Source organism: Ferdinandcohnia sp. Marseille-Q9671 (genome assembly GCF_976954385.1).
Map to the genome: position 1 here is coordinate 345,504 of NZ_CDRJTA010000001.1, position 57,261 is coordinate 402,764.

The window sequence follows — 57,261 nt, forward strand, 5'->3', positions numbered from 1 at the left end:
GGATTTCTCATACATAGGATGGAGTATAAAGTTGGACAAGCCTAATGGAGGGATTCACATGACAAAGCATGGTACAATCGTAAACTTTCCTATAAAAGAAGAAAATCAGACAAACAAAATCCTTGAATTTATTGATGGGGAACAATTTGACAAAGTACTAGGAAAAGTAACAAAAGGTTTATTTTCTATTATTCTATTTTTAGGGATCCCTTATTTTTTCTACGTGTTGGTACAAGCTTGGTTCATTGGTTAATCGTTACCCTTCCCAGTTTCAAATTTTTGTAGATTTTTCATAGCTAAATCCATTACGTCTTTATATTTTGGATCCTGGAACATGTCGTACAGGATCTTATAATCGTTGTACACATCAAGTAATCCATCAATGATTTCTTTTTTCTCCTTCTTAATACGCATATGATCTTTTTCGGATTTACGATAAATATCCATATTTTCATACATCCCCACATTTTTGTTTTTCTTTTTCACAAAATACTTTAATGAATATTTTTGAAGGAATGTTTCTGCTTGATCAAAATCTGCAAGTAGTGTTAGCTCATCCTCTCCTGCTTCGAGCCACTCACCATCTGTTAATCGTGCTAATTCATAAATCACATCCTCCCATGCACCCTCTTTGTACCGCCATATTTCAGTGTGTATTCCGACAATCTTGAATACATCGTTGTCATACCCCTGTACGAAGACAAGGTCACCAAAATAATACTTATACTCGATTTCTAGTTTTTCAATTTCAATCGGCATGGCTTTATAGTGTGACAGCAGGGTTAATGACGATTCAGCGTAAAAAGCCTCGCCTTTATTCACTTTATATAGATAATTTCCATCAAGCTTACGAATATCGGTCACAGATCCCACTGTTCCATATAACGTAACAACGACAATGTCACCGATTTTGTATTTGGGCTTTTTACTTTTCTCTTCCATTTATCATCATCCCTCTGCTTCCTGTGTCGATTTGAAGGGTGTGAGATAGTATATGCAAGTCTTTGCTAAAACGGCAATATAATGAGGCTTGTGAGATAAGAAAAATTTACTGATGGCGAGCCTAAAATTTTGGGGGAATGCTGTTCGATTTAGCGATTGTTTGGGACATGGGGATTTGGTTAGTGACAGTATTTTCACGGATAGTGACAGTATTTCGTGAATAGTAACAGTATTTTTCTGATAGTGACAGTAATATGAAAATAGTGACAGTATTTTTCTATTTTAGTAGGATCACATGTCTATAAAAGAAAAAAACCACCGAGATTTTGCATCTCAGTGGAATAAATCAAATAACCCTACCATATTTAATCCTAATTTCTCGAATTTCCTGAAAAATTATATTTAAAAGTAAAACTAATCTTCATTTTTATAAAGCTCCCAGGCATTATCAAAAATAGACATGCTTTTCAAATAATGCCCGTTTAGCTCAAGATACGAGCTCAATTCGTCATAGTCAGTTGAATAAATTGGAAAGCTATGATCCAAATAGACATCATTCGCAAATTGACTAATTTCATCCCTCGTTTTTGCTGCACGATACTTTACAATATAATGGTAAAATGACTTCCCCACGACACCACATCCTACATAAGCGTTCATTTTTGTCATTTTATCACGATATGGAAGCATGTCAAATCAAAAATGTTTAAAAACGGAAGTAGTTATGCTTTAAAAACCTAGGAATGTCCATGAGTTCCTTATATCCAATTGTTTTCGAAAGTTTTTTCGTATCAATTAACAGAAGCTGGTCTTCAATTTCGTTAATTATGCTTTCTTCCTGATATTCCATTCCACATTCTTCACATTTTACGCAAGGTGTCTCTGAAATTTCAATTGCGCACGTTCCATCAGGCAGTTCCCAATACACACTGTTTGTGGTTTCACGTGCTTTTTCCGATTCACACCACATACAATTCAAGCCAATCCCTCCTTTTTAAACAATGGTGAAGTTATCGTACCCACCATACTAGTAATCCTAAGACTGGTCTTTCTTTTCGGTACCTTTCATTTTTTCTAGTGTAGATTTGAACTTTTTCTCCTTCAGTTCATCTCGTTTGTCACGTTTATCCTTTAATGTACTATGTGTTGGATCCTCATTGTATTTCTTTCTTCTTGAGATTCGGTTAATTCCTTCAGGGACAAGATTAAAGCCCTCACCCAGTAGTCCCGCTATCCCCGCAGTTGACTTTTTATCCTCAAGTGAACCAACATGCTCGGTAAAATAAGCATCCGCACGACCTGGCACGTAGTTCTCCGGTTCTGGATACGTTGTAATGACACCTTCAAAGTTACGCAGCACCACTTTTTCGGGACTTTGTGAGAGTAAATAGTTAGGCTGTACCGCGATTTTTCCGCCTCCACCTGGAGCGTCGACGACGAATGTTGGCACCGCATAGCCCGAGGTGTGTCCACGTAAGCCTTCGATAATTTCCAAGCCCTTTGAAACCGGCGCTCGAAAGTGTCCAATTCCTTCAGATAAATCACATTGATAAATATAATAAGGTCGAACCCTAATTTTCACTAAATCATGCATTAGCTTTTTCATAATTTCGACACTGTCATTAATTCCAGCTAAAATAACCGATTGGTTCCCAACCGGAACACCTGAGTTTACAAGCATCTCACACGCTTTTTTCGCTTCCTCTGTAATTTCAATTGAAGTATTAAAGTGAGTGTTTAACCAGACCGGATGATATTTTTTTAGAATATTACATAGGTTTTCAGTTATACGTTGCGGAAAAACAACTGGCGCTCTCGTTCCAATACGGATGATTTCCACATGCGGAATTTCACGTAAGTTTTTCAAAATGTATTCAAGGATATTATCATTGATGAGGAGACCGTCTCCTCCAGAAATCAATACATCACGAACCTCTGGCGTATTCGCAATATACCCAATCGCAGCATCTAATTGTTTTTTCGGCACACCCATGCCAATTTGGCCGGAAAATCGTCTCCGTGTACAATACCGACAATACATGGAGCATTGGTTTGTCACTAAGAAGAGAACACGGTCCGGATAGCGATGCGTTAAACCTGGAACAGGTGAATCTTCATCCTCTTCAAGTGGGTCCTCTAGGTCATATTTCGTTTTGTGAATTTCTTTTCCAATTGGTACAGATTGCATTCGAATTGGGCATCGAGGATCGTCAGGATTCATTAATGATGCATAATATGGCGTAATATTTAATGGAATTGTCTTAGTAGAAATCAAGACACCTTCCTCTTCTTCTGGTGTCAGGTTTATCACTTTACGTAAATCGTCTATGGTACGAATGGTATTCGTTAATTGCCAAATCCAATCATTCCATTGCTCCTCCGTAACATCCTTCCATAATTCAATGTCTTTCCAATGACGTTTAGGTTTGTATAAATTCATATGCATAAAAAATCTCCTCCCTACTACCATTTACATGCAAGTTGCATGCCAAAATGAATAGCAGGAAGGAGTTTATTAAAAAATGGGCTATTTATGTTTTAATTTTTGTAATTTATATTGTAAAGTTTGACGAGGTATTTCCAATAGCTTGGCGGCCTGATTAATATTGCCACCAGACTTTTCCATCGCTGCAACAATTAACGCTTGCTCTGTCTCACTCAACGTTTGCCGCAATGGTCGTACTGATATCCCCGTTATCTCAGGGGTAGTATACTCCACAATATGATTTGGCAATTGCCTCTTTGTTAGCGTTTCACCCTCTGCCATAATCATCGCATGCTCGATTATATGCTTTAATTCCCTCACATTACCTGGCCATTGATACCTACAGAACAACTGTAGAACTGCTTCATCCACCCTTGAGACATGCTTTTCGAAACTGTGATTAAAAATGGATACAAAGTGATCTACCAAATATGGAATATCCTCAATTCTGTCTTTTAATGGAGGAATATCTAGCGAAAACACGTTCAATCGATAATACAAATCAGGACGTAATTCCCCCGCCTTCACACATTCAAGAGGATATTTATTTAATGCAACAATCACTCTTACATCAACCTGAAGAGCCTTCGGGCTACCAATCCGGCGCACCAACCCATCCTCTAGGACACGCAACAAACGGGATTGCAGCTCTAATGGCATCGAATTAATTTCATCTAAAAAGAGTGTGCCACCATGAGCTATCTCGAATAACCCTGCTCGATCAACTGCCCCGGTATAGCTTCCCTTCACCGTTCCAAACAAAATGCTTTCAAGCAGACTTTCTGGTAGTGCAGCACAGTTTTGAGCGATAAATGGTGCCTGCCTGCGTGCCGAAGCATTGTGTATCGCTTGAACGAGAAGCTCCTTCCCGGTGCCCGTTTCCCCATATACTAGAACAGTAGATGATGAGTTTGCGACCTTTGCTGCTTGATCCTTTACATGGTTGAACCGCTCATTTTTCGTCAAAATGTCTGTAAAGGTGTATTTTGCTCCGTAAAGTTCGTGTGGTTTTTTTGAAACACCCCGAACTTTAGATTGAAGATCCAACAATTTATTTGATAAGTCCTTTATCTTCGAATAATCTTTTCCAATTTCAACGGCCCCGATAAAAGAGCCTTCGATTTTTATTGGAAGAGTGGTATTAATTGTATCAATTAGTTTTCCCCGTATATTTTTATAGGTTTGGGGAAGATGAAAAATCGGCTCCTTGGTTCGAATCACCTTTAATAGTGTGCTAGAATCCTCAGTTAAGGAAGGAAAAACCTCAAGAAGATGCTTCCCAAGGACCTCTTCCTGACTCAACCCATCATGCTGTGCAGCAACCTGGTTATAGAAGATGGTGATTCCCTCTTCATTTACAACATGAATTGCTTCATCAATACTATCTAAAATGGCTACGACTAATTCTTCACCGATTTGCAAGCTTCCCCACCTCCTTTTTGCTATGATGAATTATTGGCACACTACGCCGAAAATTTGGCATTTCATTATTTAGATAAGTCCTTCACCCACACATTCATATCTTCAATTTTATCGAAAATATAACAATTATTTGTGAGTCTACCCGTATACGAGTACCCAAGTTGGTAAAAGCTTTTATTCATTCCATATGAAAGTGCTCTCGCAATCGAGTACGCACAATATATTCCATTTTTGACTAACTCTTTTTCTAATTGTGTCAATAGTCTTTTCATTAAGCCATGCTTTCGATAAGCATCCAACGTTGCACAGTCGGTTAGTTCCGCATTATGAAAAGTAGAATTCACATCTGCAGAAGCAGCGCTCACAATCACACCGTTATCTTCAACTACATAAAAAATAGTCGTCTCCTTCATGGCTTGTTGAATATATGTTGGATTGTTTAAGGGTGTAGGGTAGATCTGAAAAACTGTACTATATAAGGATGCAAGCTCAGTGGCATCTTCTTGAGTTGCCTTACGGATTAAAAATTTTGTATCGGTAGTAAGATTTTCTTTTGATCCACTCAGAATAGCGTTAATGATATTTTCTTCTTCCATCCATTTTTCGCTATTTCGTCTCACATTTGTTAAATACTTGGTTAAAAAGTAGGCATCACTGCCATTAAAATATCTCTGAACCACCGCTTCTATCATGAAGCCTTTCGCCATAAAATCAAACAAGTCTTCACGTCTAGCCATACAAATGATTTTTTCAAATGAATGATCCTGTGCAAGCTCATACATGTCGTCCAGTAAAGTCAAAAGATCGCCACGATACTCTAAAACTCTGAGTCTACGGTTGAAATAGTCTAGTACGATATTTGCTCGATATGTAGCTTCTTGTAATTGTTTGTTTTCACTGTATTTTTCATTCGACAACTGTAAACCTCCTAGGTACCCTTTTCATCTATCATATCATTCCTCTGAAACTTCACACCATGCCAAAATGGTCTGAGCGATAATTTCAGCTGCTTCAAACATTTTCTCAAGCTCAATATATTCATTTGGATAATGGGCTACTTCTGTTGTACCAGGGCCAAATACAATGGTTGGAATATTTCCAACAGCAGTTAAGAGTCCACCATCTGTTCCCCATGGAGAGGCTTCAATAATAGGCTCTTTTCCTTTTACTTGTTTAAAACTATCCTTCACTACTTTCATTAATTCATGGTCAAGGTCTATGGTACTCGGTACCCATCTTGCACCAAACCACTCAAGTTCGACTGGGTGCTCATGAAACCAGGAATCTATCTCAGGTAATTTTGCTAACCATCTCTTCATTTCGGATTTTGCATGTTCAATCGTTTCATCCGGTGCCACACCAATCCTACCCTCAATTGTCACAATATCAGGAACAGATGACGGCCACGTTCCCCCTTTAATTTTTCCGATATTTATCGGTACAGGGATTGGTGTATTTTTATAAAGCGGGTCAGAAATTGCACCATTCCGAATCATTTCCAGCTTAAGAATATGGTTGATGACAGTCATACTTTTCTCAATGGCACTTACGCCTTCATATCTAGTTCCACCGTGTGCAGATCGTCCAAATGTACGTATTTCAAACCATAAGGAACCTTGTTGTTTTGGAAATATCTTCATATTGGTTGGCTCAGGGATAATCGCACCATCTGCTTTATAGCCTTTGATGATTGCTGCTAGAGTTCCAGCACCACCGCTTTCTTCCTCGATCACACTTTGAAATAGCAGATCCCCTTTTAAGCGAATCCCTGACTCTTTAATTGCTTGGATGGCTAAAAGCAACGCAACATTTCCACCTTTCATATCAGTGGATCCGCGTCCATATAATTTACCATCCTTAATCTCAGCCGAATAAGGGTCTACATCCCAATTTGTTAGGTCCCCCTCTGGCACCACATCGATATGACCATTGAGTAGAAGTGATTTCCCACCCCCCGTACCCTTTAGGACACCTACAACATTGGGGCTATCTATGAAACTTGTTCGTGGAGAAACAAAATATGGATGCTTTAAAAGCTCCGTGCCATTCGGTTCCCAAATATCAATTTCCATTCCAAGCTGACGACATTTTTCAATCACAATTGCTTGTGAAGACCGTTCATTGCCTTGAAGACTAGGTTCCTGTACAAGCTTTTTTAAAAGGCGTATGCCCTTTCCTTTGTTATCTCGAATCCATTTTCGAACCGTTTTGGTATAGTCACTCAACGTATCTCCCTCCTTTTTTGTTAGGATATATGTGAGATTGTTTCATCCCACTTTAATTTTGCAGATGTATTTTCAATAACATCTTCTACCGAATATGGGGTCATCACCTCTATCAGGTGAAGGCCATCTTCCTCCACCTGAATGACAGCCATATCTGTAATGATTAGGTCCACACAGCTCTTTGATGTTAATGGGAGACTGCATTCTCTCACAATCTTTGAATTTCCGTGTTTATCAACATGGTTCATGACCACAATAACCTTCTTTGCCTTCTGTGCAAGCTCCATCGCCCCCCCCATACCCGGGACACGTTTTCCAGGAACAATCCAGTTAGCAAGATCGCCTTTTTCACTGACTTGGAGCGAGCCTAGAATAGTGATATCTATATAGCCTCTGCGAATCATACCAAAAGCTATGGAACTATCAAAATAGGAGGAACCAGTTATGGTTGTAACAGGATAACCGGCAGCATTACAAAGATTCTCATCCTCTTCCCCTCTCTCTGGGCTTGGTCCAATTCCCAAAATCCCATTTTCTGCATGGACCATAACATTCATTCCCTCAGGCAGGTGATTGGGTACGAGGGAAGGAATTCCAATTCCTAAATTGACAATCATACCATCCTTAATTTCCCTTGCTGCTCGTCTTGCTATCCGGTTCCGAATATCTATTCCCATACCCATTTCCAGTTCACCCCTTTGCTTTTGATAATCATATCAACATAAATTCCGGGCGTTATTATTTCTTCTGGATCAAGCTCTGACAATGGAACAATTTCTTCAACTTCGGCAATAGTAAATTTACCCGCCATTGCAACAAGAGGATTCATGTTTCGTGCACTTTTGTCATAGACAAGATTTCCGAATGGATCGGCTTTCTGCGCAAAAATAATCGAAACATCTGCGGTTATTGGGGTTTCCAAGAGATAATCTTTGCCATCAACTGAAATAATTTGTTTGCCATTTGAGACAATTTCATTGTCTATACCCACATCTACTAAAACCCCACCAAGTCCCACACCACCCGCACGGATTCGTTCCGCCAATGTGCCTTGTGGAGAAAATTCAATTTCCATCTTCCCCTCTGTCATTAGCTGTCCTGCAACAGGGTTTGAGCCAATATGGGAGACGATGCATTTTTTGGCATGTCCTCGACTAACAAGTTTCCCGATACCTATATTTGGAAAACCAGTGTCATTTCCAATTAATGTTAAGTCTTTTACCCCTTTATCCAGCAATCCATCAATAAGAGTGGGCGGACTTCCAATACCACCAAATCCCCCAAACAGTAAGGTCGTACCATCATTAATATGTGTAAGTGCTTCTTCTAAGGTTGAAATTTTATTGAAACGATTCTCAATCACTTTTATCACCTCCAATTTATGCAGGTAAAACCCCTTTTCCTTTTAAGTCTGTTTCAACGTCTGTCAACGTTTTGTCGAGAAGACCTATTAAGTCATCAATTTGATCACAGGTTATGGTTAATGGTGGAGCAACAAGAATAGCGTCTCCACCAACACCTTCAATTCCAGCAGTTGCTGGATACAATAAGAGTCCATTTTTTTGCCCCTGATTCACTATAAATGAGGTTATATCCAATTCCTTTTTAAAAGGAAACCTTGTGATTATGTCTGACACAAACTCTATGCCACACATGAGCCCTTTACCCCTAATATCTCCAATAATAGGAAACTTTTTCTTTAATTCTAGTAATTTTTCAATTAAATACTTTCCATTTTTTTCTGCCTTTTCTACTAAATTATGAGATTCAATATACTCCAATACACGTAACGAGACAGCAGCTGACTGTGGGTTCGCGCTATAGGTGTGCCCACTCATAATCAGCTTCGATCCAGCTTGAATTGGTTCCATTACCTTTTCACTTACAAGAGTTGCCGCCATTGGGGTATAGCCTGCGCTCATCCCTTTCCCGAGGGTGATAATGTCTGCCTGTGTATCCCAATGCTCTAATGCAAACATTTTTCCAGTCCTGCCTATCCCCGTCATGACCTCATCTGCAATAAATAATATTTGGTGTTTATCACATAGCTTTTTAATAACCTGGTAGTATCCTTCAGGCGGTACAATCGCTCCTCCAGCCGCACCGATGATTGGCTCCGCAATAAACGCTGCAATATTCTCGGAACCAATTCGATTAATCGCTTGTTCAAGCTCTGTCGCACACATAAGGTTGCAAGTTGGAAAGGTTGTATGATAGGGACATCGAAAGCAATACGGTGGTTGCAGGGTTGGATAATCCTCAAGCATGGAGACAAATCGTGCACGTCTTCCAGTATGACCAGACATTGACAGTGCGCCGATTGTAATACCGTGATAACTCATCCACCGTGATAGGATTTTATTTTTCCCTCTTATCCCTTTTTCCTGCCAATATTGAATCGCGATCTTCATCGCCGTCTCTGTTGCTTCAGAACCGCTATTCACAAAAAAAGACCAGTATTCACCGCCCTTTGCTAGGTCACTCAGCTTCTTTGCTAATTTTTCTGCAGGCTCACTGGTGAACTGTGATCGGTAGACAAAGGATATTTTATGTGCCTGCTTATCAATTTCTTCAATGATTTCCTTCACGCCATGGCCAATGCTAGCAGTTATGGCTCCTGATGAACCATCGATGTATGTTTTTCCGTCCGTGTCATATAAATAGATTCCATTTCCATGGCTTATCATCGGATACTCTTTATCCAATAGTGGCTTAATTAAGCGGGTCTCCTCCATCGTAAACCCTCCTTGCCGTAGTGGTGTAGCATTCAACATCTGTCTCGGTACACGCTCATTGGTTTTCAGGTCGACCATGTACGGCTAAATCATTCTTACGATACACGCTCACCGATTTTAATACAAAACTGTAATACATAGCGCCTCTTGCGGTACACGATAACCAGATTTATGAACCTGCATGTATCGCGAGACTCCTCTTACCATACATGCTCAACACGTTTTCGAACTAGCGTGTACTGAGAGACAACTTTTGCCGTACACGCTCGCCGATTTCTGGATCAAGCATGTACCTCTAGACACCTCTTGCGGTACATGATAACCGAATTTATGAACCTGCATGTACCGCGAGACTCCTCTTACCATACATGCTCAACACGTTTTCGAACTAGCGTGTACCTCTAGACACTCTTGCGGTACACGTTCACAGATTTCTGAAACTAGCGTGTACTGCGATACACTACTTGCCATACACGCATACTGCTTTTTTGAACGAGCTGTACAGCTAACCCGTTATTGCCTCACACAATAAAAGCTTTTAAGTCGAGCTTGTTACGATAAACCATCACTTTAGTACACGTTTACAATTTCCAAGACGTAGCTTGTCACAAACACATTTCTAGTCTCACTAAATAAAAAGCCTAATAGTACATCATATGTATGAAGGGAGTGATAATTTCGTCAAACTAGAGGTTTATTTAATCTTGTAAAAGGCTTTTGTGTATCCAAATGGCCGCCTGCATTCCATCTCCCATAGCAATAGTGGTTTGCTCTGAATGAACCGTAATGTCACCTGCAGCCCACACATATTCAACATTCGTCTTCTTTGTTCGAGGGTCGACGATAATATGTTTATTCTCTGTTCGCTCGATGCCAAGCTGGGTAGCCAATTCCGAACGGACTTCATTACCTCCAAACCCCATAAATCCACGATCTCCATCAATCACATCACCACTCTTCAACCTAACACCAACAAAATTGGCAGTTTCCTCTTTTAACATGATCTCCTCAACATCGTCTTGTATTTGTGTAATCCCCTTTCGTTTTAGCTTTGTGATCGTATCATTATCAAGCTTATTCCAATCATGATTGATAAAAGTGATATCCTTTGTAAAATAAGCTAAAGTGAGTGCCATATTTGCACCAGGCTTACCAGAACCAATGACAATCACATGTTTGTCCACAACTTCGTACCCGTCACAATCAGGACAAACATAAATGGTTAGCCCTAAGCATTTGTAGATGTTTTTAATCGGTGGAATATTGTCCTTCACACCTGTTGCTAAAAGTAATCGTCTAGCAGTATATGTATCACCACCACGACAATGCAGTGTAAAGTCACTACCCTCTTTTTCAACTTTTATAACTTCATTATTGATAAAATCTACCCCATAGTTTTCTGCTTGCATTTTCCCTAAATTACGAAGAGTTTCCCCACTTACACCATCTGGCCATCCTAATATATTGTGATAACACCTACAAATAGTGGATCGACCGTCATTTGAATCTATTACAGCTATCTTATGTTTATACCGTCCTAACTGGATGGCAGCTTGTAAACCAGCAATGCCTCCGCCTACGATAATCACATCATATCTTTTATCCATGTGCTCACCTCAATCAAAAATGCCTTGACGAATTTTTGCTTTTTCTCCACACTTTTAGTCCGAAAAATACCTTATCATAGATATGTTCTTGAACTTTTCTTTCAAATTACCTTTACCTATTCATCCACCGCTTAAAAAAGAGGCAAATTTCTATCCAATTAGTTAAAAACTGTTACCGCTTATCTTTTGTTTCAACATCTGTAATCTATTCATGAATTGTTAAATCTAAACAAATTTCAATCCATAATTGAAGAGGGTTCCTCTCACTTATTTGTAAGAGGAACCCTTTTATAAGAACGTTTGTAGGAAGCCTATCCTTAGAAACGTACTACCTTCGTATTTTTATCGTACGTATGAAGCACCAACAATTATCAATAAGATAAACAGTACAACAATTAATACGAAGCTGTTGTTATTTCCAAAATCACCATATCCATATCCGTGTCCGCAATGATCATGATATCCGTAATGCATAGTGTCATCTCCCTTTCTTTCTATTTACACTGTTAAGATATGAGCCTATGGGTTGTACTGTATGTGCTAGTGCCTAGATTTCATAAATTTTTATTTTTAGAGTGTGATTGTTATACAAATATAGTATACTAACCTAAGAGTTTAATTGAATTTTTATTCCTTACGATTTATAATAATCCATACATATTATTTTTTCAGAAAGCAGGGTAAACATGAAATCAGACATACTAGCAGCAATCGAAGCAAATAAAGAACGTTTTTATGAAATTAGCACTTATATCGGGGCAAACCCTGAACTCGGGCACGAGGAATTCAAGGCTTGTAAAATACTTACGGATGAACTTTCAAACCATAACTTTGATGTAGAAATTGGGACTGCTGGCCTCCCTACTGCATTTAAAGCTACTTTTGACAGTGGTAAACCTGGTGCATCAATTGGAATTATGTCAGAGTATGACGCACTACCTGATTTGGGACATGCTTGTGGCCATAATTTAATTGGAACAATGGGTATTGCAGCAGGGATTGGACTAAGCAAAGTTCTGCAGTCAACTGGCGGAAAAGTGATTGTATTTGGTACTCCAGCTGAGGAAACTAAGGGTGGAAAAGTAACAATGGCTGAACAAGGTATTTTTGACCAACTTGATGTTGCAATGATGGTTCATCCGCTAAGCCAATACGAAAAAAGTGGTCATTCACTTGCAATGGATGCGATTCAATTCGAGTTTTTTGGTAAAGCAGCACATGCAGCAGCAAGTCCACACGAGGGAATAAATGCACTCGATGCAGTTCTTCAACTCTTTACAAGCATCAATGCCTTAAGACAACATATTACATCTGATGCTCGCATTCATGGAATTATACCAGAAGGTGGCAAGGCCGCTAATGTTGTTCCTGATTACGCGGTTGCACAATTTTATGTTCGCGCTGCCTCACGCTCTTATGTTAATGAGCTTGTTGAAAAAGTAAAGAAATGTGCAGAAGGTGCTGCCCTACAGACAGGTGCTTCTGTTGAATTCTCAAACTACGAATTTTCGTACGACGACATGATTACAAACGAAGCACTTTCTTCTGTTTTTACTGATACTTTAATTGAACTAGGAATTAATCCTGAAGAAATCCAGGAACGTTCAGAAGGTGCAGGTTCACTTGACATGGGAAATGTAAGTCAAGTTGTTCCTTCGATCCATCCTTACATTAAAATTTGCGATGAACCATTTGCATGCCATACACATGGTTTCCGTGAAGCAGCCTTAAGTAACCAAGGAAAAGAAGCGATGATTCTTGGAGCAAAAACGATGGCACTTACAGGTTATGAAATCCTCACAAACCCTGAAACTCTTGAGAAAATAAAAAAAGAGTTTGTAGCAAAACAAACCAAATAATAATCTAAGGGATCGTTCAAATTGAACTGTCCCTTTTTCTATTTAACAATTAATATGTTAAATTAGAGCATGTAATAAAAAATCTAATGACAATAATAGGTGCAACTCCAGTAAAGGAGTTTGCACCTAAGGATATTACTTCTCATTCAATTCAACTGCTTCCTTCACTAGTAAAATAAAAGCTTCTGGTTGTATTTCATCCATTTTTTTAATCTTTATATGCCTCATTGTTTTTCCAGATCCTTGTAGCAATGAATTTGGGTCCTTTTCTTGGAGTTCATTCCCTTTATGAAAGCCAAAATTCACATGTTTCTTTGAGGCTTGCAGGTAACATACTAAACCATTAAAAGAATAATTAGGCATTGACCATTTAAACTCTTCTACTAGATTTGGAGATGAAGTAAGGATGATCTGTCTTAGCTCTCTAGTAATGTCCTTAATATCCTCAGGCAAAGCTAAAATATATTGGTCAACTGCTTCAATCCTTCTACCTTTTTCTGACATTCACTATCACCTTTTTCGTATTTGAATTGGTTGTGTAAAACGTTAACAAATACACGTCTTTCGCTTCAACCCAACTCTATTTTTCTGTTCAACTTTCTTAATATAATCGGATGCAAGAGGAACCTTACATGCCGTATTTCCTACATCTACATGGACTTTCCCTATGTATTCAGCTACTTCCTTTGCTTCGTCACTTAATTCTTCCACATAGCAGCCGACAGACATCACAAACCCATTCATTACATAACGCACCCGATTTCTTTCTTCATGAATGGCACGTTTCACCTGCTGTAACAATGTTCTTATTTCCTCTTTATCCAGCTCTTCATCTGGTGTTATTGATAAATAATTAGAATATGTACTCCAACCACAAACTGCAATCATTTCTTCCTCTGAACTCATCCACTCTCTTGCCAATTCAAGTGCAAACTTACTCTCAGCCGCTACTTGTGCAACTGTATATTCTGCAATCATATACCAATACGCTTTCTTAGCCCAATCTTGTAACGTCTCCTTTGATAGAAGCTTTGGATTAACCGAAAGACCAGCCAAATACATGGCATCATGATTACCTGAATTAAATAATTGTAATACTAATTCTTGATCCTTTTTCACAAACTTGACTAGCTTTTTCATATCCCCTATTTTTACGCCATAAAAGGGTTCTCTCACTCCATGATTCTGATAGATTTGCTTTGTTTGCTCCGAACCTAATTCTTTCAGATTTTGCATAATTTCTTCATATGTCATCTTGATCATCCTCTCCATAAAGATCATTACTCTATTTTAATAGGCTGAATCTTGTGTATTTTAATGTACTCCTTTATAGTAAAAGAAAAGATTGGAGGAGAACATATGAAACTTGGTGCATTTTCCGTTAGTTTAACTGTGAAAGATATTGCCAAATCAAAGACATTTTACGAAAACCTCGGTTATCAAACCTTAGGTGGTGATTTATCTCAAAATTGGCTTATTATGAAAAATGAAAACTCTATTATTGGTTTATTTCAAGGTATGTTTGATAAAAATATTTTGACTTTCAATCCTGGATGGGATGAAAATGCTCAAAATCTAGAATCATTTACTGACGTCCGTGACATTCAAAAGCAACTCAAAGAAAAAGGCATTCAAATGCAAAAGGAAGCAGATGAATCAAGTGAAGGACCTGCTTATTTTACTATTGAAGATCCCGACGGGAACCTTATCCTTGTAGATCAACATAGGTAAAAAACAACTTTTACATACTTGACTTTAAAACATAAATAGAGCCTTCCGACACGTAGTTTTACACTTTATGTGGCGAAAGGCTTCTTACCTATTTTGGTCTACATAAATGTGAAAGTCTACTTCGCATTCTCATCTGGTTGATGAATTCCAAATACATTACCTTCGGTGTCTACATAGTAGCCTTGCCATGCCATCCCTGGTAGAGCATATTTCGGTAATGCCACCTTACCGCCTCGATCCAAAATTTTCTTTTCAGTAGAATCGTAATCTTCTACGCCCATTGTACAAGCATATCCATTCAACGCTTGATTTGGTTCAGGAGGAGCACTTTGGCGTTGCATTAAAGCACCATTAATTCCCGGCTGACTTTCATCTCCCGTCACAGCTCCAAAATAAGGCATTCCGGCATAGTCTGTCCAGTCTTCAAATGACCATCCAAATACCTCACCATAAAACGTCTTAGCACGATCCATATCGTCTACATGAATTTCGAAATGCACCAATCTTCCCATCATAATCCTCCATCTTAAAACAAATTTTTTCGTACTAGTATGTATATTCTACTTAATATCCGATACACCTTCACCATTATTGGAATAAATGGAACATATTATTCAATTTAGTTGTTCATAAGCCATCTATATACACACTTGCAGTAGTAACTCTCTGAGGTTCCAACAATTGACATTGTTGTATGTTTTCCCTTACACTTTTCTTATTCAAAAGCTATATTAATAGACAAGAGGGTGATTTATATGAGTACGGAGGACTTCTCTCTCAAAGAAAAAGCAGTTTCTTTTTTAACACTAGTAGCCGCTGGGAAAGTTCGTGAAGCCTATCAAACTTACGTCGGTCCAGATTTTTGTCACCACAATCCTTTCTTCCACGGTAATAAAGACTCACTTTTACAAGCAATGGTGGAAGATGCAGAAAATAACCCTGACAAAATACTTGAAATCAAGATTGCCATACAAGAGAAAGAAATGGTTACAGTTTACTCCCATATGAAGCAGAAGCCAGAGGATAGTGGTGTAGCCCTCGTTCATATCTTCCGTTTTACAAATAACCAAATTGCTGAATTATGGGATCTCGGACAACCCATCCCAGAAAATTCACCGAATGAAAACGGCATGTTTTAACGTTAAATAACATAGATTTTCATACTAGTTTATTACAACACAAAAGCAGCCTTTAGGGCTGCTTATTTTTAATATACATATTGAATAACAAAATTACTCAAAAACAAGATAGCAATTAGATATAAGGCAGGATGTATTTCTCTCCCTCTCCCCATTAGTAGCTTCATTAAAGGATATAAAATAAAGCCAATTGCCATCCCATCTGCAATACTATACGTTAATGGGATCAATACAATAATTAATAATGCCGGAAAACTCTCTGTAAAATCTTCCATTGAGATATGAACAATGTTTTGAAGCATTAATACCCCTATTAAAATAAGAATTGGTGAGACCGCACTTGCCGGTACCATCTTAATCACTGGAATAAACAAGATAGATGCGAGGAACAAAATTCCAGTCACAATCGTGGTTAAACCCGTTCTCCCACCTGCTGTTATTCCTGCTGCTGTTTCTACCGATGCGACAGTTGGACTTGTTCCAAAAATTCCAGATGACAAGACTGATACAGATGTCGCCTGCAGAGATTTTTTACTACTCTCAGGGCGTTTCAACATTTTGCTATGACCATGGATTAGGCCAATATTCTCAAAAACAAGCACCATAGCTAACGAGATAGAAGTTAACCAGAATACAATATTACCCGCTTGGGCCCATGATAATTGACCAAATACAGTGAAGTATTCTTTAAGATTTGGCATTGCTAAGGTTGCCCCGCCGAGGCTAGCTCCACCAAACCAAATGGATAATAACGATGTAATGACAATACTTAATAATAGATTTCCTGGTACATTTTTAATAAATAATAGTACCGTAATGATTAAACCTACAAATGTTACAAGTACCGTAGGGCTACTCAAATCACCAATTGCAAGCAGTGTGTGTTCAGAATTTGTAATAATACCTGCGTTATCAAATCCAATTAAAATCAATAAAATACCGATTCCAATTGTAATGGCTTCTTTTAAAGATTGAGGTATTGAAGATGTAATCATCTTTGCCATTGGTGTAAAAGCAATCAGAACAAAAATCAATCCTGAAACAAAAACCATCGCCAAGGCTTCCTGCCAAGTAAATCCACCTGACTGTACAATGGTATACGTAAACATTGCATTTATTCCCATACCAGGGATAAGGAGAATCGGTGTATTACTCCATAATCCAATGATTAAACAACCAAAGAAACTTGTTAAAATTGTCGCAATGATTCCTGCTTCCATCGGAATACCCGCAACGGCTAGTATTGTTGCATTAACAATAATGATATAGACAACAGTAATATAAGAAATAAATCCCGCTGAAAATTCTTTTGCAATTGTTGTACCATGTTGTTGTAATTTAAAAAATCGCTCCATTATTTATCACCTTTCTAACGTCCATACGAAAACGATATTAAGCATAACATAGACTTATACTATACGAAAAATATATAATTCGTATAGAAACCATACTTTTTTCATATAGAAGGAGAAATCAATGGATATTAAACAATTACGATATTTTATTGCAATAGCTGAAGAAAGAAATATTACAGCTGCTGCGAAACGATTACATATGTCTCAGCCCCCACTTAGTATGCAATTGAAACAATTGGAAGAAGATCTCGGTGTACCGTTAATTGAGCGCAATGGAAAACAGTTAGAGTTAACTGATAAAGGCAGCATTCTATATAAACGTGCCATACAACTCGTGAACAGCGTGGAAGAAATAAAAAATGAAGTGAAGGAGACTGGTGAAGGAAAAAGAGGCACCCTAGCCGTAGGGATCAACACGTTATCAGTGTCAGGATTTTCAGACATGATACAATCATTCCATCAAGAATACCCCTTAGTTTCCATTAAAATTGTTCAAAACGACTCGTATTATTTAGCAGAAATGGTAAAAACAAGAGCCATCGAAATGGCATTTGTACGACTTCCACTTGAACATCGTGGGTTTACGTATCAGCATCTTATTAATGAACCTTTTGTATTTGTTAGTGACAAGAAAGTAGACAATCTTTCATTAAAAGAGATTTCAAATCTGCCACTCATTATTCCAAGTACCGAGGGCTTAGGTAGTTATAACATTATCCTTGAAGCATTTTCTAGACAAAAGCTTCCACTACAAAGGATTGCGGAATGCTCTGATATGCACGTGTTACTGGAGATGGTTAAGGGAGGAATGGGGGCCACAATTGTCCCTAAATCAGTATTTGATGTCTACGGGAACAATGGTCTCTATTCAAGTCAGATTGTGGATGCCAATTTAATATCTTCTTTAGGAGTGATCTGGCTGGATCATCATCTTGTTTCAAAACCTGCCACCAATTTTATTGAATTAGTGAAAGCTAGACTAAAATCATTGGAATAGATTCATCATCCAGTTGTTGGTACATTGTGTCAGTACAAAAGCGCAAGCGCCTCGAAAGTGAACTCCACTAAAGACTGCCACGTCCTGTAGCAAACGCGGACGCCAGCACTTCTGAGTGCAAGTCCGACAGGGCACCTCGAGGGGCTTTGCGCTGGAACTAGATGTCGAAATAAATATCCACAGTTCAAAAATTTTATAATTTCCTAAAAAGTAAAAAAAACAGCCCTACATCAGTAGGACTGTTTTGTTTCATTTATATGTTAGATTATAATTTAACTACGTTAGATGCTTGAGGTCCACGGTTACCTTCAACGATTTCGAAAGAAACTTCTTGACCTTCTTCTAAAGTTTTGAATCCGTCACCTTGGATAGCTGAGAAGTGTACGAATACATCGTCTCCACCTTGTACTTCGATGAAACCGAAACCTTTTTCACTGTTAAACCATTTTACTTTACCGTTTTGCATAAAAATATGCCTCCTAAAATGTAACACACAAACCATTTGTGCATTGATATATTAACCATTGTACACTTACATAAATCTAAAACAAATTCACATATAACTTCAGAAGAATAACCAAGCATACTTTGAAATTATCGATCTTTCTTTCTTTAAACTTATATAACGCAACAAAATGGTCTATTTAATAATAGCATTCTGGGCACCTAGAGTCAATCGCATATTTTAAAAATAGTCATATTTTCACAAAATTTCATAAATTACTAAAACGACTTATTAACTTAGTTAAACAACTTTATATATTCTCCATAGCCCTCTTTTTCAAGGTCTTCTTTTGGAATAAAACGGAGTGCTGCTGAGTTAATACAATAGCGCATACGTGTTGGACCAGGTCCATCGTAAAATAGATGTCCTAGATGAGAATCTGCACTGTTACTTCTAACCTCCGTACGAATCATTCCATGTGAAGTATCCAGCTCTTCCACAATTTCCTTCGCATCAATTGCTTTCGTAAAACTTGGCCAACCACAGCCGGCATCATATTGATCCAATGAACTAAATAAAGGCTTTCCGGAAACAATATCCACATAAATCCCATCTTTTGCATTGTTCCAATACTCATTCTGAAACGGCGGTTCTGTGCCCTGTTCTTGCGTTACATAATACTGCATATCAGTCAACGTTGCCTTCGCCTCTTCAAATTCCTTGGCCGCCCAGTGTTTTCTAATAAATTTATCTCTTCCAGATCCGGTACGATAACGGTTATAGTGCTCTGGTTTCTTTTTATAATAATCTTGATGATATTCTTCAGCTCGATAAAATTCTTTAGCTGGTAAAATTGGCGTAACGATTGGCTTTGAAAAGATCCCACTCTCGCCTAGCTTACGCTTCGATTCCTCAGCAATATCTTTTTGTTCTTCAGTATGATAGAAAATCGCTGTACGATAGGATTCACCGCGATCATAAAACTGGCCACCTGCATCAGTAGGGTCGATTTGTTGCCAGAAAAGCTCAACTAATTTTTTATAAGGGAATATATCTGGGTTATATGTAATTTGGACGGCCTCATAATGCCCTGTCGTTTCCGAGCAAACTTCTTCATATGTTGGGTTTTCTTTTGTTCCGCCCGTATATCCGCTAACAACCTCGATAATGCCTGGCTGCGTATCAAATGGTTTCACCATGCACCAGAAACATCCTCCTGCAAAGGTTGCTTTTTCCACTTTTTCATGCGTATTTTCCATGCTCCCTCTTCCTTTCTATTTTGCAATACATTTCTTCCATTATTATATCACTTCTTATGCCAGTTCAAAAAAATACGCTCATAGTATATCTTTTGTTGGAAATAGTAAAAAATAGGAGGTGCATCAAATGACAAGTCCATATTTATGCCCAAATTGTAAATCGAATCGGACAAGATTCAATATTATTGAACAAGTTCCGAAGGCGGTAAAAATGAACCCACAAAGTGGAGAAATCATGGAAGAATATACAAATAACCTTGACCCCTTCCACGTCCCCTACCGCGGACCAGAGCTTAAGGTTCAATGTGGAGTTTGTGGCCTAATCGATGAGGAACAATCTTTTATCAAACGTGCCCAAAATTATAAAGGTTAACAAAAAGGACGGTTTTGTGGATTCTAGAAAGGTACTAGGCCATGACCGTCCTTTTTTATTGATTAGTAAATCATAAAATATCTGAACGGTGATATTTATTTCGACATCTTGTTCCAACGCCAAGCCCCCTACGATGCTTGTCGGACTTGCACAGGCAAGGAAAGCGGTCTACATCATACTAATCGCACGAAGAAAATGCACAGCAATTTCAAGGAAGTACTGACGTCCGCGTTTGCCACAAGACGTGGCGGCAGTCTTTAGTAGACGTTCACTTTCGGGGCGCTTTTGTTATTAATAACTCTGTTGTTTTACTGTAAAGTACCTTTTGATAATCGATATTCTTAGTTCAATTAGGGGCTGTGTGATTGCTCGTATCGTCTTAGTGGATAAGAGCAGTGTAAGAATGAGTGAAGCAACAACTAGCAAAAGAATGGTTCCTGTATCTTGCATATAATCGAGCCATTGGCTGTTGCGAAAATATTTAATCACAAAGCCATGCAATAGGTACACATATAAAGTATGGGTGCCCCACCTTGTGAAAAAGTATTGTCTCTTTGGCAAAAGAGATAGGAACGCAATCGTCATGATAATTGAAACAAAATAAATGGCTAATCTGATTAAACCTCCAAAATTCGCCTGTGACAACGTCTCATATGACTTCGAACCTAGTAGCCAGCCTGTATTAAATTCTGGCACAAAATAATAGCCAATAAAAATCGCTGCAAGTAATACCGCTGATCCCACTTGTATCAATGGGCGTTTCAACGCCATAAAATGTTCTTTCTTACAATAGAAGCCTAGAAGAAATAGTGGGAAGAAGACAAATGTACGTGACAAGCTTAAATAGTTGCCCACAAACGGTATATAGCCAATACCTACTCCAACAACTATCGCAAGTGAAATTGACCATTTCATTGGAAGTTTTGTGTATGCATATAGCATGACATTCCAGCAAAACAAACTAATTAAGAACCAAAGCGACCATTGGGGATCAAGTGGTTGAAATAGCAGAGTTTCTCCCTTGTAGAGAAAATAATAATAAATTGTATATAGAAGCTGAAAGATTAAATACGGTATTAGCAGCTTTTTTGCTGTCTTTTTGATATACCCTTCCTTTTGAAAACTCTTTGCAAAAAAACCAGAAACCAATATGAATGCTGGCATATGAAATGAGTAAACAAAATGATAAATTGTCATGATAATTTTATGATCACCTATAAAAGGCTGAATAAAATGGCCAAACACAACAAGCATTATCAGAATAAACTTAGCGTTGTCAAAATAATATTCTCGCGTAGTTGTCATGAAATAACCTCCAAACGCATTGTTATTGTATTATAGCATCGTAAGGGGGTTGTTTATGCCAATGTCTCTGATTTGTAAATATCTTATCAAGTAATAAGACCCGTTTGTAATTATATTGAAAAATCTTAATCGAAATGAAATAAATGACGGGACTATTCTCATGGGCCGTTTAAGATTTCTTACTGTTATTTCCACATAAAAGATACTCCACTTCTCCTGAGCCCCCTTTATTACATAAACATTTCCCAACTTCTCTTTCTTTGTCACCTAGAGAATCCGTCAATACACTTACTTATTTCAGAATCCGAATATTTCGGTAATGAAAATAAATCCTTTTTATGGTACTATTATTCTATTATTTTATTAATTTACTTAGGGGATGGAAAAAATGCCGACATGGCAACGGAATTTATGGGTTCTTTGGATTGGTGTCTTCTTTACAGCAGCAGGGTTTTCAATGGTCATTCCATTTCTACCAATTTTCCTACTAGAAATCGGGGTCCACGACCATACTGAACTGTGGTCAGGACTAATTTATGGGGCTGCATTCTTTGCTGGTGCAATTGCAACACCTCTTTGGGGAAGAATTGCTGACAAATTTGGTAGAAAACCAATGATTATTCGGGCAGGTTTTGTCCTTTTTGTCGTATATACGTTAATGGCTTTTGTAACAAATCCGTACCAAATCTTAGCACTACGAATCATGCAAGGGTTATTAAGTGGTTTTATCCCAGGGTCCATTGCACTCATCGGAACAAATACACCAAATGAAAAAGTCGGATATGCGCTTTCGATGATTTCATCTGCTTCAGCAACAGGTATGATCTTAGGACCTTTGTTAGGTGGAGGCATGGCCGAGCTATGGGGAAATCGATGGGCATTTGCGAGTGCGGGAATCATTGTATTAATCGCTACTATCCTAATTATTTTCTTTGTTAAAGAAGAAAACTTCAAACCAAACAAGGAAAAAGGGTCCGTAATCAAGGACTTCGGCATTGCAATTAGCAATCGCCCATTCCTACTCGTTCTTATCCTAACACTAATGGTCAGTTGCTCTATTATGATTATTGATCCGATTCTTCCATTGTATATAGCGGATATCGCTAGTTCTTCTGGTTATGCAACATTGCTCACAGGCTTTGTCATTGCCTTACCTGGTCTTGCAAGTGCATTATTTGCACCAGTATGGGGGAAATGGGCTGATAAGGTAGGCTTCCAGCGTATCTTATTCATCGGTTTATTGGGGGCTGCCATTGGAACTTTTGCTCAAATTATATTCACGCAAATCTGGGGATTCTCCTTGATTCGATTTGTATATGGTGTCTTTTTCTGTGCAGTCTACCCTGCATTAAACGGCCTAGTTGTTCGTTCCACACCTGAGGATTTCCGCGGAAGAGCATTCAGTTTGCATCAAACTTCAAATCAAATTGGTGGAATGATTGGACCGCTGTTAGGTGGCTTACTCGGTGGTATCTTCCCAACAGAAATACTTTTTGCTGTTACCGGAGTCCTGTTATTAGTGGCCATGGCTACAGCATACGGAAATGCTGGACAACTAAAACGTTCTTTCAGACGTGAAATGGTACCTAAAAAATAAAGTACTGCTGCGTAAACGCTAAGATTCACTCTTAGCGTTTTTTTGTACCCTTTCCTCTACATCTCCGCGATAGATGATTGGATACGTCAAAAGTTGTATTCATACTCCATGCCCTCACCCCAACATATAGACCTTCATAGGATAAATGGTACGAAGTATCTTAAGTGAGGTGACATGATGACAGAAAGGTTGTTTAATTTTATTTTAGTTACTGTAATTGGGATTCTTCTAGGTTGTGCTGTCTACTTTTATCTAACTGAAGACAAAACTAGGCAAGTAACATTACACCCTACAACTGTTTCTGAAACACCAAGCCCAAATACGAAGACCCCACCTACTCCCCCTCCTTCAGAACCTACTGATGAAAATACACCTCCTCCTACAAATGAGGGCAACAAAGATGCAGAAACAGGTAAAGAAGAACAGAATAAATCAGAATCTAAAGATGAACAAAAGGATGAAGCAAATAAAAATACAGAAGCTAAGCCTAGTGATAATCTACCAGAAATCGTTTGGGGAATTGATTCAGCTAGTGAAACAACAGCGGACTTTTATGCGTGTGTAAAAGAAAACTTCGGAGATCCGGTTATTTTTGGTCGCTATCTAGGAGAACGTGAAGGCATATCTGTAGGCCTTACGCCTGAACAGGTAGAAGCTATACATGGTGAGGGAGATTTTATACTACCTATCTACAATCACTTTAACGATGCTACTGGCTACGATAATGGTGTTGCCCATGCAAAAGAAGCGATAAAAATGGCTAGTGAAATGGGTATCCCTCACGAAGTAGCGATTTTTGCAGATATTGAGCCAACCTATCCGGTAGATTCAGAGTTTATTAGAGGTTGGTTTGAAACAATTGAGGAATCTCAATATAAATCAGGGATATATGGTGTATTTGATGCTGAACAGGCACTTTTTGAAGCATACCAGGCCGCAGTAAAAAGCAATGGCGCAATCCTTGAAGGTAACTATATCTGGACCGCTGCACCAAATGTAGGGATTACCACAGAAGCTGAAGCTCCAGCATTCGAGCCTGCTGCTCCGGAAGGATCATTAGCTTGGGGTTGGCAATATGGTCTTGATGCTGAAACCTGTAACATTGATACAAATTTATTCAAACGTGAACTCGTAGATGTGCTTTGGCGTCCTTGATAATAAGAAAAAAAGTGTCCACCAATATGGTAGGCACTTTTCCCTTCACTTAGCTATTTGATTGTTGCATATATACTTCCTCATATGGTTGAACGATAACAAATCCATCTCCCTCAAACCTCATTTGTATGGATTCGCCACTTCCACGCCCGACGAAGGTTTTGAATGAGATATCCGTTTGGAATTCGGGTTGGAGGTTTCCGGACCATGCTACTGTCGCATTCGGGTCTGTAATAATTGGCCGGCCAGGAGTAACGCGTAATGTAAGTGGCTCATAATGTGTCGTAATCGCAAGCATACCAGTACCTTCACATCGAACATTAAATAAACCTCCTGCCATCATTCCGGCTACACGTCTCATAAGTTTAATCTCGTGGTTCAAAGAAGGTTCAAACGCAAGCAGGTCATTTCCATTTACATAAATAGCTTCATTTTGAAGGTGAAGTATGATTATCTTTTTCCCACTATCCGCTAAATATAATTTACCTTGCCCGTTTGCTTTCATTAAGGATGCACCCTCACCTGTCAAAGCTTTTTTGAACATGCTCCCTAGTCCGTGCTCGAGGATCCCTTCACGTTCAAACTTAATTTTGCCGTTATATGCAACCATCGATCCCGCTTTGGCCCAAACCCTCCCATTCAAATTTACTTCTAGCATTCTTGGAGTTTCTAGTTCGAAAAGCCCTTCCCCTTTGTCTTCCTGCTCCGTATTTCTTATGAATTCAGCAATTGAATATTTACTCATTCTCCCACTCCCTTTCGTTACTTTGTTTTACGTATCAACAATTAAATAGGTTTCAGTTTATTAAGATTTTGTAAATATTCAAGTATGGTCTTTTCATGCATCTGTTCCAATGCTATACTTCTGATATCGGATTTCGATATCGGATATCTATATTAATTTGATTGGTGGTACACACGGTGGAAGAAAAAATTCTCAGAAAACTATTCTTAGGATTTATTCAGATTCATATTTTACATCACGCAAAAGAACATCCCATTTTCGGTGCATGGATGTTAGAGGAGCTAAAGGAACATGGGTACAAAATAAGCTCTGGAACGCTATACCCTATCCTTCATAGCATGGAAACGGATGGACTTCTTGAAAAAGTAGAGCGGAATGTAGAAGGTAAGATTAGAAAGTACTATACAACCACTGCAAAAGGAAACTCTGTCCTAATAGAGGCTAGAGATAAAGCTTATGAGTTATTTAAAAAAATAAAAGATTAGTTTGAGAGGAGATAAAAATGAAAAATAAGCAGAATAAAGGTTTATCATCACTACTAGAAATCCTACTTGTCTCAACAAGGCTAGGATTCACTTCATTCGGAGGGCCTGTTGCCCATCTAGGTTACTTTCACGAGGAATATATTCGAAGAAGAAAATGGATGGATGAAAAAACCTATGCAGACCTTGTTGCCTTGTGTCAGTTCTTACCTGGACCAGCTAGCAGTCAAGTAGGAATCGGCATTGGTGTCATGCGGGCAGGAGTTCTCGGAGGAATCGTATCATTCTTAGGGTTCACACTTCCTTCTGTCATTGCTTTAATTGTTTTCGCAGTGGTACTGCAAGGGCTAGACATTGGTGATGCTGGTTGGATTCATGGATTAAAGTTAGTTGCCGTTGCCGTTGTGGCACATGCCATTTTAGGAATGGCTCAAAAGCTGACACCTGACTTATCAAGAAAAGCCATTGCATTGCTTGCGTTGGTAGGAACTCTCTTGTGGCAGACTGCCTTTACTCAGGTTGGTGTTATCTTCGCAGGAGCAATCATTGGATTTTTATTATATAAAAATCATTCAGATAACGACACGTCTAGGGTTATCTTTCCGATATCTCGTACATTTGCAGCAATTTGTTTAACATTGTTTTTTGGGTTACTCATCATCTTACCAATTTTAAGAGAAATAACCTCATTAAATTGGATTGCTATGTTTGATAGTTTCTATCGATCTGGTTCTCTCGTTTTTGGAGGTGGGCACGTTGTTTTACCATTACTTGAACGTGAGTTTGTTCCAACAGGCTGGTTAAGTGAGGAAGCATTTTTAGCTGGTTATGGTGCTGCTCAAGCTGTTCCAGGTCCTCTCTTTACATTTGCAGCCTATCTTGGCGCAGTGATAAATGGATGGCAAGGGGGCTTACTCGCAACAGTTGCTATTTTCCTACCCGCTTTTCTCCTTATAGTAGGAACATTGCCTTTCTGGGATTCTTTACGCCGGAACCCAAAAATTAAAGGCGCTCTAATGGGGGTAAATGCAGCAGTAGTGGGGATTTTGATTTCTGCCTTTTATCATCCAATTTGGACCAGTTCCGTGTTTGCGCCAATTGATTTTGCGTTTGCCGCAGTATTATTCAGTATGCTCGTATATTGGAAGCTCCCACCGTGGATTATTGTAGTGACAGGAGCTATAGGAGGAGCAGTGCTTAACCTAATTTAGACTACCAGCTTGGTAGTCTTTTTTCATTTCCAAATCTATAAGTCCCTTATTCATCCTCATCATCATCATCCAGAAAAAGTTCCTCTAAGTATCGGTCTCGTCGATTCAAAAAGCCCATCGTGATTTGATAATGCTCGGTATCTTCATACTCGATTTCCTCAATCGGGGAAGCATCGAAATTATAAATCTGCGCTCCAGGATATCCTAGTAGTATCGGGGAGTGTGTAGCGATAATAAACTGTGCATCCCCTGCTTTTTCTAAATCATGGATGACACGTAAAAGTGCTAGCTGACGTGCCGGAGATAGCGCAGCCTCTGGTTCATCTAGGAGGTAAATACTTCTATTCCCAAATCGATTTACAAATAACGATAAAAATGATTCTCCATGGGACTGTTCGTGCAGTGACTTCCCACCATACCCATCATAATTAAATGTAGGATCCTCTTGTGCAAGCCGATCTAAATAAGAAGCAAAATGAAAAAAACTTTCTGCACGTAAAAAAAAGCCTTGGTTAATCTTTGGCATCCACGAAAGACGAATATAATCAACTAAAGCTGGTATTGTTTCCTCAAAAGAATAAGAATTATTCCTTCCACCGCCACCTGTATTAAAGCCGCATTGATACGCAATCGCTTCAAGTAACGTAGACTTACCAGATCCATTTTCTCCTACAAAAAATGTGACAGGATTCTCAAAATCAAGTTTATCCATCCCCCGAATACTCGGTATGGAAAAGGGATATACTCTATCATTATGTATTTTTTCGGATAGTAACGTAACACTTCGTAAAAACATGAATCTCACCTTCTATACAAGCTTTACTTAACAGTTTACCATTTTCACCTCTAGAATCCATTATATATTTACATACTAAAACGTAATTTGGTTTTGTATATCTTGATACTTTTTCTTTACTATGGTAAAATTCAAAAAATTTATCTTTTAGGGGGCCTGAAAATGAGATATGTCACACTAACAGAGATTTTTACTCATCGTATTGCACAAAAGTACCTGTCTCGTTCAGGTGAAGCACATGCAATCGCTTGTGCATACCATGCATTTAAAATGGCAAAGCAGCAAAATGTGTCAACTGACTTGGCGACAAAAGCCGCGTTATTACACGATATGGGTCATTATACTTGGTATCGTAATGGAAAATGGGACTACGAGCTCTATCGAGAAAACGATATTCACGCTATTAAAGGAGCCGAGAGAGCACATAAACTATTAATTCGATTAGGTGAAAATCCAAAGTATGCGAAGGAAATCGCCTATGCCATTTTATTTCACACAGATTCATATATTGAGGAAGGCTTTATTAAACGTACACCCCTTCAAGCGATTACAAAGCTTGCTGATGAAATGGACGAGGAAAAAGGAGGACTACATCACTATCGAAAAATTGAACAAGAAAAAGCCCTACGTATGATAGAGAAACTGGATGCTATGGTTATAGAAGAGATGAATAATGTGAATGGGCAGTCCTCGTAGAAAAAAAAGCCCAAGAGCTAGCCCCCATGGAAGCCTTCTCTTGGACCTACTTACACTCAAATCGCCCAATTTCCTTTTCGAAAGATAGGTACAATTGTACCATCTTGTTTAATACCATCAATATCCATTTCACTTGAACCAATCATGAAATCGACGTGTACAGTCGAGGTGTTTAGACCATGTTGAGCGAGTTCTTCCTCGTTCATTTTTGTTCCACCTTGCAGATTCGTCGGATATGCAGCACCGATTGCTAAGTGATTTGATGCATTTTCATCAAATAATGTATTAAAGAACGTAATACCCGATTGCGAAATTGGAGAAGGGTCTGGCACAAGTGCTATTTCACCTAATCCCGTTCCACCTTCATTATCAAATACTAGTTTCTTCATGATGTCATCTCCCTTTTCAGCAGAGATGTCAATAATTTTTCCATCTTTAAAATGCACCTCGATGCCTTCAACCAATGTACCTGCATAGCTCAATGGTTTTGTGCTTCGAACGACACCATCCATCCGGCGAGTATCAGGAGCAGTATAGACCTCTTCAGTTGGCATATTTGCCAAGAACTCTTCTTCTTTTGGATTATAACTTCTAGCACTATCCCAAATATGATTCTTAGGCAATCCAAGAGTTAGGTCTGTACCTGGAGCTTTAAAGTGTAACGCATCAAACTGAATATCATTTAATATTGTCGCTTTTTCATTCAATACGTTCGTATGGGCATCCCAAGCTGCAACAGGGTCTTCTTCATAAATACGACAAGTTTTAAAAATTTGATCCCATAACGCTGCAACCTGTTCTTCAGACGTTGCCAAATCAGGAAACACCTTTGCAGCCCAACTAGCACCTGCTGCTCCAGCAACCGTCCATTTCAAATCATTATTTTGTGTAGCAACACGCTGTATTTTAAATGCTTTAGCAGCTGCGTTCTGATACGCAGAAATTTTCGATGAATCAACTCCATTTAATAATCCAGGATCACTAGAAACAATGGAGAGACGACAAACACGGTGATTTAACACGTGATCGTCAGATTCTTGAATTTCGTACTCAGGTATATTTGTTAAGACTTCAGTAGGCTGATGTACATAATGTAGCTTACTAACCTCATCATCGGACCATTTTACAATCACTTTCTCAGCACCTAACGCATATGCTTCTTTTGTTACAAGACGTGCAAGTGGAGCTTGGTCAACTGTAATTGTCATTTTCACCCAATCGCCAGGCTGTACATTGAGCCCTTTCGCTACCAATAACCTTGCATACTTTTGTAAATTCTCTTCAAAATTTGGAAGACCCATTCATAAAACCCCCAATAAAATATGTATAACACCATACTAGCATATGTAAATTTAAATGTACTAATGAATTAACGAACCTCTCAGAGTCGTTATCTCGTTTTCTAGATACCCTTTCAAGCAAGTTAACATATACATCCAGCCTTCTTTTTGACCTAACAAAACATTGATAATTTCAGGATCTTGTACATCAAAGCCAGCTTCTGTTACTTCTAGTACTGTTTCTGTATTAGGCTCACTTTTTAATAAAAAGGTAACAGTTGTTTCTTGATGCCCTTCACCCCATTTGTACATGATTTTCTTGTTTTCTTCTACCTTGATTACACGTATTGTAAGCTCCGCATTGTATTCTCTATAAACCCAGGTAATCTCCTTTCCTTCTTCCAGTCTTCCAGAACCAAACGAAAACCAGTAGTTTTGCATTTTATCTGGATTAACCAGCGCTTCATATACATCACTGGCTGGCTTTCTAATTCTCATTTTTGAAGTTATTTCTGTCATCATGTAAAACAACTCACTTTCAATTTTTAAATAATCATTTTTTCTTACATTACCCCTATCCTATCATTACTTTACTAAAAAAGCGTAGATTCTCCAAGAATCCACGCTACTTCTTCTTTTATATAATATTACGATGTTGGGTAACCTTTTAGCGTTTTAAACTAGCTTGAAAGAGATCTATTATTTCTAAAAATCTTTCGGCTTCTCTAAAAGTGTGATCGGCTAAAAGAGGATGAATATTACTTTTAATTCGGCAGGCTTCTATTAACTCCCTCGCTGTTCTCTTAAAGTCTCTTAATGATGCAACTGAAACTCTATTTTGATCTAAAAACTGACTTAGAATTGGTTTTGTTTCAGACTGTGGCCTCATCGAATCCAAATCAACAGCTTGAAATAACAATTGGTCGAAGTCATGACTAAACTCTCTTGCCTGGTCTACAAGCTTTCTTTCTGAAGGGTCTAATAGATGTCCAATAAATTTTGCATGGTCAGCCATTATTCTAAGAAAGAATACGTTCTCTTGAATGATGGCTTCTGGTTTTGGTGCTAGGATTCCCAGGTTAAGTTCTTTTAAACGATTAGCAAAATAGGCTGCTTCCCTACTGATATGATCAACTAATAAAGGATAGTTGTTAGATATAATTTCACAACGTAACGTTAGTCCTAACACCTTCCTTTTATACGCCCATATCGCAGCTGCCGCTTGGTATACTTCAGTGTTAAAAGCTTGAATTTGTCGTAATTCTGAGTTAACTGAAAACCTCGCTAACTTTTCCTCAATTCTTTCAAAAAGACTGATAAAATACTTTGCTTCATCGATTAATTGTTTCTGCTCATGTGTAAAACCTAAACTCAAAAACAGAGCATGTTCTTTCATAATTCTTGACCAAAATGTAATCTCCTCTATCGACCTCGACACAATGGGATCTGCCATTTCTATCCTCTCCTTCTTCACACCCTTCCTATTTATATTTATGTTATATCTGGTTGTACAAATTCAAAAGGACTCACATAAGTTTTTTAACCAAATTAAAAAGCAAATCAATTTGATGATCTGCTTTATATTAAATACTATTCTGTCGGTACCAGTAATGTAAACATTAGCTTATCCTCATTTAAATTAGATGAGACCACGCTAACTTCATATCACTCCGTCCAAAACCAAACGAAAACCAGTAGTTTTGCATTTTATCTAGGTCTACAAGAGCTTCATTAATATAACTAAAAATCCTAACACAATCATACGAAACGTAGTATGGTCATTTTCCAATTAAGGTGCGGTGTTCTAAGAAAAGCCTCAACCATTGTGCAGGTCTCTCATTACGATCTACTTGTTGCGTTAAATATATGTACCAACTAAGTGCCCTTTGTATACATGCCAATTCATCCGAGATACGAAGCGCCTCATCTAACTCCTTCATTGTCGCAAATTTCAACCACGGTTCTAAATAATAAGGGCGAAATTCGTCTACAATAGCTAACCACTCAGACTCTTTTTCTATTAAATCATCTAGAGCATGCCAGAATATACGAGTACTAAAAAACGGATGAGAAATTGAGGCGTCCCCCCAATCAAAAAACAAGATATTGTTATCAACGACTCTTATATTATTTGAATGTAGGTCACCATGCTCAATTGAAGAAGGAACAATGGAATACAATTCGTCACACATCTTTAAAATTTCTTTTTGAAGTGACAATATTTTTTCTGCTTCTTCTGTCGATAACCTCGAACTCATATCACGTAAGTGCTGCTCGACTTCGGACTTTAGCTTTGGTATTCTTCGGTCTGGAACTCCCCGGTAAATCAGATTATCTACATATGAAATCTGGGTAACCTGTAATTCTGCATATTCCTGTAATGCCTGCTGCCATATCCTTTTATCTTTTATGCTACGGAGTGAAGTGCCTCCTAGGTCCTCCATCAAAAGCCATCCGTTTACTTCATTACTAGATATAATCCGAGCGGTTTTACCAAAGGAAGTTTCATTTAAATGCTTACTTAATGCAGCCTCGTGCCTGGTTGCCTGACCATTTGCTTTAAAATATACATCGCCACAATCTGTGGATATGCGTTCTACAATAGAAAAATCCGACTCTTTAACCCTTTCTATTTTACCAGTAAATTGAAGACCAACGTATTCTAGTTCTCTCCGATACCAGTTATCTGCCTTTTCAACCTTAGATAAGTCCATAAAAGATACCCTCTTTTACATACGTTTTTTCTAAACTAATTCAACAAAGATAGAGTTATTCCTTCGTAACAACAAAAAAAAGCAAATCATTATAGATTTGCCGCTGGTCATTTTGTTGGTACTTGCAACTTGAATTTCAATTCATTTTCACCAAGATCAAACGTATCTACAGCTACTTTCATATCACTTTTCATTTCCATTTCAGATAGATAGACATAGATATCTTGTTTTTTCGCATCTATTTGGACCCATTCAGGGAGATTGTAGTAGTCATTGATATACCGTAAAACAAACGTCACGGGTAAACTTACCTGACCCACTGTAAAAGCCTCCTGTTGTAAGAGTAAGTCCCCATTTTCAAGTACTACAGGCTTAAAGGTCATTACCATGTCTATATCTTTTCCAAAGACCTTAATTGATCCTATAAGCATGACACGCTCCGTCAATAAAACCTTATATTGTAGGGGCTGACTATCTTTTGCTTCCTTTTTTAAAAAGTTATTTATAAGTGTCGTTAGGTCCTCTTTATTCGTTTCGACTTGTAGATCAACATGTTCTGCAGATATCCCTTCTTTCTCCGAAGGGCTTACCTGTTCACTTGGCCAAAAAATCATACTAGTAAAAACTAGCGCACACACTACATTAAGTGCAAGAAGTGCCCAAAAAAGTACTTTCCATTTATTAATTATTTTCATCAAAGACCCCCTGTAGGAAGGAAAATCATATACTATTTTGCTTGCTTAGTACCCAATTGTTTTGGGTTATAATAACGTTGCTGCTGTCGCGACCTTACTCAATTGACCAGTTATAGTCCAACTAGTAATAAGCCTTGATACACCTCGTTATTCATTCGTAATGGCTTCAAAAATCCTTTGGCTCATTATTTCATACCCTTTTGCGTTCGGATGAAACTCATCCTCTGCTAAAAGATTTTCCTCCGATACACTAAATACATCATCAACTTCTACAAATTTTGTATGCTCAAATTGAAAAAGGATGTTTTTACTTCCTCCATTCCAATTATCAACGATCGTATTTATTTCTGTTGAGAGGTCAATAAACCATCCAAAAGGGTTGTAAAGGCCGACAAGTACAATTTCTCCATCGCTATTATGTTCTCTAATTTTCTCTAACACTTTATGAAGACGATTTTCATATTTTGCTTGCTCTTTCTCAAATACTCCAAGAGATAATTCTAGAAGGTTCTCTTTCACGATCTTCATTATATCATTCCCTCCAATGGTAATGATTATAATGTCTGCATCAGCAATACCCGCTTGTACTTCCTTATCCTGTAACCGATTTAAAAGGTCAGTCGTTTTATGCCCTTTTACTCCATAGTTTTGAAGAGTAACTGATTTAACCTCTTTTTGAAGTTGCAGTTTACCCTCTAGTAGTGAAGTATATCCTCCTTGTTTTGTTTCATCACCTACACCTTTTGTAAGTGAATCACCAATTGCAGCTATTTTTACATCTTTCGGAATAAAATCAGCTGGTATCTCTTCTTTTGGAAACAGACCTGTATCATGAAGGTTAATCGTCCCAGAAGTAGCTACCGCTGAAGAACAGCCACCCATTAATAAACTAGTGATTATAATTGCAAATATTGTGTTATTCATCTTTCCCACCTACTTTTCTTTTAGACAGTTAGTCTACAAGTATAGTATTATAGCATACGTAGAAAAACGAGTATGGATTACAGTTTCTACAAAATACCATAATTTCAAAGTAATATTTTCAATCGTACCAAAAAATAATTCAATTCACAGGAATGTTGAAAAAAGACGTCATCAATTTGACGTCTTTACGTTTACCCCAATTAATCGGCATCAGGCACCCACATTAGTGGACCATCTAGAAAACTTGCTGACCTTTATATTACTTGTCTTTCACTAACGGATTCTGCTCCTAAGGTTATTGTGTGAATTGTAATCTCTGGGTTACTACGTACACGTATATTCACACCAGTTTGCCCAAGTCCTTCATTAATATAAAACGGCTTACCGTCATGTATATGAAATCCTTTTATCATATTCATTCTAACAAGCTTTCCCATTTTCACCAAGTGATATGGCTTTGGATAACATATTTGCCCCCCATGAAAATGGCCAGAAAGCAGATAATCAAAATGATAATTTTGCATGTGTAGAACCAAGTTTGGGTCATGCGTCAATACAAGATTGTAGCCTTTCTCCAACGAAGCATATGATTTTTCAAGATTACTTCTTTTCGTGCTGAAGTCATCTATTCCAATTACATTTAGACGCTGTCCATTAATAACAAGTGATTTATTTTCGTTTTGAAAGGTTTTCACACCATATTGATGCAAAAGTTTTTTTAATTGTTCAAAGTTTTCCTTCCGCAGTACATAATCATGGTTTCCAAAAACCGCATATGTCCCATGGGTTGGCGCTATCTTTTGAAACACCTCGAGATATGGAATTAGTTTTTGAATACTTCGTTTCCGGTCTAAAAAATCACCCGTGATGGCTATTAGGTCAATCGTCTCCGATTTCACTTGACTAAATAAGCCCTCTGGAGTGATTGATAGATTTTCAAGATGTAAGTCTGAGAGGTGGAGAACATTCATTTGGGTCGGATTCGTATCTTGTTTATGCACATCAGTCAATTCATTCACATGAATTTTTGTAAGGTTTACTTTATATGTGTTTTTATTAGCTTTCACAAGAAAATAGTAAACTAGTATTGCTAGTAACACAATCATAAAAATCTTCAAAAAAACACCACCTTTTCCTCCTCCATTATAGTAAATCGGATACGGAAAATCAGTGGTAATGAATGGATGCCTATTCTTCTGAATGGTACAAATCTAATAACTTTGACTTGGACATAAAGAGATACATCGGTGGCCTTTTTAGTGTTTTCATCGAAATTGTGGACATACCCATGAAATGCATAGGAAGAAAAACTAACTGTTTAAACCGTAAATATGCTTTATTTGAAATAGATACAGTTTCAAATCCCAACCGTCTACTTCCTTTATTTAAAGAAGTAATGCCAATAATCCCTTTAATTTCTTGTTTTTTTGGATGGTTGTATATATATTCCGCCAATTCAGGAAGTGATTGTTTAACCTGATGGTATATTTGCCGAGCCTTTGTCGTTTCACCGTGTAAACCCAGTAGGCTCTTTAACAAAATTACATTATGTAGGTGAATTTTTATTAACAAATCATTTTTATTAATAGATGTTCCATCAGTTAGTATACAAGGCTTCCCCTTGTATCTCGTAACCCTGACACGCAAGACTTGATTTTCTGCAACATATGTTAACCTTGTTAAGAAGTAATAAATGGGATCCAGAACAGTCCAGATTGTAATCACACATAATTTCATTTTTGCGAGCATCTACATAAATTCTCCTTATTCACAAAAGATATTTACATACTCATTTTCTCTAATCTCATGAAAATTATTTTGGAAAAGTAAGGTAGGATAAAAAAAGGCACTTTTCTTGAAACTACTTGTATAAATTAACGAAAATTAAGGAGTATTTTTCATGAAGAAAATCCTGTTCATGCCTTTCCTACAGCTACCATCAGGTCACCACCAAGTTGCAGATGCGATAATAGAATCTCTCACATCCCTAGACCCCTCTCTCACGTGTCAAAAAGTTGATATCCTACACTATTCGTATGGAAAAATAGAAACATTCGTTTCGTCAATCTATCTAAAATGGATTCATCGTTTTCCAAAAACCTACAGTTGGATCTATAAAAAATCCGTCTTCCAGGATATTGAACGAGACAAGGACTATCGATTATATGAGATCTTGTTCAAACAATTTGTTCAGAAGCTAGTTTCAGAAACAAATCCAGCCCTAATTATATGTTCTCATGCATTACCCTCGTACATGCTAAACAAACTAAAGGAAAAGAAACTTTTGAACATACCCGTTGTAAATGTATACACCGATTTTTTTATCCATACCTTCTGGGGGATTAGTCACATTGATTATCATTTTATTGCACATCCCGAAATGAAATCCTATTTAAAAAAGAAAGGCATTAGTGATGAAAAGATACATGTAACAGGAATTCCAGTACATCCATGTCTACGTAAGAATAATAAAACTAAGCCGTCAGTTGAAACTGATAAAACATATACTTGTACGATAATGGGAGGAAGTCTCGGAGTCGGCGCTATCGAGGAGCTAATCGGTATACTTCTACAATCAAAAAGAATTACTTATCAAATACTTTGTGGTAAAAATAGACGTCTTTTCGCTAAGCTCAAAAGCCTAGACCATCCGAGAATTACTCCCCTTCCGTACATATCTTGCCGCGATGAAATGAATACTTTATATGAACAGACTGATTTTGTCATTACAAAGCCTGGCGGAGTTACAATAAGCGAATGTTTGATGAAGCGAATCCCGACATTTATCTATCATGCCCTTCCCGGTCAAGAGGAAATCAATCTTCAAGAGCTACTAAGAATGGGCTTAGTTGTAAAGTTGCCACATTGGGGTGAAATAGCTGATTTAGAGGGCCTACTATTGACAGAGGTAAAGAGATTAGACAAGCTTTATCAAAATATAGATGTCTTTCATAATCACCTCTCACAGCAAACAGCAGGGGAAATTGTTCATAAAATCATAAATGAAAGGAGTCTACCAAATGAAAAAAGAGCATGATGCAAAAAACATACAACAGGACAAACAAGACTTCCCTGAGCAAATTTCTACAGGATGTCAAACATTTACTAGCCATGAACTGTTTTGGAGGGAGCTTGAAACGATCGTAGTTGATGGAGTAGTACAAGCAGAAGAAGTAGAGGAATAAAATAAAAACATGGTTGCTACAAGAAACTCACTAAAACCAAAAAGGACCCCTAGATAAGGAGTCCTTTCAACATTATTGAATCTTTTTAATATCCTCGATGATTTCCTCGTATGGAGTATTCTCTACCCCATTGTAATCCTTTAAGACTGTTCCATTTTGATCTACTAGATAAAATTTAATACCATGCATAACTTGGTCTTGTCCCTCTGGTTTTGCTACTAAAGCTGCAAAGCTATCTTTCGCAAACTTCTCCATCTCCTCTAGAGTATAACCAGTTAAGAGATTCCAGTTTGAAAGATCAGCATCGAAGCCCGCCGCATATTCCTTAAGCAGTTCCGGTGTGTCTACTTCTGGGTCAACCGAGAATGATACAAATTCAACATCTAGCTCCTCTTCCTTTGCCATTCCTTGGAGCTTTGCCATATGGGCTGTCATTGGTGGACAAACAGTATCACAGTTTGTAAAAATCATATTTGCAACCCAAACTTTACCCTCTAAATCCTTTAAACCAAAAGGTTCTCCTTCTTGGTTTGTATACGTAAAGTCAGAAACCTCATAATTTAACGGATCCTTAATTCCATCATTATTTCCACAAGCCGCTAAAATAAGAATGACTCCTAAAACAAATGAAAGATATACTTTCTTCATGTTCTCACCTACTTGTCATTTTGCTATTCAATATCTCATTTTAAAGAACTTATAACAAACTTACAACTAAAATAGCTGTGAACAATTTTCGAACATAATGAACTGCTTGTCATCATAAAATGGACAAGGAGAGTGTTTTATCATTATTTAATAGATAATCTTAAACTGCCTCAGATTTTTAGAGGACGTTATTCGCGCGTAAGATCAAAGACGATAAACACCACATCATGTGGCAAATTATTTATAACCCACCTCGTGTGGTCCAAAAAATCTAGGCTAATACGCCAAGGCGCATTTGATCAGGAGGCTTACAAGGATATGTGGATTCAACATACTTGTCAGAAAGGGCATTTGGTTACATGCCAAAAATAATAATATCCTACGTTTGTATTGTTATCGGAGCTTTTTTACAGGGTTTAGGAATGTCCTTATTTTTATTTCCTCATAATATTCCTTCCGGCGGTGCGGCAGGCTTAGCTATTCTAATGAATCATTGGGTGAACCTACCTTTAGGAATGTCACTTTGGATTGTCAATTTTTCATTTTTATTTTTGGCCTTAAAATACTTTGGCTTTAGTTGGACTGTCAAAACGATGGTCGCTGTTACGATTACCTCCGTAACAGTCAGTTTTGTTTCGACTCTAGGTTCTTTTTTAACCCCATTTTTTTGGTTGGATTTGCTTTTTGGCAGCTTGATATTTGGAGTCGGTGTAGGGTTGTTAATCCGAAGTGGTTCTTCAAGTGGCGGAATGGTCATTCCAACATTAATGATTGCCCAATACAATGATTGGTCCCCAGGAAAGGTGATGCTTTGGTTAAATTTCTTTATTTTCTTGTTAACTGCTTTCGTTATTGATATTCGGATAGTTTTCTTTGCAATCCTTTGTCAAACAATCTCAACAAATCTAATAGACGTTATTTATCATTTACGGGCACCTTCTTTTATCGCCTCACCTTCATTTGGCTGGAGAAAGAAGTAATATGTAGGTAAGAAAGCGAGTCTCACTTTCTTACTATTAAAGTATGTTTCTAGCTTTTAGAAAGTCAATAATCGTATTGACCGATTGTAGTATCGTTAATTGGTCGGATTCGATAACTAGCTCAGGGTGCTCAGGTTCTTCATATGGGGAGCTTATTCCGGTAAATTCGGATATTTCTCCCTTCCTTGCTTTTTTATACAACCCCTTGGGGTCCCGATTTTCACATACTGAGATTGGACACTTCACAAATACCTCAATAAATTCATCATCTGGAAATAAGGCTCTTACTTGGTCTCTGTCTTCGCGAAACGGGGAAATAAACGCTGTCGATACAATTTGACCGCTATCCACGAACAGTTTAGAAACTTCACCAATTCGGCGTATATTTTCTTTTCTATCATCCTTACTAAAGCCCAGTCCCGCATTCAAACCATGCCGAATATTATCTCCATCGAGCACATAGCTTTGCACATTTTGTGCATATAACTCCTTGTCAAGAGCATTTGCTAATGATGATTTACCTGAACCTGAAAGACCAGTAAACCAGATAACACAACTTTTATGATTATTCCTCTTTTGTCTATCGTGTTTTGTCACTGTTGCTTGATGCCATATAATATTTTGATCTTCGCCCATTTTACCCACCTTTATATCTTAGAATATTGTTCGGCCATACCTCTAATGAGCACATCTACTACCTCTGGTCTGCTAAATTCTTTTGGTGGTTTTTTTCCCGATTTAAGCATTTCGCGTACTTTTGTACCCGATAAAATGACATGATCCTCCATGCTATGTGGACAGGTTTTTGCAGATGCCATATTCCCACATTTTTTACAGAAAAAGCTATGTTCAAAGAACAACGGTGAAATACCTAGTTCCGTTTCTGTGAAATGGCTGAAGATGTTCTGTGAATCATACGTTCCATAGTAATTCCCTACACCGGCATGATCACGCCCAACGATAAAATGCGTACAACCATAATTTTTTCGAACCAATGCGTGAAAAATTGCCTCTCTTGGGCCTGCGTAGCGCATTGCAGCTGGAAATACCGACAGAAAGACTCTGTTCTTCGGGTAATATTTTTCGAGTAAGACCATGTAACTTTCCATCCGGATGTCACTAGGAATATCATCGCTTTTTGTTTCACCGACTAACGGGTTGAGGAATAAACCATCCACAACTTCCAAAGCAGACTTTTGAATATATTCATGTGCCCGATGAACTGGATTTCTAGTTTGAAATCCTACTACCTTCTTCCAACCCAAACCCTCAAAAACAGCTCTCGTTTCTAGTGGATCTAAATAATAAGATTCAAATTTCTCTTTTTTCGGACGTTTTACCATGTGAATCGGCCCGGCTATATATACACTATGTCTTTCAAATAATTTTTTGACCCCCGGATGTGCATCTTCGGTTGTTCGATACACCTTAAAGGCTTCTATTTCCTTGTTCGGAACATATTTCTCTGTAACTTCTATGACTCCATATACCTCATCTTCAAAAACCAACCTTACCTTTTCTCCAATCGAGATCTTCTTTGCAGTTGTTTTATCTACTGATAATGTAATCGGTATTGACCACGGCAGGCCATTTGCGAGCCTCATAGAATGTAGAATTGACTCATAATCGTCTTTGCCTATAAAACCTTCGAGAGGGCTATATGCACCAACAGCAAGCAATTCTAGGTCACTTAACTCCATGTTACTAAGTTCTATTTGTTTGTCGATATTATCGTAGGGAAACGTCGGGTTAAAGCGGTTTATCAATGTACCGCCATGCGGTTTACTTAATGCCACTATTAAAACCTCCATTACATACATCACTTTGTCATTTTACTGTTATTTTAGATGCAAACCGCATTCCGTTTTATTGGAATTGGCCCATCTTCCTGATCGTAAATCACCGTTTATCGCTTGATTCGTACAAGGTGCACACCCAATACTCGGATAGTTATTATCATGTAATTCATTATAGGGTAAATTATTAAGCTTGATATATGTCCACACATCATCCCAAGTCCAATGGATGAGTGGACATATTTTAATGTTCTTGAACTTCTCATCCTTGTTTAGGTATTCCGTATTTTTTCTTGTAGGTCCCTGTTCCCTGCGCAATCCAGATACCCAAGCCTCAGCCCCAGAAAGAACCTCTTTTAATGGAACTATCTTTCGAATTTGACAACATAAATTCGGATTACTTTTCCAAAGCTCTTCCCCGTGTTTTTCAGCTTGCTCTTTTAAATTTAATACTGGTCTTTTTAGCTCAATTTTAAGATCCGGATATTTTTGTTTTATTTTATCTATTAGTTCATATGTCTCTTTAAAATGCAGTCCAGTGTCTAAAAAGACGATTCGAGCATCTTTTTTCACCTTCGATATTAAATCAATTAAGACAATACCCTCTGCACCAAAGCTACAAGCATATACAATGTTCTCTGCATCATAGGTGTTATATGCCCATTTAAGAATGTCATAATAATCTTTATTATTCGAAATCACCTGCGAAACAAAATCCTCATTCCAATTGTTATATGTGATGGCGTCCAAGCTGATAATCCCCCTCTCTTACCTTGATTGTTTCTAGTTGATTATTCTTTATTTCAATCTGATTCATCTTATTGATCGTTCCAAACTCTAGATGGGACATACATGCCCTCATCCACGACCCATGCCCGAAAACTAAAACAGAATCATACTCGGAGTATGTTTGTAAAAATAAAAGCATTCTTTTTTCAAGATCAACGACTTTTTCTCCTAGCACAATCATACGTGGGTTGGTATACCAGACTTCCTTATGTGATTCTATGAGTCGTTTCTTTTCCTTACCCTCAAATTCACCAAAGTGTAATTCGTTTAACAAAGGCTCTATCTGATATTGCTCATAACCATATGCATGGGCTGTTTGTTGGGTTCGAATTAAAGAACTTGTTACAACAATTGAAAATGGACCTTTCTTTTCTAAGTGTGTTTTATTTTTTTCTATATCCTCTATGTCAGCTTCACATGGTTCTAAAATGGGAATATCACGACTCCCTTGAAGGACTCCCCTTCTGTTCCATTCCGTTGGAAGATGCCTTATTAAGGTAAGTTCCATGTCTTCTCCCCCATGAAAAATGTTTCACTACGCAAACCAAGTCGTTGGGCTTCCAATACGAGGACATCATTTATTTTTACATTTCCTAAATTTACGTTTGTTCCAAATTGATTGATGAAAAACATCTGTTGTTTTGGAGTCGGAGCTTCAAAAATAACTTTGTTAACATCAATATTTTTTGAAATTTGATTGATTAAGTCCATATTTACACTTCCTGATTGATTGTAAATACCTGCTGTCCCCGAGTCTCTCCCCTCAGTAATGACATATTTACAACCTGCTGCTAACAACAAATTTATTTCTTGTTCCCACTCAGACAGAGGCATTTCTTTTTCCTGATCTTTAGACCCTACCTCTGCAATAACATTAAATTTTTGAGTTAATTTTTTGATTAAGGAAATCCTTTTAGTAAGCGGAATATCCAACGTACCATTTGAAACTTCAATCCATTCAATACCAAGTTCCTGAAGACTATTCACGTATTCATTCACCTTATCCTGGACATAGCATTTTTCAAAGAGCGTCCCGCCACAGTATGGGATAATCTTATATTTTTTATAGAGGTCTATCTTCTCTTGTAGGTTTGGGGTCACATATGCAGAGCCAATCCCAATTTTTGCAATGTCAATATATGAATGATAATCGTGTAAATAAGCTTGTAATTGGCCTATTGGGGTACCAAAATCCGCGATTGAGGTAATTCCATAACTTCTTTCACCATGTGTACGAGTTGGTACATCTAAAAAATCCATTGGCATAACTCCTCCTTTTATCGAACCGCAAGCGTCTTACATAAGTAATCTAGTGTATCAGAGGCGTTTGCCCCATTCATCTTTAGGTTTTTATACCCTTTTTATTATATTTACCTAGCCTTCTTACAGTTGATATGTTATTCAAAAATAGGTAAATGGTGTATAGAATGGGCGAATTCTAGGCATTTGTCTAACTGGAAATCACTAACAGAATAGGAATCACAAGTAATTGAAAAAATAGTAAAGCAATAATTGATTTCAGTTACAAAATCGAGAACTGAATGTTGTTTATTGAGTTATTTTAGACACCGTACAATAAGGAGATGCAAAAACTTGTCCAGTCAAAAAACTTCCGCAATGACAATTGTTGCAATTGGTTCGATTCCACTCATACTTGTACTTGGTAATTCGATGTTAATTCCTGTTTTACCACAGATGCAGAAAGAACTCGACATAAGCCAATTCCAAGTTAGCCTTGTAATTACTGCTTTCTCAGTTGCAGCTGCTATATCAATTCCGTTACTTGGGTATTTTTCGGATCGTTTTTCAAGAAAGGCAGTCATTATCCCTGCGCTGATACTTTATGGTACAGGTGGACTGATTGCTGGTGCGGCTGCTGCATGGTTTGCTAATCCATTTTTTTGGATTATGGCTGGTCGGGTTATGCAAGGAATAGGAGCTGCCGGAACAGCACCAATCGCAATGGCACTTACCGGTGACTTATTTAAGGGTGGACAGCAAAGTAAGGTGTTAGGACTGGTAGAAGCTTCAAACGGCTTTGGTAAAGTTATTTCACCAATAATAGGATCGTTGTTAGCACTATTGTTTTGGTATGCTGCCTTCTTTGCTTTTCCCATCTTCTGTTTAATTTCCGTATTATTAACCATTTTCTTTGTCAAAGAAAAAAAGGAGAAGAAAGAACCACCTCCACTAAAAAAATATGTACATGGTTTATTTTCAGTTTTTAAAAATGAAGGTAGATGGCTGTTCACAGCCTACTTAGCTGGAGCGACCTGCCTATTCACATTATTTGGGATCCTTTTCTATTTATCTGATGTGTTAGAGAAGACCTATAATACGGATGGTGTTCTCAAGGGCTCAATCCTAGCCATCCCACTTTTATTTATGACAACAACCTCTTATATTACAGGTAGTAAAATCGGCAAAAAGATGCCATTAATGAAAAAACTTATTATCATTGGGCTCGTGATGATGACAATATCATTTGCGACGTTAGTTTTTTTCGAAAGTCTCATCCCGTTTATCGCTGTATTGGTAATCAGTAGTATAGGTACTGGACTTGTTCTACCCTGTATCAATAGCTTTATTACAGGTTCCGTATCTACAGAAAAACGTGGATTTGTTACATCATTATATGGGTCGGTACGATTTTTAGGGGTTGCGATTGGACCACCGATATATGGTTGGCTGATGAATTGGTCAAGGTCTGGTATGTTTTTAACGACCGCTTCCCTAACCCTTATTGTGGGCTTACTCTGTATGATGTTAATACATGTGAAAAAGAAGAAGCCAAGTGAAGATACAAATGATTCTCTATTTGAAAAATTACAGTTAACCTAAAACATTTAATAAGGAGGATTTATTGTGCAAATATTCGTTTCCCCAGAGGTAATTAAAGAACAATGCCAAATTTTAAACATTGTAAATTCAGAAAAAAAAGCACTTGGGTATATCTCATTCTTCTTTGATGATAAAAAGATGTACATCTATGGTCACTGTGAGGATATGGGAGTTAGTAAGGATTTCAAAGATACGATTACACCTTATATTCAAGGAATGGCGAAGGCGAAGCCTGATCTGGATATGTTAACTTATATCTCAATTGGTGGAGAAAAATTAGAGCTTTCCGAAGAAGAAACTAAGGAAAAGTAGGGTATCATTTTCGATACCCTTTTTCTAATGAGTTCACATTCCATAGCAATATGAAGGTTTTATGACATCATTGTGAATTCTTTTTTGTGTCCTGATTGATATGTTAAAATAGGTTTACACACAAAAAAGAGAGGTTTGCTTGTATGAAAAAATTAAATTTCCTTCTAATTCTCGTACTTGTTGTCGGAATGGTTGGTTGTTCACAGAATGAAGATGGCCATGAAACACATAGTGAAAAACAACAGATGGGTGATATTCGAGAAGAAACAGCTTCCATTGAAGGCTTGCCGTCTTTTTTAGATGATAAGCCAGAAGAGATGGTCACGATTTATAAAGCAGCTGCAATGCATAAGGATCTACTTGAATCAATACCCTGTTATTGTGGTTGCGCTGACTCTGTCGGACATCGCGACAATTATGATTGTTTCGTTTATGAAAATGATGGAGACGCAATTGTATGGGATGACCATGGTACGAAATGTGGTGTTTGTTTGGATATTGCAGCTACTTCTGTATTAGAGTATCAGAATGGCAAATCACCAAGCGAAATACGTGCTTCGATCGATGAAGCTTATAAAGAAGGCTTTCCTGCCCCTACTCCAACCCCTAAGCCTGAAATATAAAAAATGACATAAGAAAATGACGTGTAAACTATCTACACGTCATTTTTTATGTCTACTTTTATTCTGCGTAATACATAAACCCGATCGCCCCAGGCCCAGTATGTGTACTTATGACAGGTGTTGTTTCCACAATATCAACATCCGCATACCCTGTAAGTTTTATTACAGCTTCTTTTAAGTTTGATGCTAGTTCTAACGCATCGACCTGTGCAATGGCGACACCTTTAATTGTTTTGTTGCTTACATCCTCAGCAAATTGCTTACTCAAGTACTTTACGATTTGAGCATGGCTACGTACTTTTGAAACCGGAGTATATACTCCATCCTGCAAGGAAGCGATTGGTTTAATATTTAATAAGGAGCCAATTAATGCTTTCCCTTTCCCAATTCGGCCACCCTTAACAAGGTTTTCTAATGTGTCAACAGTTACAAACAACTTGGAATTTTCCCGTATTTTATTTACACGTTGTATGATAGCTGCTGAATCGTGCCCCTCAATTGCCATTTTAGCAGCTTCCACTACTTGAAATGCTAACGCCCTTGATATGTACATTGAATCAATTACTGTCACTTTTGATTCAGATATTTGTGCAGCATTCTCAGCCGAAGTAACAGTTCCGCTCATTCCGCCTGTCATATGAATCGAAATGATTTCACTTCCATCTTTACCTAATTCATCATATAGCTCAACGAAATGGCCGACAGCAGGCTGAGAGCTCTTTGGTAATTCAGCAGAATGCTTCATTTTTGTTAAAAATTCACTCGGGGTAATGTCGACTCGATCAAGAAAGGTTTCTCCATCAATGGTGATCGACAATGGAACCACCGATATACCAAGCTCTTTAATTTGTTCATTTGATAAATCTACTGTTGAATCTGTTACGATTTTTACCTTTGTCATACCTTCACTTCCTACGTTTAATCCTATTTGTTATGTATAAAGACATTTGCGAACCTCTGCTTGTCCTATTATATGTAAATATAAACAAAATCCACAAAAAGTCAAAACAGAGCGAAATCTTGATACATTATTCAAAAGAAGACCCCACTTATGTAAGTGGGGATGAATGAGATATATCTTGCTTCAGTGAGAGTCAAACCCTTTGCTGAATAAAGTCAAGCCTCCGCCGGATGCCACAGTTTTCAAGCAAACTCGTAAATTCGAGCGCAAATACAAGATCATGTATTTGAGAAATCGACTCATTTCAAACTATGCATTGTGTTTTAAGATATCTAATTTGAATAATCGTTCATAATCAGTCCATTTTAATACTGTTTTTAAGTATTCCCTAAACGAATAAACCTGATTTGGACTTGATTTTGTCATAATTTTCGACAAAAAAGCTTGTAAACGAAAATCGAGCATAAAGTGATACGTGTTGCCTTCCTGTAATACTGGAATTTCAATAACTTTTACCTTATGTCCATGACAATTTTTGAACTCTAGGCTTTTGAATAGCAAACTATCAGTCCTTTTTCACCCGTTTCTTTTATTATACATGAAAACAAGCTTTTCGTCTTTGTCTAATTATGCAAAAACATAGGTATTCACAAAGGTTTCACTAAATCAACAAATTAAATAGATTGCTTTCTTTGTTTACCTCTTGGAATGGGAAGCCTTTTCTATGCATGCGATTAACTAGAGCCTGATAATCTTCTTTATGCTTCAACTCAATTCCAACTAAAGCAGGACCATTATCCTTATTATTCTTCTTGGTATACTCAAAACGAGTGATATCATCAGTAGGACCTAATACATCGAGCAAAAATTCACGTAACGCACCAGCTCTTTGAGGGAACTTGACGATAAAATAGCATTGTAAGCCTTCATACATCATAGAACGCTCTTTAATTTCCTGCATTCTACTAATGTCATTATTTCCACCACTAAGGACACATACAACCGTTTTACCTCTTAATTTATCCTTATATAAATCAAGTGCTGCTAATGACAAAGCACCGGCTGGTTCAGCTACAATAGCATTTTCATTATACAAATCTAAAATGGTTGTACATACTTTCCCCTCTGGTACTTCAACGACGTCGTTAACAAATTGTTTACTAATTTCAAACGTTCTTTCCCCAACAGTCTTTACAGCCGCTCCGTCAACGAATTTATCAATTTTCGGCAAAGTCGTTACTGCACCATTTGCTAGTGAGGTCTTCATGCTTGGTGCACCCTCGGGTTCAACACCAATGATCTTCGTGTGAGGTGATATACTTCTCATATACGTCGAAATACCAGAAATAAGTCCGCCACCACCAATTGCTGCAAACACATAATCAATCGGCTCCGCACAGTCATTCAGTATTTCAACAGCCACTGTACCCTGGCCCGCAATGACATCCTCATCATCAAACGGATGAATAAATGTCCGATTCTCCCTATCACAACAAGCTACAGCTTCGTCATAAGAATCGTCAAACGTATCCCCTGATAAGATAATTTCAACAAAATCACGGCCAAACGCTTCTACCTGTGAAACCTTTTGTCTAGGAGTGGTAGAAGGCATAAAGATCTTTCCTTTTATTTTTAATGCAAAACAGGAGAAAGCGACGCCTTGTGCATGGTTTCCAGCACTTGCACAAACAACTCCGTTTGACAGCTCCTGTTCAGTCAAGTTTTTTATACGGTTATAAGCACCTCTAATTTTAAACGAACGTACAATCTGTAAATCTTCTCGTTTTATGAGTACATTACATTCATAACGTTCAGATAATAATTCGTTTCTTTGTAAAGGTGTATGGACAATAACATCCTTCAATGTCTGGTTGGCTTTTATGATATCCTCGACATGGATTCCATCTAGTTTTTGTTTTACCTCGTTTGTCATAAGCGCCATATCCCCTTTCACGTACTTCTACATCGCAGTACAGTAATGAAGTTTTAATTTGTTCATTATAACATGAATTACCACTTATGAAAGTAAATTTTCTAAATATTTTATAACCTTCCGAAATGTAATCGCTTCCGATTCTCTGAATAAAAAATACTTGTCGTTCTTCTCTATTTTTTTATTAGATTACCTAGTTTTTTATGACGTTTGTAATTTGTATTGTGGCATTTTTAGCAGTATGATTGTATGAGGAATTGTAATCGAGGTGAAGAGTATGACGTATAGGCAAGAGTCTTTAAAAGAAGAAATTGCAAATGCGATTACACACGGTCTTGGTGTTTTATTAAGCATACCTGCCCTTGTTCTGTTAATCGTATTTGCAGTAAAATATGGTGATGTGTGGCATATAGTAAGCTTCTCAATCTTTGGGGCTACAATGTTTCTACTTTATTTATTTTCAACCCTTTTGCATAGCATCACGCATCCGAAGGCAAAGAAAGTATTTGCCATTTTGGATCATTCGGCGATTTATTTATTAATAGCAGGAACGTATACTCCGTTTGTTTTAGTTACGTTACGAGGTTGGCTTGGCTGGACAATGTTTGGTATCGTGTGGGGACTTACTGTCTTCGGTATCGTGTTTAAGATCTTTTTCGTAGAAAGATTTATGATACTTTCAACCGTTTGCTATGTCCTTATGGGTTGGTTAATTATTGTTGGTATCAAACCTTTGTATGAAAGTATTGGGTTTAACGGCTTTATGCTGTTACTCTCTGGGGGAATTCTGTATACAGTTGGTGCAGTCTTCTATGTATGGCGAAAGCTACCTTTTAATCATGCAATTTGGCATTTGTTTGTGCTAGCTGGTAGTGCGGCTATGTATTTTTCAATATTGTTTTATGTGGTCGATGTTCCGTTTATTTCATAAGAGAAGCCCGCAGTTACGTCTGCGGGCTTTTGTTTATTTCACTTTTTCATAAACCAAAAATGTATAATCATACTGATTCTTCTCATCTTTTATTCCTTTTTCTTTTGATATGACCTTCCAATCTGCCTTATCAAATGCAGGGAAATAAGTATCTCCCTCAAATTCCTCTTCGATTTCTGTTATGTAGAGTCTATCGGAGTACGGTAGTATTTCTTTAAATATTTCAGCCCCACCAATAACAAATAGTTCCTGCTCAGTATTCTCACTCAACGTCACTATTTCTTCAATTGAATGTATTACTTTGCAGCCCTCTGCATGATACGTTTTATCACGAGTGACAATGATATTTTCACGTCCAGGAAGGGGTCGTCCGATGGAATCATATGTTTTTCTACCCATAATAATTGGGTGGCCCATTGTAACCCTCTTAAAATATGCTAAGTCTGCGGGTAAGCGCCATGGTAGGTCATTGTCCTTCCCAATTAACTGGTTTTTGTCCATTGCTAGTAATAATGAAATCATATTTATCATCCTCACAATCAAATACGCCTTGGCGTATTTGCGCCAAGATTTTATTCGAGCCTGCTCGAAAACTTACTTTCAAATAATCTGAGGCATCCGCCGGAGGCTTTATTTTATTCAATAGCGCTTATATACCGATAAAATGGTAATCCTACTACATTTGTCACGCTACCTATAAGTATTAATCCTAGTTGAATAAAATTGATCCTTAGGTCGATTATACCTTAGGATCTTGGAAATAGAAATGCTTTATACTGCTACAGGTGCTTTAATCGCTGGATGTGGATCATAGCACTCAATTGTAACATCCTCCATTTCAAAATCAAACACCGAATCAATGCTTGGGTTTAATTTTAGAGTTGGAAATGGACGTGGATTACGACTTAATTGTACATTTACCTGTTCAATATGATTTGTGTAAATATGTGCATCCCCAATTGTATGGATGAAATCCCCTACTTCTAATCCACACTCGAATGCAATTAGATGGGTTAACAATGCATAACTTGCAACGTTGAAGGGAATTCCCAGAAATAAATCACCTGAGCGTTGGTACAACTGACAGCTTAATTTCCCATCCGCTACATAAAATTGAAACAAGCTATGACATGGAGGTAAAGCCATGAATTCAACATCACCTGGATTATAGCCCACCACCATATGTCGTCGACTATCAGGATTCTTTTTGATTTGTTCAATTACATTTTTCAACTGATCAATGGTCTCTCCGCGTGACGTTTCCCATGCTCTCCATTGCTTCCCGTATACTGGACCAAGTTCGCCATATTTAGTAGCAAACTCATCATCCTCAAGGATACGTTTTTTAAACTTGTCCATCTCCGCTTCATAAAGTTCATTAAATGCAGAGTCTGTTTGACTTCTGTTTCCAAAATCAGTCATATCTGGACCACTGTATTCATCACTTTCAACCCAATTTTTGAACGCCCATTCATTCCAGATATTGTTGTTGTTTTTAAGTAGATACTTTATATTCGTATCACCCTTCATAAACCACAGTAGCTCACTTGCTATTAATCGAAACGGAACTCTCTTTGTAGTTAGTAGAGGAAAGCCCTCACTCAAATTAAAACGCATTTGATACCCAAAGACTGAAAGTGTACCTGTTCCTGTCCGATCCATTTTTTTTGTACCATTATCAAGAACATGTTTTAAAAGCTCTAGGTACGCATTTTCCCCATGTTTCAATAGATTCACTCCTTGCAAACTATCATGCTTTTATATTACACAATTAATACTTCTTTCGAAACCCTATTCCTGAAGTTTACTTAAATCTACAAGAAGCTGATATGTTAAGGGTGCTAGTTCTTTAATTTGATTTCTTGCGACTTCCGAAAGGTAAAACATTGCGAATGATTCCGCAAAATACTCCTCCGGATACGTGCTAAAATAAGATTGATTTGGAAATAATGTACCTACTTCCTGCCTCCAAATAACCTGAAACGAAGGATCGTGGCTAATCGAATCAAAAACAAACCGATCGATTGAATGGGCCAATTCATGTAGCTCTAAATTAATAGATCCGTGACCATTTCCCTTTTCACTATGTCCGATTTTTGCCAATACTACCTCTGCCCCACCTATACCAGGTACAGAATCCCAAGTTGGTCCGTTCTCACTATAACCACGAGGCTTTTTCCCTTTTAGATAGGCCGCAGTTGGCTCATCGGTTAAATTACCGGTGAAAAGCTTAAGCATAATACCTTCTTCTCGTAATACCTTTAAAATTGCTTCGTCAATTCTGTTCACTCTATCAATCATCTGTGAAGCGATTGTTTCATTAAACTCAGATTCTGGTAATAAAATAATATCTTTTACAATGTCATAGTTAGACATGAGAGATGTTTGTGTATAGAGGGTGATAGAATGATACTCTTTAAGTGGAACTCCATGAGGAGAAGCTTCGCCAGGGTGATACGTAAAACCGATGAATACGAGAATTAGCGTAAGAATTACTGTTTTTTTCATAGAATGCTCTCCCCTGTTCTATGTAGAATCTTAGATGCGAAAGACACTTAACTAAACAAATAGGACTGAAGCGTATTTGCGCCCCAATTATGTTGAATCTGATCGGAGACCACATATAAAAATCTGTGCATCCGCCGGAGGTTTAACTTTATTCAGCTAGGGATTGAAGTCTGTCATTAGCACTACTAATAGGTTGAACACGCAGCAGAATATAGTTAAATAGTAAAAATAGTATAACATGTTTTAAATTCATAGTATGCTAGATTGAATGTGAGAAATTCTTCCAGACTATGGATTAAAAGAAAAAAAGGGACAGTCCACTAAGTCTATGTTTCGACCCGTGGATGTCCCCTTTTTCAATTTTATATTTTTTACTAAGTAACCTGTTTAGCTCAGCCACTTTGGCGGAGTATTCTTATTCCAATAAATATCACCTAACGTATGATGTGCTTGGAATCCATCATGATGAGTATGATAATGAAAATTAAACCAGTAGCCGTCTTGTGGAGGATGATCCTTCCTTACATGAAAACGGATGATATCCTTCCCATTTGCACTATCAAATATGTGAAAGATTTTTTCTCCATTTCCACCTGATGGTTGCTCTGATATTTCAAGTTGGTCTAGCTGTTCGGCTGGATATTGTTCTGCTAATAAATCAATAACACTCTCAATTCTAGGTAGGATTTCATTTCGGAACTCATCTTCAATTACTGGTCCAATTTTACTTCCGAATTTCTCAAATGAACTAGTTAGTGCCTGGGACTTTGCATATTCAATAAAGTCCCTACTATCATAGCCGTAATCATCCGAGAAATCAGCATATAATTTTGAATCATTAGCAGGTTCATTAATTGAATTGAACTTACCGGATTTATCCGAATCCGACTGCTCCATTGTGAGAGCAGCTGGAGGCGCTACCAAACCAAGTGTTAATACTGAAAATGATACAACCAGGGCTTTCCGCAACCACTTTTTCATCACAAAAACGTCCTTTCAACACATCTAAACTTACCATTATTTTACCACAATCTATCAAGAATTTTTACTATTAAACTAATAAAATACAAAAAAATAAGGATAATGGCCCATAGGCAGCTAGTGAAATTTAATTCAAAACCGATGGTAGTGCAAATAGAACAATAAATAAAGTTTCATAAAATGTTCATTTTTTGTTAAAATAGGGATACTATACATATTTGAAAGGTGGATGATCATGGATTTGGATTGGGTTTTCGGAATAGCAAGTTTTGTTACTTTGGCGTATTTCATTTATGCCTGCGTTACTGAATAAAGTTCTAAAAGAAGTAACCCCTAAATTGGACTCAAAAAGCCGACTTAGGGGTATTTATGTTGTGTAAGGACTTAGTTTCATGCAAGTAGATTAGTCTCGCTTTTTCTTACGTCTAGATGAATCCATCTGCATTTTTCCTGTTTCTTGTTGAGTTGTACCTTGTCCTTCTACATCAGCTGAGTTTAATCCGATTGTTGAAGGGTCTTTTTTGCGCTTAGCCATTGTCATCACCTCCGTTATTTAACGTATCCAAAGGTGAGTCAAAATATCAATGTGACCTTATACTTCAATAACTCCGAAATGAAACTTAGCAGTTTTTCGTCTATAAACAGTAAAACCATATTTCTCGAAATTGTCACTTTTCCAATGATCTTTTAGAACTACTCGATGTTTAGCAACTTTCTTTGCCGCATCAATCGCTTGAGAGCTTAACGGTGAATAGACAGCAAAACTCCGAAGTCCCTTTATCCCTTCCGATTCATCAATTGTTTCTTCGAACATAGGATCAAAGTATACAACATCAAAGCTTTTAGGAGGGCAGGTTGCTAAAAAATGTTCATATGTATGATGGAAGACATGTATCCTTGACATAGCCTGATTCATCAAAGAATTTCCTGTATCCCACCTTTTTAAACCAGCCTTCAAAAGATAATAAAGATACCGATTACCCTCTAGAGCAGTAATCCTACCCGTCTTTCCAGCAACAAAACTTGCAACAATGCTATCAGAACCCAATCCAAGTGTACAATCTAATAGAGTGCTTCCTTCCATAATACCCGCAGCTTGGACAAAAGGATCATGTTCTCCCTTCACTAAACGTTTCATTCGAAACATAGCAGAATTGGGATGAAAAAATAATGGTTCCTTATGGAGGAGTGGGTAAATTTCAAATCGATTCTTTCCAACAACTAGAACATCATCATTTGTTTTTCCCTGAATAGTAGATACGGATTGCTTTTCTCTTCGAATAAATAAAACCCCTAGTTCAGAAGCAACTCTTTTGGCTGTTTCAATCATTTCATCATTTGTGCGACCAGCAGTGGTTACGATCAAGATAATCACCTATCCATGTTAATTGCGCTTTGTCGTATTTTTTCAAATTTCCATATTAATCTGAAGCATCAAGTTAAGAGTTTAAGACCTCTAATTTGAATTTGAAAGTAAAAAAGGATGTCATGATGACATCCTTTAGCAATGCTTATTCAATGCGGAAGTTACATTCTCCATTATTGTTTCCATTGAATTAGCTTCAATGTCGTGTCGTGGAATGAAATGTACAACTTCTTTATCTTTTAATAGCGCCATTGATGGTGATGAAGGCTCATATCCTGAGAAAAACTCTCTCATTTTTGCAGTAGCTTCTTTATCTTGACCTGCAAATACCGTTACGAGATGATCCGGTTTTTTCTCGCTCGTTAGGACAGCTTGTGTTACTGCAGGTCTTGCTAATCCCGCTGCACAACCACAAACTGAATTTACAACTACAAGCGTTGTCCCTTCAACATCTTCCATGAATTTTTCTACTTCTTCTTCAGTTTGGAGCTCTTTAAAGCCAGAAACAACTAGCTCCTCGCGCATTGGTCTTACAATTTGCTTCATATATTCATCATATGCCATTGACATATCTAAAACCTCCCTAATCTAATTCAATAAAATAAGCATACTATAGGTTTACTAGTAAAATCAATTTTGTTACGCCACCACTATTCGAGACTTACTATTCTTTTCTGCTTTCAGTCATTTGTTTCCAAACAGATCCCTTAGCTTCTTCGCCACCTTCAATTCGTCCGATAGCTAATTTGATTTGCATTTTCACTTCAAATTCTGGGTCCTCTTCTGCTTGCTTTAGTGCTGGCAAGGCAGACTCGTCTCCAACCTCATATAAGAACATTGCAGCGCGCCATCTTACTAGCTTACTTGAATCCTTCAATGCCTCACACATTGGACCAATCGCATTAGCATCTCCAATGTCAGATAAACAATCTCCAGCAGTTCTTCTAACTGTTACAGTTCTATCCTTAAGGGCTTCATAAAGGTAAGGTAATACCTCAGATGTCTCTACCATTCCTAAATACACGGTAGCTAGTCTTCGTATGGACGGTTTTTCATCCTTCAACGCTTTTGCTAACACCGGTATATCGTCTTCAGTTGGATCCATTTGTTCCAAGCTTGCGTAGCGTTTTGTCCAGTCTGGATCATCCAGCATGTCAAGAGTAACCTTGTATGACTCCCTTTTTTGAATAGTAGGTGCAGCAATCTGTTGTGAGATAAGAGTAACTAAACGGTCTAGTCTTTCTTTTGGATATGCTGCCGCTAGCTCGTCGACTACCTCTTTTCCAATTTCATCAAGGTTACCGTATCTAACTCCCTGCTCCTTCCATTCCCTTTCTAGCACAACATTACCTGAAGCTTCTTGTGCTCGCAGCAGTGCGTCCCTAAAGTACTCTGGTAGTCCAACTCGAACTTCTTGTTCCCCATCATGAAGCTTAACCTGCATCGGAAGTCCCTTATACATTTGAACAAATACCTTAACTTCTCCAAAATGCTCATCGAGTTTTTGTTCGTGTACTTCGCCTTCAGCCACTTCTTCACCAAATACTTTTCGTACATTTGGTAAAAGCTCTTGCCAATCATACCTGGCATTACGCTCAACAGCTAAAAAATCTGCTACATGATAGACACCCTTAATCCCTTCAATCGCCATGATCTCTTTAATAACTTGCGGGGCTTGATCTATATTTTCTTTCTTATAATTATTGCTCTTTCCCTTTGGAAGTTCCTCGTCTAACGTAATCTTCATTGTATTAGGACTAGGTGTTGGTTCAATTGATACGATTTTCATGGTACCGCTCCTTCTCCTACAAAAGTAATCTACTGTGATTGTAGCATACGTATTATCTAGATATCCATTGTAAGAACTTTTGTGATTTCTAATCATTGACAAACAGCATCTTTGAAAATTACTACTCACAATCTTATAAGTAATAAAAATGTAATATATGGATTGATTCTCTCAAATATATTGAAGCTACTGCATTTTATAAACAAGTGAACTTGTCTATTTTTAGCGCTAATGTACTAATTATCAGAACCTTTGTCATAATAACTTTTTTTACAAAATATCATAAAGGTGTATTGACTACAGGTCGTTTTCATTTTTTGTTGTTATGAGGTTTCGTTTCGTAATACATACTTTTTGAATTACCGTACCGAATCGTTTCCATAGCCTTTTCAAGCAACAAATTCTTAGAAAACTATCCATTCTATTTCTTGCTTTCGCAAACATCAAGGAGGAACTTCAATGAAAAAACGCTATGGAACCCGCGACGCGATTGTTGTGACATCTCTTGCAGCTGGCTTTTTCTTTGGCGCCCCACTTGTAGCTGATGCATCTGAACAGAACTACTTAGACCCATTATTGGATAAAAATTATCAGTTTGATACAAACCAGGAATTACGCTATGGTCATACAGGTTATTCTGTACGATTCCTTCAATTTGAGCTGCAAAAGCTAAACTTCTATTATGAAACAATAGACGGTCATTTTGGAGCCTCTACGCAGGAGGCTGTAAAAAGGTTTCAAGAACTTTACGAGCTGAGAGTAGACGGGATCGCGGGCTCCACAACATTAGAAAAATTAAACGAGGCAATTTTACAGCCCAAACCACCCTTTCTCACGATCGGTGACGAGGGTCCTGCAGTAAAACAACTTCAATCAAAGCTTAATAGGTTAAGTTATTATAGCGGATTAATCGATAGTAAATTCGGTGAGATGACGGAGCAAAGTGTAAAGGCCTATCAAAAAAAGTACAATCTAGAAGTAAACGGTTTGGCAACCGATGAAACGGTAGACCATATTATGAAAAATAAAAATGTGAGAGGTCTTACGATAAAGAAAGCTAATGTTAAGGTTGCTCAAGCAGAATATCCTTCACAATCGAACGAAACTAAATATGAAACTACTGAAGCCCCGGCTGTTGATTCAAGTGTTATTTCTATTGCCATGAACTATATTGGGGTTCCTTATGTGTGGGGAGGTAGTTCACCAAATGGATTTGACTGCAGTGGATTTTTACAGTTTGTATTTGCACAAAAGGGAGTTGGCATCCCTCGTACAGTAACAGGAATTTGGGGCCAGTCCACAAGCGTTTCTGCACCTAGCGTAGGAGATCTTGTGTTTTTTGAAACGTATAAACCTGGTCCATCCCATGCAGGAATTTATATAGGAAACAACAAATTTATCCATGCAGATTCTACCGATGGTGTAAGTGTAGACGATTTGAACGCTACATACTGGGGAGCACGCTACTTAGGAGCAAAACGATTATAAAAAAATAGGACCAGGC

At 37.8% G+C, this 57,261-nt stretch carries 65 protein-coding genes; 19 read left to right on the forward strand and 46 right to left on the reverse strand.

Features of this window, described 5'->3' with window-relative positions; genetic code table 11:
• Positions 1-58: 58 nt before the first annotated feature.
• On the forward strand, positions 59-253 hold the full coding sequence (locus ACWNMY_RS01860; RefSeq protein ID WP_449536588.1) for a hypothetical protein: 195 nt from the start codon (positions 59-61) through the stop codon (positions 251-253).
• Here the strand turns inward: ACWNMY_RS01860 and ACWNMY_RS01865 are convergent.
• From ACWNMY_RS01865 to ACWNMY_RS01920, 12 genes are all read right to left on the reverse strand, one after another.
• Positions 250-942 (reverse strand): hypothetical protein, encoded by a 693-nt coding sequence (locus tag ACWNMY_RS01865; protein WP_449536589.1) that lies wholly within the window; start codon positions 940-942, stop codon positions 250-252. The two genes, ACWNMY_RS01860 and ACWNMY_RS01865, sit on opposite strands and share 4 nt — an antisense overlap.
• Positions 943-1,356: 414 nt before the next feature.
• On the reverse strand, positions 1,357-1,602 hold the full coding sequence (locus ACWNMY_RS01870; RefSeq protein WP_449536590.1) for a YozE family protein: 246 nt from the start codon (positions 1,600-1,602) through the stop codon (positions 1,357-1,359).
• 46 nt (positions 1,603-1,648) lie between these two features.
• The gene (locus ACWNMY_RS01875; protein WP_449536591.1) at positions 1,649-1,921 is read right to left on the reverse strand and encodes a YokU family protein; all 273 of its coding nucleotides are present in this window, start codon (positions 1,919-1,921) and stop codon (positions 1,649-1,651) included.
• Positions 1,922-1,978: 57 nt separating this feature from the next.
• Positions 1,979-3,388 carry a lysine 2,3-aminomutase gene (gene kamA, locus ACWNMY_RS01880; protein WP_449536592.1) on the reverse strand — a complete coding sequence of 470 codons (1,410 nt, stop codon included), beginning with the start codon at positions 3,386-3,388 and terminating at the stop codon, positions 1,979-1,981.
• Between the two features lie 81 nt (positions 3,389-3,469).
• On the reverse strand, positions 3,470-4,849 hold the full coding sequence (locus tag ACWNMY_RS01885; RefSeq protein ID WP_449536593.1) for a sigma-54 interaction domain-containing protein: 1,380 nt from the start codon (positions 4,847-4,849) through the stop codon (positions 3,470-3,472).
• 65 nt (positions 4,850-4,914) lie between these two features.
• Complete coding sequence (gene ablB / locus ACWNMY_RS01890; protein ID WP_449536594.1) at positions 4,915-5,766, reverse strand: putative beta-lysine N-acetyltransferase; 852 nt, start codon at positions 5,764-5,766, stop codon at positions 4,915-4,917.
• Between the two features lie 36 nt (positions 5,767-5,802).
• Positions 5,803-7,074 carry a peptidase gene (locus tag ACWNMY_RS01895; protein ID WP_449536595.1) on the reverse strand — a complete coding sequence of 424 codons (1,272 nt, stop codon included), beginning with the start codon at positions 7,072-7,074 and terminating at the stop codon, positions 5,803-5,805.
• Positions 7,075-7,094: 20 nt separating this feature from the next.
• Positions 7,095-7,757, reverse strand: a complete 663-nt coding sequence (locus ACWNMY_RS01900; protein WP_449536596.1) for a 3-oxoacid CoA-transferase subunit B — start codon at positions 7,755-7,757, stop codon at positions 7,095-7,097.
• Positions 7,742-8,434, reverse strand: coding sequence for a CoA transferase subunit A (locus tag ACWNMY_RS01905; RefSeq protein WP_449538367.1), 693 nt, complete (start codon positions 8,432-8,434; stop codon positions 7,742-7,744). Before ACWNMY_RS01905 ends, ACWNMY_RS01900 begins: the two co-directional genes overlap by 16 nt.
• A gap of 19 nt (positions 8,435-8,453) precedes the next feature.
• Positions 8,454-9,809, reverse strand: coding sequence for an aspartate aminotransferase family protein (locus ACWNMY_RS01910; RefSeq protein ID WP_449536597.1), 1,356 nt, complete (start codon positions 9,807-9,809; stop codon positions 8,454-8,456).
• Between the two features lie 698 nt (positions 9,810-10,507).
• The gene (locus ACWNMY_RS01915; RefSeq protein WP_449536598.1) at positions 10,508-11,416 is read right to left on the reverse strand and encodes an NAD(P)/FAD-dependent oxidoreductase; all 909 of its coding nucleotides are present in this window, start codon (positions 11,414-11,416) and stop codon (positions 10,508-10,510) included.
• Between the two features lie 342 nt (positions 11,417-11,758).
• Positions 11,759-11,890, reverse strand: coding sequence for a YjcZ family sporulation protein (locus ACWNMY_RS01920; protein WP_449536599.1), 132 nt, complete (start codon positions 11,888-11,890; stop codon positions 11,759-11,761).
• Between the two features lie 212 nt (positions 11,891-12,102).
• Between ACWNMY_RS01920 and ACWNMY_RS01925 the strand changes: the two genes are divergently transcribed.
• Complete coding sequence (locus tag ACWNMY_RS01925) at positions 12,103-13,275, forward strand: M20 family metallopeptidase (protein ID WP_449536600.1); 1,173 nt, start codon at positions 12,103-12,105, stop codon at positions 13,273-13,275.
• Positions 13,276-13,410: 135 nt separating this feature from the next.
• On the opposite strand, the gene ACWNMY_RS01930 is transcribed toward ACWNMY_RS01925, so the two are convergent.
• Positions 13,411-13,779 carry a DUF1801 domain-containing protein gene (locus tag ACWNMY_RS01930; protein WP_449536601.1) on the reverse strand — a complete coding sequence of 123 codons (369 nt, stop codon included), beginning with the start codon at positions 13,777-13,779 and terminating at the stop codon, positions 13,411-13,413.
• Positions 13,780-13,821: 42 nt separating this feature from the next.
• Complete coding sequence (locus tag ACWNMY_RS01935) at positions 13,822-14,529, reverse strand: DNA alkylation repair protein (RefSeq protein WP_449536602.1); 708 nt, start codon at positions 14,527-14,529, stop codon at positions 13,822-13,824.
• A gap of 105 nt (positions 14,530-14,634) precedes the next feature.
• Between ACWNMY_RS01935 and ACWNMY_RS01940 the strand changes: the two genes are divergently transcribed.
• Positions 14,635-15,006: a VOC family protein gene (locus ACWNMY_RS01940; RefSeq protein WP_449536603.1), complete on the forward strand. Its 372-nt coding sequence runs from the start codon at positions 14,635-14,637 to the stop codon at positions 15,004-15,006.
• 116 nt (positions 15,007-15,122) lie between these two features.
• On the opposite strand, the gene ACWNMY_RS01945 is transcribed toward ACWNMY_RS01940, so the two are convergent.
• The gene (locus ACWNMY_RS01945) at positions 15,123-15,518 is read right to left on the reverse strand and encodes a VOC family protein (protein WP_449536604.1); all 396 of its coding nucleotides are present in this window, start codon (positions 15,516-15,518) and stop codon (positions 15,123-15,125) included.
• Positions 15,519-15,761: 243 nt separating this feature from the next.
• On the opposite strand from ACWNMY_RS01945, the gene ACWNMY_RS01950 reads away from it, so the two are divergent.
• Positions 15,762-16,145 carry a nuclear transport factor 2 family protein gene (locus ACWNMY_RS01950; protein ID WP_449536605.1) on the forward strand — a complete coding sequence of 128 codons (384 nt, stop codon included), beginning with the start codon at positions 15,762-15,764 and terminating at the stop codon, positions 16,143-16,145.
• A gap of 68 nt (positions 16,146-16,213) precedes the next feature.
• On the opposite strand, the gene ACWNMY_RS01955 is transcribed toward ACWNMY_RS01950, so the two are convergent.
• A complete protein-coding gene (locus ACWNMY_RS01955; protein WP_449536606.1) occupies positions 16,214-17,500 on the reverse strand; it encodes an NCS2 family permease in 1,287 nt (428 codons plus the stop codon).
• Positions 17,501-17,621: 121 nt separating this feature from the next.
• Between ACWNMY_RS01955 and ACWNMY_RS01960 the strand changes: the two genes are divergently transcribed.
• Positions 17,622-18,497 (forward strand): LysR family transcriptional regulator, encoded by an 876-nt coding sequence (locus tag ACWNMY_RS01960; RefSeq protein ID WP_449536607.1) that lies wholly within the window; start codon positions 17,622-17,624, stop codon positions 18,495-18,497.
• 265 nt (positions 18,498-18,762) lie between these two features.
• Here the strand turns inward: ACWNMY_RS01960 and cspD are convergent, their stop codons facing one another.
• Positions 18,763-18,963: a cold-shock protein CspD gene (gene cspD / locus ACWNMY_RS01965; RefSeq protein ID WP_077618477.1), complete on the reverse strand. Its 201-nt coding sequence runs from the start codon at positions 18,961-18,963 to the stop codon at positions 18,763-18,765.
• A 275-nt stretch (positions 18,964-19,238) separates the two neighbouring features.
• Positions 19,239-20,201 carry a peptide-methionine (S)-S-oxide reductase MsrA gene (gene msrA / locus ACWNMY_RS01970; protein ID WP_449536608.1) on the reverse strand — a complete coding sequence of 321 codons (963 nt, stop codon included), beginning with the start codon at positions 20,199-20,201 and terminating at the stop codon, positions 19,239-19,241.
• Positions 20,202-20,328: 127 nt separating this feature from the next.
• On the opposite strand from msrA, the gene ACWNMY_RS01975 reads away from it, so the two are divergent.
• Positions 20,329-20,574, forward strand: a complete 246-nt coding sequence (locus tag ACWNMY_RS01975) for a DNA alkylation repair protein (protein ID WP_449536609.1) — start codon at positions 20,329-20,331, stop codon at positions 20,572-20,574.
• A gap of 291 nt (positions 20,575-20,865) precedes the next feature.
• Here ACWNMY_RS01975 and ACWNMY_RS01980 read toward each other — a convergent pair whose 3' ends face one another.
• Entirely contained in the window at positions 20,866-21,879 is a 1,014-nt protein-coding gene (locus tag ACWNMY_RS01980; RefSeq protein ID WP_449536610.1) for an acyltransferase family protein, read from the reverse strand.
• 388 nt (positions 21,880-22,267) lie between these two features.
• Here ACWNMY_RS01980 and ACWNMY_RS01985 point away from each other — a divergent pair, with 388 nt between their 5' ends.
• Together ACWNMY_RS01985 and ACWNMY_RS01990 are read left to right on the forward strand one after the other, a co-directional pair.
• On the forward strand, positions 22,268-23,476 hold the full coding sequence (locus tag ACWNMY_RS01985) for an MFS transporter (protein ID WP_449536611.1): 1,209 nt from the start codon (positions 22,268-22,270) through the stop codon (positions 23,474-23,476).
• 177 nt (positions 23,477-23,653) lie between these two features.
• Positions 23,654-24,631 carry a glycoside hydrolase domain-containing protein gene (locus ACWNMY_RS01990; protein WP_449536612.1) on the forward strand — a complete coding sequence of 326 codons (978 nt, stop codon included), beginning with the start codon at positions 23,654-23,656 and terminating at the stop codon, positions 24,629-24,631.
• 49 nt (positions 24,632-24,680) lie between these two features.
• On the opposite strand, the gene ACWNMY_RS01995 is transcribed toward ACWNMY_RS01990, so the two are convergent.
• Positions 24,681-25,376, reverse strand: coding sequence for an AIM24 family protein (locus ACWNMY_RS01995; protein WP_449536613.1), 696 nt, complete (start codon positions 25,374-25,376; stop codon positions 24,681-24,683).
• Between the two features lie 176 nt (positions 25,377-25,552).
• Here ACWNMY_RS01995 and ACWNMY_RS02000 point away from each other — a divergent pair, with 176 nt between their 5' ends.
• Positions 25,553-25,861 carry a PadR family transcriptional regulator gene (locus ACWNMY_RS02000; RefSeq protein WP_449536614.1) on the forward strand — a complete coding sequence of 103 codons (309 nt, stop codon included), beginning with the start codon at positions 25,553-25,555 and terminating at the stop codon, positions 25,859-25,861.
• A gap of 17 nt (positions 25,862-25,878) precedes the next feature.
• Positions 25,879-27,069, forward strand: coding sequence for a chromate transporter (locus tag ACWNMY_RS02005; protein ID WP_449536615.1), 1,191 nt, complete (start codon positions 25,879-25,881; stop codon positions 27,067-27,069).
• Between the two features lie 46 nt (positions 27,070-27,115).
• On the opposite strand, the gene ACWNMY_RS02010 is transcribed toward ACWNMY_RS02005, so the two are convergent.
• Positions 27,116-27,865: an AAA family ATPase gene (locus ACWNMY_RS02010; protein WP_449536616.1), complete on the reverse strand. Its 750-nt coding sequence runs from the start codon at positions 27,863-27,865 to the stop codon at positions 27,116-27,118.
• Positions 27,866-28,027: 162 nt separating this feature from the next.
• Here ACWNMY_RS02010 and ACWNMY_RS02015 point away from each other — a divergent pair, with 162 nt between their 5' ends.
• On the forward strand, positions 28,028-28,561 hold the full coding sequence (locus tag ACWNMY_RS02015) for an HD domain-containing protein (protein ID WP_449536617.1): 534 nt from the start codon (positions 28,028-28,030) through the stop codon (positions 28,559-28,561).
• Positions 28,562-28,617: 56 nt separating this feature from the next.
• Here the strand turns inward: ACWNMY_RS02015 and ACWNMY_RS02020 are convergent, their stop codons facing one another.
• The 8 genes from ACWNMY_RS02020 to ACWNMY_RS02055 all read right to left on the reverse strand — a co-directional run bounded on the left by ACWNMY_RS02020 (position 28,618) and on the right by ACWNMY_RS02055 (position 35,923).
• Positions 28,618-29,862 (reverse strand): aminopeptidase, encoded by a 1,245-nt coding sequence (locus ACWNMY_RS02020; protein ID WP_449536618.1) that lies wholly within the window; start codon positions 29,860-29,862, stop codon positions 28,618-28,620.
• A gap of 60 nt (positions 29,863-29,922) precedes the next feature.
• Positions 29,923-30,363 (reverse strand): SRPBCC family protein, encoded by a 441-nt coding sequence (locus ACWNMY_RS02025; RefSeq protein WP_449536619.1) that lies wholly within the window; start codon positions 30,361-30,363, stop codon positions 29,923-29,925.
• 145 nt (positions 30,364-30,508) lie between these two features.
• Complete coding sequence (locus tag ACWNMY_RS02030; RefSeq protein WP_449536620.1) at positions 30,509-31,294, reverse strand: DUF2935 domain-containing protein; 786 nt, start codon at positions 31,292-31,294, stop codon at positions 30,509-30,511.
• A 325-nt stretch (positions 31,295-31,619) separates the two neighbouring features.
• Positions 31,620-32,555 carry an aminoglycoside phosphotransferase family protein gene (locus ACWNMY_RS02035; protein ID WP_449536621.1) on the reverse strand — a complete coding sequence of 312 codons (936 nt, stop codon included), beginning with the start codon at positions 32,553-32,555 and terminating at the stop codon, positions 31,620-31,622.
• Between the two features lie 107 nt (positions 32,556-32,662).
• Complete coding sequence (locus ACWNMY_RS02040; RefSeq protein WP_449536622.1) at positions 32,663-33,250, reverse strand: YpmS family protein; 588 nt, start codon at positions 33,248-33,250, stop codon at positions 32,663-32,665.
• A 147-nt stretch (positions 33,251-33,397) separates the two neighbouring features.
• Positions 33,398-34,174, reverse strand: a complete 777-nt coding sequence (locus tag ACWNMY_RS02045; RefSeq protein ID WP_449536623.1) for a GDSL-type esterase/lipase family protein — start codon at positions 34,172-34,174, stop codon at positions 33,398-33,400.
• A 254-nt stretch (positions 34,175-34,428) separates the two neighbouring features.
• Complete coding sequence (locus ACWNMY_RS02050) at positions 34,429-35,292, reverse strand: metallophosphoesterase (RefSeq protein WP_449536624.1); 864 nt, start codon at positions 35,290-35,292, stop codon at positions 34,429-34,431.
• Between the two features lie 70 nt (positions 35,293-35,362).
• Entirely contained in the window at positions 35,363-35,923 is a 561-nt protein-coding gene (locus ACWNMY_RS02055; protein WP_449536625.1) for a YkoP family protein, read from the reverse strand.
• A 151-nt stretch (positions 35,924-36,074) separates the two neighbouring features.
• On the opposite strand from ACWNMY_RS02055, the gene ACWNMY_RS02060 reads away from it, so the two are divergent.
• Both ACWNMY_RS02060 and ACWNMY_RS02065 read left to right on the forward strand, forming a co-directional pair.
• Positions 36,075-37,211 carry an MGDG synthase family glycosyltransferase gene (locus ACWNMY_RS02060; protein WP_449536626.1) on the forward strand — a complete coding sequence of 379 codons (1,137 nt, stop codon included), beginning with the start codon at positions 36,075-36,077 and terminating at the stop codon, positions 37,209-37,211.
• A complete protein-coding gene (locus ACWNMY_RS02065; RefSeq protein ID WP_449536627.1) occupies positions 37,195-37,359 on the forward strand; it encodes a hypothetical protein in 165 nt (54 codons plus the stop codon). The genes ACWNMY_RS02060 and ACWNMY_RS02065 overlap by 17 nt, the downstream gene beginning before the upstream one ends.
• 72 nt (positions 37,360-37,431) lie before the next feature.
• Here ACWNMY_RS02065 and ACWNMY_RS02070 read toward each other — a convergent pair whose 3' ends face one another.
• Positions 37,432-38,007, reverse strand: a complete 576-nt coding sequence (locus ACWNMY_RS02070) for an SCO family protein (RefSeq protein ID WP_449536628.1) — start codon at positions 38,005-38,007, stop codon at positions 37,432-37,434.
• 359 nt (positions 38,008-38,366) lie between these two features.
• Here ACWNMY_RS02070 and ACWNMY_RS02075 point away from each other — a divergent pair, with 359 nt between their 5' ends.
• Positions 38,367-38,987 carry a YitT family protein gene (locus tag ACWNMY_RS02075; protein WP_449536629.1) on the forward strand — a complete coding sequence of 207 codons (621 nt, stop codon included), beginning with the start codon at positions 38,367-38,369 and terminating at the stop codon, positions 38,985-38,987.
• Positions 38,988-39,023: 36 nt separating this feature from the next.
• Here ACWNMY_RS02075 and cysC read toward each other — a convergent pair whose 3' ends face one another.
• The 5 genes from cysC to ACWNMY_RS02100 are packed head-to-tail and all read right to left on the reverse strand — an operon-like array spanning position 39,024 to position 42,832.
• A complete protein-coding gene (gene cysC / locus ACWNMY_RS02080) occupies positions 39,024-39,623 on the reverse strand; it encodes an adenylyl-sulfate kinase (RefSeq protein WP_449536630.1) in 600 nt (199 codons plus the stop codon).
• 11 nt (positions 39,624-39,634) lie between these two features.
• Complete coding sequence (sat, locus tag ACWNMY_RS02085) at positions 39,635-40,783, reverse strand: sulfate adenylyltransferase (protein ID WP_449536631.1); 1,149 nt, start codon at positions 40,781-40,783, stop codon at positions 39,635-39,637.
• Positions 40,784-40,825: 42 nt separating this feature from the next.
• Positions 40,826-41,539 (reverse strand): phosphoadenylyl-sulfate reductase, encoded by a 714-nt coding sequence (locus tag ACWNMY_RS02090; RefSeq protein ID WP_449538368.1) that lies wholly within the window; start codon positions 41,537-41,539, stop codon positions 40,826-40,828.
• Positions 41,514-42,080 carry a histidine phosphatase family protein gene (locus ACWNMY_RS02095; protein WP_449536632.1) on the reverse strand — a complete coding sequence of 189 codons (567 nt, stop codon included), beginning with the start codon at positions 42,078-42,080 and terminating at the stop codon, positions 41,514-41,516. Before ACWNMY_RS02095 ends, ACWNMY_RS02090 begins: the two co-directional genes overlap by 26 nt.
• A complete protein-coding gene (locus ACWNMY_RS02100) occupies positions 42,065-42,832 on the reverse strand; it encodes a phosphosulfolactate synthase (RefSeq protein ID WP_449536633.1) in 768 nt (255 codons plus the stop codon). The genes ACWNMY_RS02095 and ACWNMY_RS02100 overlap by 16 nt, the downstream gene beginning before the upstream one ends.
• Positions 42,833-43,189: 357 nt before the next feature.
• On the opposite strand from ACWNMY_RS02100, the gene ACWNMY_RS02105 reads away from it, so the two are divergent.
• The 3 genes from ACWNMY_RS02105 to ACWNMY_RS02115 all read left to right on the forward strand — a co-directional run bounded on the left by ACWNMY_RS02105 (position 43,190) and on the right by ACWNMY_RS02115 (position 45,348).
• Positions 43,190-44,413 carry an MFS transporter gene (locus ACWNMY_RS02105; protein WP_449538369.1) on the forward strand — a complete coding sequence of 408 codons (1,224 nt, stop codon included), beginning with the start codon at positions 43,190-43,192 and terminating at the stop codon, positions 44,411-44,413.
• Positions 44,414-44,437: 24 nt separating this feature from the next.
• Positions 44,438-44,725: a hypothetical protein gene (locus ACWNMY_RS02110; RefSeq protein ID WP_449536634.1), complete on the forward strand. Its 288-nt coding sequence runs from the start codon at positions 44,438-44,440 to the stop codon at positions 44,723-44,725.
• A 143-nt stretch (positions 44,726-44,868) separates the two neighbouring features.
• Positions 44,869-45,348 (forward strand): PCYCGC motif-containing (lipo)protein, encoded by a 480-nt coding sequence (locus ACWNMY_RS02115; protein WP_449536635.1) that lies wholly within the window; start codon positions 44,869-44,871, stop codon positions 45,346-45,348.
• A 58-nt stretch (positions 45,349-45,406) separates the two neighbouring features.
• On the opposite strand, the gene ACWNMY_RS02120 is transcribed toward ACWNMY_RS02115, so the two are convergent.
• The 3 genes from ACWNMY_RS02120 to ilvA form a co-directional block, all read right to left on the reverse strand.
• Entirely contained in the window at positions 45,407-46,249 is an 843-nt protein-coding gene (locus tag ACWNMY_RS02120) for a DegV family protein (protein ID WP_449536636.1), read from the reverse strand.
• Between the two features lie 309 nt (positions 46,250-46,558).
• On the reverse strand, positions 46,559-46,810 hold the full coding sequence (locus ACWNMY_RS02125; RefSeq protein WP_449536637.1) for a DUF2535 family protein: 252 nt from the start codon (positions 46,808-46,810) through the stop codon (positions 46,559-46,561).
• Between the two features lie 100 nt (positions 46,811-46,910).
• Positions 46,911-48,182, reverse strand: coding sequence for a threonine ammonia-lyase IlvA (ilvA, locus tag ACWNMY_RS02130; RefSeq protein WP_449536638.1), 1,272 nt, complete (start codon positions 48,180-48,182; stop codon positions 46,911-46,913).
• Positions 48,183-48,459: 277 nt separating this feature from the next.
• On the opposite strand from ilvA, the gene trhA reads away from it, so the two are divergent.
• On the forward strand, positions 48,460-49,113 hold the full coding sequence (gene trhA / locus ACWNMY_RS02135; RefSeq protein WP_449536639.1) for a PAQR family membrane homeostasis protein TrhA: 654 nt from the start codon (positions 48,460-48,462) through the stop codon (positions 49,111-49,113).
• A 33-nt stretch (positions 49,114-49,146) separates the two neighbouring features.
• On the opposite strand, the gene ACWNMY_RS02140 is transcribed toward trhA, so the two are convergent.
• The 8 genes from ACWNMY_RS02140 to ACWNMY_RS02175 all read right to left on the reverse strand — a co-directional run bounded on the left by ACWNMY_RS02140 (position 49,147) and on the right by ACWNMY_RS02175 (position 55,757).
• Complete coding sequence (locus tag ACWNMY_RS02140; RefSeq protein ID WP_449536640.1) at positions 49,147-49,635, reverse strand: dihydrofolate reductase; 489 nt, start codon at positions 49,633-49,635, stop codon at positions 49,147-49,149.
• 249 nt (positions 49,636-49,884) lie between these two features.
• Positions 49,885-50,841 carry a thymidylate synthase gene (locus tag ACWNMY_RS02145; protein WP_449536641.1) on the reverse strand — a complete coding sequence of 319 codons (957 nt, stop codon included), beginning with the start codon at positions 50,839-50,841 and terminating at the stop codon, positions 49,885-49,887.
• Between the two features lie 63 nt (positions 50,842-50,904).
• Positions 50,905-51,621, reverse strand: a complete 717-nt coding sequence (locus ACWNMY_RS02150) for an anthrax toxin lethal factor-related metalloendopeptidase (protein WP_449536642.1) — start codon at positions 51,619-51,621, stop codon at positions 50,905-50,907.
• Positions 51,622-52,008: 387 nt separating this feature from the next.
• Positions 52,009-52,602: a YpjP family protein gene (locus ACWNMY_RS02155; RefSeq protein ID WP_449536643.1), complete on the reverse strand. Its 594-nt coding sequence runs from the start codon at positions 52,600-52,602 to the stop codon at positions 52,009-52,011.
• A gap of 403 nt (positions 52,603-53,005) precedes the next feature.
• Positions 53,006-53,137, reverse strand: coding sequence for a YuzL family protein (locus ACWNMY_RS02160; protein WP_449536644.1), 132 nt, complete (start codon positions 53,135-53,137; stop codon positions 53,006-53,008).
• A 57-nt stretch (positions 53,138-53,194) separates the two neighbouring features.
• Complete coding sequence (locus ACWNMY_RS02165) at positions 53,195-53,968, reverse strand: class I SAM-dependent methyltransferase (RefSeq protein WP_449536645.1); 774 nt, start codon at positions 53,966-53,968, stop codon at positions 53,195-53,197.
• Between the two features lie 135 nt (positions 53,969-54,103).
• A complete protein-coding gene (locus tag ACWNMY_RS02170) occupies positions 54,104-54,538 on the reverse strand; it encodes a BrxA/BrxB family bacilliredoxin (protein ID WP_449536646.1) in 435 nt (144 codons plus the stop codon).
• Between the two features lie 94 nt (positions 54,539-54,632).
• Positions 54,633-55,757 (reverse strand): conserved virulence factor C family protein, encoded by a 1,125-nt coding sequence (locus ACWNMY_RS02175; RefSeq protein ID WP_449536647.1) that lies wholly within the window; start codon positions 55,755-55,757, stop codon positions 54,633-54,635.
• Positions 55,758-56,216: 459 nt separating this feature from the next.
• On the opposite strand from ACWNMY_RS02175, the gene ACWNMY_RS02180 reads away from it, so the two are divergent.
• On the forward strand, positions 56,217-57,245 hold the full coding sequence (locus ACWNMY_RS02180) for a C40 family peptidase (protein ID WP_449536648.1): 1,029 nt from the start codon (positions 56,217-56,219) through the stop codon (positions 57,243-57,245).
• Positions 57,246-57,261 lie beyond the last annotated feature (16 nt).

Bases quoted from the DNA above. Each gene is read 5' to 3' on its own strand.
- ACWNMY_RS02060 (WP_449536626.1), top strand. From the start codon at position 36,075: ATGAAGAAAATCCTGTTCATGCCTTTCCTACAGCTACCATCAGGTCAC.
- ACWNMY_RS02160 (WP_449536644.1), bottom strand. From the start codon at position 53,137: ATGGCTAAGCGCAAAAAAGACCCTTCAACAATCGGATTAAACTCAGCT.
- ACWNMY_RS02010 (WP_449536616.1), bottom strand. From the start codon at position 27,865: ATGTTTTTACGAAGTGTTACGTTACTATCCGAAAAAATACATAATGAT.
- ACWNMY_RS02070 (WP_449536628.1), bottom strand. From the start codon at position 38,007: ATGAAGAAAGTATATCTTTCATTTGTTTTAGGAGTCATTCTTATTTTA.
- ACWNMY_RS02170 (WP_449536646.1), bottom strand. From the start codon at position 54,538: ATGTCAATGGCATATGATGAATATATGAAGCAAATTGTAAGACCAATG.
- ACWNMY_RS02155 (WP_449536643.1), bottom strand. From the start codon at position 52,602: ATGAAAAAGTGGTTGCGGAAAGCCCTGGTTGTATCATTTTCAGTATTA.
- ACWNMY_RS01975 (WP_449536609.1), top strand. From the start codon at position 20,329: ATGACAAGTCCATATTTATGCCCAAATTGTAAATCGAATCGGACAAGA.
- ACWNMY_RS01980 (WP_449536610.1), bottom strand. From the start codon at position 21,879: ATGACAACTACGCGAGAATATTATTTTGACAACGCTAAGTTTATTCTG.
- kamA (WP_449536592.1), bottom strand. From the start codon at position 3,388: ATGCATATGAATTTATACAAACCTAAACGTCATTGGAAAGACATTGAA.
- ACWNMY_RS02140 (WP_449536640.1), bottom strand. From the start codon at position 49,635: ATGATTTCATTATTACTAGCAATGGACAAAAACCAGTTAATTGGGAAG.
- ACWNMY_RS02065 (WP_449536627.1), top strand. From the start codon at position 37,195: ATGAAAAAAGAGCATGATGCAAAAAACATACAACAGGACAAACAAGAC.
- ACWNMY_RS02015 (WP_449536617.1), top strand. From the start codon at position 28,028: ATGAGATATGTCACACTAACAGAGATTTTTACTCATCGTATTGCACAA.
- ACWNMY_RS01950 (WP_449536605.1), top strand. From the start codon at position 15,762: ATGAGTACGGAGGACTTCTCTCTCAAAGAAAAAGCAGTTTCTTTTTTA.
- ACWNMY_RS02120 (WP_449536636.1), bottom strand. From the start codon at position 46,249: ATGACAAAGGTAAAAATCGTAACAGATTCAACAGTAGATTTATCAAAT.
- ACWNMY_RS01945 (WP_449536604.1), bottom strand. From the start codon at position 15,518: ATGGGAAGATTGGTGCATTTCGAAATTCATGTAGACGATATGGATCGT.
- trhA (WP_449536639.1), top strand. From the start codon at position 48,460: ATGACGTATAGGCAAGAGTCTTTAAAAGAAGAAATTGCAAATGCGATT.
- ACWNMY_RS01910 (WP_449536597.1), bottom strand. From the start codon at position 9,809: ATGGAGGAGACCCGCTTAATTAAGCCACTATTGGATAAAGAGTATCCG.
- ACWNMY_RS02025 (WP_449536619.1), bottom strand. From the start codon at position 30,363: ATGATGACAGAAATAACTTCAAAAATGAGAATTAGAAAGCCAGCCAGT.
- ACWNMY_RS01920 (WP_449536599.1), bottom strand. From the start codon at position 11,890: ATGCATTACGGATATCATGATCATTGCGGACACGGATATGGATATGGT.
- ACWNMY_RS01930 (WP_449536601.1), bottom strand. From the start codon at position 13,779: ATGTCAGAAAAAGGTAGAAGGATTGAAGCAGTTGACCAATATATTTTA.
- ACWNMY_RS02035 (WP_449536621.1), bottom strand. From the start codon at position 32,555: ATGGACTTATCTAAGGTTGAAAAGGCAGATAACTGGTATCGGAGAGAA.
- ACWNMY_RS01940 (WP_449536603.1), top strand. From the start codon at position 14,635: ATGAAACTTGGTGCATTTTCCGTTAGTTTAACTGTGAAAGATATTGCC.
- ACWNMY_RS02045 (WP_449536623.1), bottom strand. From the start codon at position 34,174: ATGAATAACACAATATTTGCAATTATAATCACTAGTTTATTAATGGGT.
- cspD (WP_077618477.1), bottom strand. From the start codon at position 18,963: ATGCAAAACGGTAAAGTAAAATGGTTTAACAGTGAAAAAGGTTTCGGT.
- ACWNMY_RS02100 (WP_449536633.1), bottom strand. From the start codon at position 42,832: ATGGATTTTTTAGATGTACCAACTCGTACACATGGTGAAAGAAGTTAT.
- ACWNMY_RS01935 (WP_449536602.1), bottom strand. From the start codon at position 14,529: ATGACATATGAAGAAATTATGCAAAATCTGAAAGAATTAGGTTCGGAG.
- ACWNMY_RS01925 (WP_449536600.1), top strand. From the start codon at position 12,103: ATGAAATCAGACATACTAGCAGCAATCGAAGCAAATAAAGAACGTTTT.
- ACWNMY_RS02175 (WP_449536647.1), bottom strand. From the start codon at position 55,757: ATGAAAATCGTATCAATTGAACCAACACCTAGTCCTAATACAATGAAG.
- ilvA (WP_449536638.1), bottom strand. From the start codon at position 48,182: ATGACAAACGAGGTAAAACAAAAACTAGATGGAATCCATGTCGAGGAT.
- msrA (WP_449536608.1), bottom strand. From the start codon at position 20,201: ATGGAAAATACGCATGAAAAAGTGGAAAAAGCAACCTTTGCAGGAGGA.
- ACWNMY_RS02055 (WP_449536625.1), bottom strand. From the start codon at position 35,923: ATGCTCGCAAAAATGAAATTATGTGTGATTACAATCTGGACTGTTCTG.
- ACWNMY_RS02180 (WP_449536648.1), top strand. From the start codon at position 56,217: ATGAAAAAACGCTATGGAACCCGCGACGCGATTGTTGTGACATCTCTT.
- ACWNMY_RS02105 (WP_449538369.1), top strand. From the start codon at position 43,190: ATGACAATTGTTGCAATTGGTTCGATTCCACTCATACTTGTACTTGGT.
- ACWNMY_RS02020 (WP_449536618.1), bottom strand. From the start codon at position 29,862: ATGGGTCTTCCAAATTTTGAAGAGAATTTACAAAAGTATGCAAGGTTA.
- cysC (WP_449536630.1), bottom strand. From the start codon at position 39,623: ATGGGCGAAGATCAAAATATTATATGGCATCAAGCAACAGTGACAAAA.
- ACWNMY_RS01860 (WP_449536588.1), top strand. From the start codon at position 59: ATGACAAAGCATGGTACAATCGTAAACTTTCCTATAAAAGAAGAAAAT.
- ACWNMY_RS01990 (WP_449536612.1), top strand. From the start codon at position 23,654: ATGACAGAAAGGTTGTTTAATTTTATTTTAGTTACTGTAATTGGGATT.
- ACWNMY_RS01915 (WP_449536598.1), bottom strand. From the start codon at position 11,416: ATGGATAAAAGATATGATGTGATTATCGTAGGCGGAGGCATTGCTGGT.
- ACWNMY_RS01865 (WP_449536589.1), bottom strand. From the start codon at position 942: ATGGAAGAGAAAAGTAAAAAGCCCAAATACAAAATCGGTGACATTGTC.
- ACWNMY_RS02005 (WP_449536615.1), top strand. From the start codon at position 25,879: ATGAAAAATAAGCAGAATAAAGGTTTATCATCACTACTAGAAATCCTA.
- ACWNMY_RS02040 (WP_449536622.1), bottom strand. From the start codon at position 33,250: ATGAAAATAATTAATAAATGGAAAGTACTTTTTTGGGCACTTCTTGCA.
- ACWNMY_RS02075 (WP_449536629.1), top strand. From the start codon at position 38,367: ATGCCAAAAATAATAATATCCTACGTTTGTATTGTTATCGGAGCTTTT.
- ACWNMY_RS02115 (WP_449536635.1), top strand. From the start codon at position 44,869: ATGAAAAAATTAAATTTCCTTCTAATTCTCGTACTTGTTGTCGGAATG.
- ACWNMY_RS01995 (WP_449536613.1), bottom strand. From the start codon at position 25,376: ATGAGTAAATATTCAATTGCTGAATTCATAAGAAATACGGAGCAGGAA.
- ACWNMY_RS02095 (WP_449536632.1), bottom strand. From the start codon at position 42,080: ATGGAACTTACCTTAATAAGGCATCTTCCAACGGAATGGAACAGAAGG.
- ACWNMY_RS02150 (WP_449536642.1), bottom strand. From the start codon at position 51,621: ATGAAAAAAACAGTAATTCTTACGCTAATTCTCGTATTCATCGGTTTT.
- ACWNMY_RS01870 (WP_449536590.1), bottom strand. From the start codon at position 1,602: ATGAACGCTTATGTAGGATGTGGTGTCGTGGGGAAGTCATTTTACCAT.
- ACWNMY_RS01960 (WP_449536607.1), top strand. From the start codon at position 17,622: ATGGATATTAAACAATTACGATATTTTATTGCAATAGCTGAAGAAAGA.
- ACWNMY_RS01900 (WP_449536596.1), bottom strand. From the start codon at position 7,757: ATGGGTATGGGAATAGATATTCGGAACCGGATAGCAAGACGAGCAGCA.
- ACWNMY_RS01985 (WP_449536611.1), top strand. From the start codon at position 22,268: ATGCCGACATGGCAACGGAATTTATGGGTTCTTTGGATTGGTGTCTTC.
- ACWNMY_RS01955 (WP_449536606.1), bottom strand. From the start codon at position 17,500: ATGGAGCGATTTTTTAAATTACAACAACATGGTACAACAATTGCAAAA.
- ACWNMY_RS02030 (WP_449536620.1), bottom strand. From the start codon at position 31,294: ATGGCAGATCCCATTGTGTCGAGGTCGATAGAGGAGATTACATTTTGG.